52 protein-coding genes and 2 pseudogenes (2 of these 54 running past the window's edge) are annotated in these 57671 nt (G+C 52.9%); 21 read left to right on the plus strand and 33 right to left on the minus strand.

Features of this window, described 5'->3' with window-relative positions:
• The 4 genes and pseudogenes from KP806_RS14695 to KP806_RS14710 all read left to right on the plus strand — a co-directional run.
• Positions 1-18: the final stretch of a hypothetical protein gene (locus KP806_RS14695; protein ID WP_224724453.1), read on the plus strand. 285 nt of this gene lie to the left of the window's left edge; 18 of the gene's 303 nt are visible here — the last part of the coding sequence; its start codon lies beyond the left edge, outside the window; its stop codon occupies positions 16-18.
• A gap of 132 nt (positions 19-150) precedes the next feature.
• Positions 151-438 carry a hypothetical protein gene (locus tag KP806_RS14700; RefSeq protein WP_224724454.1) on the plus strand — a complete coding sequence of 96 codons (288 nt, stop codon included), beginning with the start codon at positions 151-153 and terminating at the stop codon, positions 436-438.
• 885 nt (positions 439-1323) lie between these two features.
• Positions 1324-2481, plus strand: coding sequence for a glycosyltransferase family 4 protein (locus KP806_RS14705; protein ID WP_224724455.1), 1158 nt, complete (start codon positions 1324-1326; stop codon positions 2479-2481).
• A 112-nt stretch (positions 2482-2593) separates the two neighbouring features.
• Positions 2594-4141 (plus strand): annotated as a pseudogene (locus KP806_RS14710) (catalase); the annotation flags it as partial.
• Between the two features lie 65 nt (positions 4142-4206).
• On the opposite strand, the gene KP806_RS14715 reads toward KP806_RS14710, so the two are convergent.
• Positions 4207-4863, minus strand: a complete 657-nt coding sequence (locus tag KP806_RS14715) for a glycosyltransferase (protein ID WP_397376403.1) — start codon at positions 4861-4863, stop codon at positions 4207-4209.
• Between the two features lie 147 nt (positions 4864-5010).
• Here KP806_RS14715 and pepT point away from each other — a divergent pair, with 147 nt between their 5' ends.
• The gene (gene pepT, locus KP806_RS14720; RefSeq protein WP_224724568.1) at positions 5011-6243 is read left to right on the plus strand and encodes a peptidase T; all 1233 of its coding nucleotides are present in this window, start codon (positions 5011-5013) and stop codon (positions 6241-6243) included.
• Between the two features lie 120 nt (positions 6244-6363).
• Positions 6364-7416: a phosphatidylglycerol lysyltransferase domain-containing protein gene (locus KP806_RS14725; RefSeq protein WP_224724457.1), complete on the plus strand. Its 1053-nt coding sequence runs from the start codon at positions 6364-6366 to the stop codon at positions 7414-7416.
• Between the two features lie 40 nt (positions 7417-7456).
• Here KP806_RS14725 and KP806_RS14730 read toward each other — a convergent pair whose 3' ends face one another.
• Positions 7457-7885 carry a hypothetical protein gene (locus KP806_RS14730; RefSeq protein WP_224724458.1) on the minus strand — a complete coding sequence of 143 codons (429 nt, stop codon included), beginning with the start codon at positions 7883-7885 and terminating at the stop codon, positions 7457-7459.
• A 317-nt stretch (positions 7886-8202) separates the two neighbouring features.
• Between KP806_RS14730 and KP806_RS14735 the strand changes: the two genes are divergently transcribed.
• Entirely contained in the window at positions 8203-9120 is a 918-nt protein-coding gene (locus tag KP806_RS14735) for an aldo/keto reductase (protein ID WP_224724459.1), read from the plus strand.
• Between the two features lie 258 nt (positions 9121-9378).
• On the opposite strand, the gene KP806_RS14740 is transcribed toward KP806_RS14735, so the two are convergent.
• Positions 9379-10278, minus strand: a complete 900-nt coding sequence (locus KP806_RS14740; RefSeq protein ID WP_224724460.1) for a helix-turn-helix domain-containing protein — start codon at positions 10276-10278, stop codon at positions 9379-9381.
• 125 nt (positions 10279-10403) lie between these two features.
• Between KP806_RS14740 and KP806_RS14745 the strand changes: the two genes are divergently transcribed.
• From KP806_RS14745 to KP806_RS14755, 3 genes are all read left to right on the plus strand, one after another.
• Entirely contained in the window at positions 10404-12791 is a 2388-nt protein-coding gene (locus KP806_RS14745; protein WP_224724461.1) for a glycoside hydrolase family 2 TIM barrel-domain containing protein, read from the plus strand.
• 88 nt (positions 12792-12879) lie between these two features.
• Positions 12880-13188 carry an RNA polymerase sigma factor gene (locus KP806_RS14750; protein ID WP_224724462.1) on the plus strand — a complete coding sequence of 103 codons (309 nt, stop codon included), beginning with the start codon at positions 12880-12882 and terminating at the stop codon, positions 13186-13188.
• A gap of 318 nt (positions 13189-13506) precedes the next feature.
• Complete coding sequence (locus KP806_RS14755) at positions 13507-15348, plus strand: sigma-54-dependent Fis family transcriptional regulator (protein ID WP_224724463.1); 1842 nt, start codon at positions 13507-13509, stop codon at positions 15346-15348.
• A gap of 295 nt (positions 15349-15643) precedes the next feature.
• Here the strand turns inward: KP806_RS14755 and KP806_RS14760 are convergent, their stop codons facing one another.
• Entirely contained in the window at positions 15644-16762 is a 1119-nt protein-coding gene (locus tag KP806_RS14760; RefSeq protein WP_224724464.1) for an RNA-guided endonuclease InsQ/TnpB family protein, read from the minus strand.
• 35 nt (positions 16763-16797) lie between these two features.
• Here KP806_RS14760 and KP806_RS14765 point away from each other — a divergent pair, with 35 nt between their 5' ends.
• The 3 genes from KP806_RS14765 (at position 16798) to pdxA (ending at position 19612) form a co-directional block, all read left to right on the plus strand.
• Positions 16798-17199 (plus strand): 2-keto-3-deoxygluconate permease, encoded by a 402-nt coding sequence (locus KP806_RS14765; protein ID WP_224724465.1) that lies wholly within the window; start codon positions 16798-16800, stop codon positions 17197-17199.
• A 93-nt stretch (positions 17200-17292) separates the two neighbouring features.
• Positions 17293-18624 (plus strand): four-carbon acid sugar kinase family protein, encoded by a 1332-nt coding sequence (locus tag KP806_RS14770; RefSeq protein WP_224724466.1) that lies wholly within the window; start codon positions 17293-17295, stop codon positions 18622-18624.
• Positions 18617-19612, plus strand: coding sequence for a 4-hydroxythreonine-4-phosphate dehydrogenase PdxA (gene pdxA, locus KP806_RS14775; RefSeq protein ID WP_224724467.1), 996 nt, complete (start codon positions 18617-18619; stop codon positions 19610-19612). Before KP806_RS14770 ends, pdxA begins: the two co-directional genes overlap by 8 nt.
• 77 nt (positions 19613-19689) lie before the next feature.
• Here pdxA and KP806_RS14780 read toward each other — a convergent pair whose 3' ends face one another.
• The 12 genes from KP806_RS14780 to KP806_RS14835 all read right to left on the minus strand — a co-directional run bounded on the left by KP806_RS14780 (position 19690) and on the right by KP806_RS14835 (position 30124).
• Positions 19690-20637: an ABC transporter permease gene (locus KP806_RS14780; RefSeq protein ID WP_224724468.1), complete on the minus strand. Its 948-nt coding sequence runs from the start codon at positions 20635-20637 to the stop codon at positions 19690-19692.
• A complete protein-coding gene (locus KP806_RS14785) occupies positions 20630-21559 on the minus strand; it encodes an ABC transporter ATP-binding protein (protein WP_224724469.1) in 930 nt (309 codons plus the stop codon). Before KP806_RS14785 ends, KP806_RS14780 begins: the two co-directional genes overlap by 8 nt.
• 18 nt (positions 21560-21577) lie before the next feature.
• The gene (locus KP806_RS14790; protein WP_224724470.1) at positions 21578-22654 is read right to left on the minus strand and encodes a DUF4097 family beta strand repeat-containing protein; all 1077 of its coding nucleotides are present in this window, start codon (positions 22652-22654) and stop codon (positions 21578-21580) included.
• A gap of 2 nt (positions 22655-22656) precedes the next feature.
• Complete coding sequence (locus KP806_RS14795; protein ID WP_224724471.1) at positions 22657-23400, minus strand: hypothetical protein; 744 nt, start codon at positions 23398-23400, stop codon at positions 22657-22659.
• Entirely contained in the window at positions 23401-24126 is a 726-nt protein-coding gene (locus KP806_RS14800; RefSeq protein WP_224724472.1) for an ABC transporter ATP-binding protein, read from the minus strand.
• Positions 24127-24131: 5 nt separating this feature from the next.
• On the minus strand, positions 24132-24509 hold the full coding sequence (locus tag KP806_RS14805) for a GntR family transcriptional regulator (protein WP_224724473.1): 378 nt from the start codon (positions 24507-24509) through the stop codon (positions 24132-24134).
• A gap of 341 nt (positions 24510-24850) precedes the next feature.
• Positions 24851-25513 carry a YdeI/OmpD-associated family protein gene (locus KP806_RS14810; protein ID WP_224724474.1) on the minus strand — a complete coding sequence of 221 codons (663 nt, stop codon included), beginning with the start codon at positions 25511-25513 and terminating at the stop codon, positions 24851-24853.
• 150 nt (positions 25514-25663) lie between these two features.
• Positions 25664-26614: an iron-hydroxamate ABC transporter substrate-binding protein gene (locus KP806_RS14815; RefSeq protein ID WP_224724475.1), complete on the minus strand. Its 951-nt coding sequence runs from the start codon at positions 26612-26614 to the stop codon at positions 25664-25666.
• Between the two features lie 162 nt (positions 26615-26776).
• The gene (locus KP806_RS14820; RefSeq protein WP_224724476.1) at positions 26777-28165 is read right to left on the minus strand and encodes a hypothetical protein; all 1389 of its coding nucleotides are present in this window, start codon (positions 28163-28165) and stop codon (positions 26777-26779) included.
• The gene (locus KP806_RS14825) at positions 28162-28932 is read right to left on the minus strand and encodes a DODA-type extradiol aromatic ring-opening family dioxygenase (RefSeq protein ID WP_224724477.1); all 771 of its coding nucleotides are present in this window, start codon (positions 28930-28932) and stop codon (positions 28162-28164) included. Before KP806_RS14825 ends, KP806_RS14820 begins: the two co-directional genes overlap by 4 nt.
• An 8-nt stretch (positions 28933-28940) precedes the next feature.
• Positions 28941-29600 (minus strand): alpha/beta hydrolase, encoded by a 660-nt coding sequence (locus tag KP806_RS14830; protein WP_224724478.1) that lies wholly within the window; start codon positions 29598-29600, stop codon positions 28941-28943.
• 128 nt (positions 29601-29728) lie between these two features.
• On the minus strand, positions 29729-30124 hold the full coding sequence (locus KP806_RS14835) for a DoxX family protein (protein ID WP_224724479.1): 396 nt from the start codon (positions 30122-30124) through the stop codon (positions 29729-29731).
• A 149-nt stretch (positions 30125-30273) separates the two neighbouring features.
• Between KP806_RS14835 and KP806_RS14840 the strand changes: the two genes are divergently transcribed.
• Entirely contained in the window at positions 30274-30825 is a 552-nt protein-coding gene (locus KP806_RS14840; RefSeq protein ID WP_224724480.1) for a helix-turn-helix domain-containing protein, read from the plus strand.
• Between the two features lie 56 nt (positions 30826-30881).
• Here KP806_RS14840 and KP806_RS14845 read toward each other — a convergent pair whose 3' ends face one another.
• The 4 genes from KP806_RS14845 to KP806_RS14860 all read right to left on the minus strand — a co-directional run bounded on the left by KP806_RS14845 (position 30882) and on the right by KP806_RS14860 (position 37906).
• On the minus strand, positions 30882-33998 hold the full coding sequence (locus KP806_RS14845) for a glycosyl hydrolase (protein ID WP_224724481.1): 3117 nt from the start codon (positions 33996-33998) through the stop codon (positions 30882-30884).
• A gap of 30 nt (positions 33999-34028) precedes the next feature.
• Positions 34029-35654 (minus strand): ankyrin repeat domain-containing protein, encoded by a 1626-nt coding sequence (locus tag KP806_RS14850; protein WP_224724482.1) that lies wholly within the window; start codon positions 35652-35654, stop codon positions 34029-34031.
• 127 nt (positions 35655-35781) lie between these two features.
• Positions 35782-37443 (minus strand): GMC oxidoreductase, encoded by a 1662-nt coding sequence (locus KP806_RS14855; protein ID WP_224724483.1) that lies wholly within the window; start codon positions 37441-37443, stop codon positions 35782-35784.
• A gap of 268 nt (positions 37444-37711) precedes the next feature.
• Entirely contained in the window at positions 37712-37906 is a 195-nt protein-coding gene (locus KP806_RS14860) for a hypothetical protein (RefSeq protein ID WP_224724484.1), read from the minus strand.
• A gap of 202 nt (positions 37907-38108) precedes the next feature.
• Here KP806_RS14860 and KP806_RS14865 point away from each other — a divergent pair, with 202 nt between their 5' ends.
• Positions 38109-39203: a PRK06851 family protein gene (locus tag KP806_RS14865; RefSeq protein ID WP_224724485.1), complete on the plus strand. Its 1095-nt coding sequence runs from the start codon at positions 38109-38111 to the stop codon at positions 39201-39203.
• A gap of 146 nt (positions 39204-39349) precedes the next feature.
• On the opposite strand, the gene KP806_RS14870 is transcribed toward KP806_RS14865, so the two are convergent.
• On the minus strand, positions 39350-39937 hold the full coding sequence (locus tag KP806_RS14870) for an NAD(P)H-dependent oxidoreductase (RefSeq protein WP_224724569.1): 588 nt from the start codon (positions 39935-39937) through the stop codon (positions 39350-39352).
• Between the two features lie 118 nt (positions 39938-40055).
• Between KP806_RS14870 and KP806_RS14875 the strand changes: the two genes are divergently transcribed.
• Positions 40056-40487: a MarR family winged helix-turn-helix transcriptional regulator gene (locus tag KP806_RS14875; RefSeq protein WP_224724486.1), complete on the plus strand. Its 432-nt coding sequence runs from the start codon at positions 40056-40058 to the stop codon at positions 40485-40487.
• 104 nt (positions 40488-40591) lie between these two features.
• Positions 40592-41638, plus strand: coding sequence for a serine hydrolase domain-containing protein (locus KP806_RS14880; RefSeq protein ID WP_224724487.1), 1047 nt, complete (start codon positions 40592-40594; stop codon positions 41636-41638).
• Between the two features lie 20 nt (positions 41639-41658).
• Here the strand turns inward: KP806_RS14880 and helD are convergent, their stop codons facing one another.
• The 9 genes and pseudogenes from helD to KP806_RS14925 form a co-directional block, all read right to left on the minus strand.
• On the minus strand, positions 41659-44091 hold the full coding sequence (gene helD, locus KP806_RS14885) for an RNA polymerase recycling motor HelD (protein WP_224724488.1): 2433 nt from the start codon (positions 44089-44091) through the stop codon (positions 41659-41661).
• Positions 44092-44385: 294 nt separating this feature from the next.
• A pseudogene (locus tag KP806_RS14890) lies at positions 44386-44859 on the minus strand (tetratricopeptide repeat protein); the annotation flags it as partial.
• Between the two features lie 69 nt (positions 44860-44928).
• Complete coding sequence (locus tag KP806_RS14895) at positions 44929-45285, minus strand: nucleotide excision repair endonuclease (protein WP_224724489.1); 357 nt, start codon at positions 45283-45285, stop codon at positions 44929-44931.
• Between the two features lie 111 nt (positions 45286-45396).
• On the minus strand, positions 45397-47352 hold the full coding sequence (locus KP806_RS14900; RefSeq protein ID WP_224724490.1) for an elongation factor G: 1956 nt from the start codon (positions 47350-47352) through the stop codon (positions 45397-45399).
• A gap of 94 nt (positions 47353-47446) precedes the next feature.
• Positions 47447-47950 (minus strand): SRPBCC family protein, encoded by a 504-nt coding sequence (locus KP806_RS14905; protein WP_224724491.1) that lies wholly within the window; start codon positions 47948-47950, stop codon positions 47447-47449.
• A gap of 80 nt (positions 47951-48030) precedes the next feature.
• Positions 48031-48633, minus strand: a complete 603-nt coding sequence (locus tag KP806_RS14910) for a class I SAM-dependent methyltransferase (RefSeq protein WP_224724492.1) — start codon at positions 48631-48633, stop codon at positions 48031-48033.
• Complete coding sequence (locus KP806_RS14915; protein WP_224724493.1) at positions 48633-48965, minus strand: YciI family protein; 333 nt, start codon at positions 48963-48965, stop codon at positions 48633-48635. Before KP806_RS14915 ends, KP806_RS14910 begins: the two co-directional genes overlap by 1 nt.
• A 145-nt stretch (positions 48966-49110) precedes the next feature.
• Positions 49111-50202, minus strand: a complete 1092-nt coding sequence (locus KP806_RS14920) for a sensor histidine kinase (RefSeq protein ID WP_224724494.1) — start codon at positions 50200-50202, stop codon at positions 49111-49113.
• Positions 50192-50893, minus strand: coding sequence for a response regulator transcription factor (locus KP806_RS14925; protein ID WP_224724495.1), 702 nt, complete (start codon positions 50891-50893; stop codon positions 50192-50194). Before KP806_RS14925 ends, KP806_RS14920 begins: the two co-directional genes overlap by 11 nt.
• A 191-nt stretch (positions 50894-51084) precedes the next feature.
• On the opposite strand from KP806_RS14925, the gene KP806_RS14930 reads away from it, so the two are divergent.
• Genes KP806_RS14930 through KP806_RS14945 form a run of 4 tightly spaced genes read left to right on the plus strand, consistent with a single transcriptional unit; the run spans position 51085 to position 55184 of the window.
• The gene (locus tag KP806_RS14930) at positions 51085-52161 is read left to right on the plus strand and encodes a D-alanine--D-alanine ligase family protein (RefSeq protein WP_224724496.1); all 1077 of its coding nucleotides are present in this window, start codon (positions 51085-51087) and stop codon (positions 52159-52161) included.
• A 14-nt stretch (positions 52162-52175) separates the two neighbouring features.
• Positions 52176-53348: an alanine racemase gene (gene alr, locus KP806_RS14935; protein WP_224724497.1), complete on the plus strand. Its 1173-nt coding sequence runs from the start codon at positions 52176-52178 to the stop codon at positions 53346-53348.
• The gene (locus tag KP806_RS14940) at positions 53300-54148 is read left to right on the plus strand and encodes a D-alanyl-D-alanine carboxypeptidase family protein (protein ID WP_224724498.1); all 849 of its coding nucleotides are present in this window, start codon (positions 53300-53302) and stop codon (positions 54146-54148) included. The genes alr and KP806_RS14940 overlap by 49 nt, the downstream gene beginning before the upstream one ends.
• On the plus strand, positions 54141-55184 hold the full coding sequence (locus tag KP806_RS14945; RefSeq protein WP_224724499.1) for an acyltransferase family protein: 1044 nt from the start codon (positions 54141-54143) through the stop codon (positions 55182-55184). Before KP806_RS14940 ends, KP806_RS14945 begins: the two co-directional genes overlap by 8 nt.
• Before the next feature lie 32 nt (positions 55185-55216).
• Here KP806_RS14945 and rlmH read toward each other — a convergent pair whose 3' ends face one another.
• From rlmH to KP806_RS14960, 3 genes are all read right to left on the minus strand, one after another.
• Positions 55217-55696 (minus strand): 23S rRNA (pseudouridine(1915)-N(3))-methyltransferase RlmH, encoded by a 480-nt coding sequence (gene rlmH, locus KP806_RS14950; RefSeq protein ID WP_224724500.1) that lies wholly within the window; start codon positions 55694-55696, stop codon positions 55217-55219.
• A 31-nt stretch (positions 55697-55727) separates the two neighbouring features.
• Positions 55728-55895 (minus strand): CxxH/CxxC protein, encoded by a 168-nt coding sequence (locus tag KP806_RS14955; RefSeq protein WP_224724501.1) that lies wholly within the window; start codon positions 55893-55895, stop codon positions 55728-55730.
• A gap of 669 nt (positions 55896-56564) precedes the next feature.
• On the minus strand, positions 56565-57671 hold the 3' portion of the coding sequence (locus KP806_RS14960; RefSeq protein ID WP_224724502.1) for a S1C family serine protease. It continues 276 nt past the right edge of the window; 1107 of the gene's 1383 nt are visible here — the last part of the coding sequence; the start codon falls outside the window, past its right edge; it ends in the stop codon at positions 56565-56567.

The raw sequence follows: 57671 nt of genomic DNA on the forward strand, positions 1-57671 counted from the left end.
TTCCGCAACACCGCTTAGATGATAGGGAAGCCCCATACTCTAGGAAAGGAGCGCCGCTTGGGACAAGCTTGTCAAGCGTAAACGGCTGTCGCCGTCCTTCGGAGGCACAGCACACGTTTTAAAAAAAGATCTATTAAGGAGGAATAATCTATGAAAGCGATCTTTTTATTCATTATGAACCTTATGAGATTAATTATGCAGGCTGCCTCCAAACGGACCGTTCATACGCAAAACGCCGAAAGCCAAGGGGTCGTCTACCCGTTCGAAACACATCTGGCCAAAAAGCAGGCTGAGCGCCGCGCAATCCAGGATAGAATGCTGCAGCGTACGGAGAAGATCTCCGCCGGCCAGCCTCAGAAGCGACTTCGTCCTCATCCGGATGCGGAGTGGAGAACCTGGCGCGAGAACAGACGCAGACTGTACCGGAGCTCGGCTTGATCCGTTGCGGCAGGGCGGGGCTTACCGACTGTCTGCCGCTGCTAGATGCGCTCGTATGGAAGACGGATAGAATGCCTAATATTGTATTTTTGACAAGATTGCAGACAGCGGAGGTGATAAATGCCGATTTTGTAAACGAATGAGATGACCCTTTGCCATAAAAATGACGAACCCCGCGGCTAGATCGCCTATGCTTGCACGGGCAACCGGCAGCTAGCTGCCCCCTCCCCCTCCTTCCTCCTTCACCTTTTATGTTAAGGCCTCCTCTCCCGTGCTTCACAGGGCGACGAAGCCGTCCATCCTCCCGGGATAGACGGTCTCGCCGCCCTTTTTGTGTGCCGGGTGGCATAATGACTTTCACTCATCTGCTCCCCTCGCATACGCACCTTGAGCTGGAATGCACTTTGTACACTGGAATGAGACTGCACGGACCGGTCTGCAGCTTCTGCTGTACTTTGTGCATCAGATTCTATTTGAACAATACTCCTCGACTGGTTTAAGGCCACATGGATGAGAATCTGCTGCATGAACTGCAGCAGAATACATCGCGGCACCTCGCATGTCAGATATCTGCTGCATTTTATGCAGCGGAAGATTCGGCCTGTCCACGAACCCTCACAGCTAACGATCCCTTCCCAATTAGCCGCGTGCTCCCCGCCATATTCCCCTCTATATGCCTTCCATACGCCCCTCTCCCTCCATATTCTGTCTTCCAAATCCCCTTCTCCTTCCATATTCTTCCTCTCGCATGCCCCTCTCTCCATACTCCATATCCCCCCTTCACCCGCCTCCCCTTCTTCGCATTTGCTTAACATAACGTTAATCCCCGCCAAACGATCTCCTGCTACGATGGAACAAATGCGAATAGAGCGAGGAGGAGAAATCATGCGGCTGGCGATATTTTCCGATACCTTTCTACCGCAAATCAACGGAGTTTCCCGAACGCTTCAAAGATTAACCGACCATTTGCATCTCCGCGGCATCGAGCATCTTGTATTTACTCCAAAATCCGGCAAAGAAGCGGACCTGGCAAGCCCGCTCCGGCCTATCTCCAGCATCCCGTTTTTCCTTTACCCGGAGTGCAGGGTCGCCCTGCCGAATATGGCGGCGGTCCGCCAGGAGCTGCTCGCCTTCAAGCCCGATCTGATTCATATCGCTACCCCCTTCAACCTCGGGTTAAGCGGTCTGCATCTCGCCCGCAAGCACGACATCCCGCATGTCGCTTCCTACCACACCCACTTCGACCGCTATCTCGAATATTACCGGATGAAAAAAATGATCCCCCTGTACTGGTCTTACATGAACTGGTTCCACCGCTCCTGCGAAGCCGTCTTCGCCCCTTCCCGCGAAACGATGGACACCCTCCGCGCGCATGGAATGCACCGTCTGCGGCTCTGGTCCAGAGGCGTCGACTGCCAGCTCTATTCGCCTGCCAAACGAAGCCATGACATGCGCGAACGCTATGGCATTACGGCTCCGCTGCTGCTTCTCTATGCCGGCCGCATCGCACCCGAGAAAGATATCGGCACGCTCGGCGCCGTCATGAGAGCGCTGCCCGGCTCCGTGCAGCAGCGCGTCCACTGGATTATCGCCGGGGACGGACCGAACAGGCAGGAGCTGCAGGAGCAAGCGCCCGCGAACGTCACGTTTGCCGGCTATCTGCACGGCGAGGAGCTGGCGCAGGCGTATGCCTCATCCGATATGTTCGTATTCCCGTCGGCCAGCGAAACGTTCGGCAACGTGGTGCTCGAAGCGATGGCATCGGGACTGCCGGTCATCGGAGCGAACGCGGGCGGCGTGAAGGAGATCGTTGCGGACGGCGTCAGCGGCGCACTTTGCGAGCCGCGCAACACGGAAGACTTCGTCCGTGCGATCGCCCGCTGGGCCGATTCCCCCGAGCTGCTCGGCGCCATGAGCCGCGAATCCCGCCGTCAGGCGCTTGGCCGTTCCTGGACTTCCATCTTCGACCGTCTGCTCGAGGACTACGGGCATATTCTCGACTCCCGCCGCTCCGGCCTCGAGCATGGCATCTTTTCCGCTTAGCCCTCGCCTTCCATGCTGCCGGCGATTGCATATTTTCCCCGCCTGCGGCTAATGGTACTAGTGACCATTTATGGAAAGGATGAAAATAGGGACCATGGAACAGGAAAACCGGGAAATGACCTTAACCAACCGGCAGGGACATCCGATTTCGGATAACCAGAACATAAGGACTGTCGGAAGCAGCGGCCCGTCGACGCTTGAAAATTACCATTTTATCGAGAAAATATCGCATTTCGACCGCGAGCGCATTCCGGAGAGGGTCGTCCATGCCCGCGGCGCCGGCGCCCACGGCTATTTTGAGGCCTACGGCAAGGCCGGCGACGAGCCGGTATCCGTTTATACCCGCGCTAAGCTGTTTCAAGAGGCCGGCAAACGGACTCCCGTGTTCGTCCGGTTCTCCTCGGTCGTGCATGGCGGCCACTCGCCCGAAACGTTCCGCGACCCGCGGGGCTTTGCGGTCAAATTTTATACCGAGGACGGCAACTGGGATCTGGTCGGCAATAATCTGAAAATTTTCTTCATCCGCGATCCGCTGAAATTTCCCGATATGGTTCATGCGTTCAGGCCGGACCCGGTGACGAACCTCGGCAACCCGGAGAGAATGTTCGATTTTGTCTCCAATACACCTGAAGCCACTCATATGATTACGTTCCTGTTCTCTCCGTGGGGGATACCGGCCAATTACCGGCAGATGCAGGGCTCCGGCGTAAATACTTACAAATGGGTGAACCAGGACGGAGTCGGGGTATTGGTCAAATACCACTGGGAGCCGCTCACGCAGGGGATTAAAAACTTAACCCGGCAGGAGGCGGAAGCGATTCAGGCCAAAAACACGAGCCATGCGACCCAGGACCTGTACGAGGCGATTGAAAGGGGCGATTATCCGGAGTGGGAGCTTTGCGTCCAGATTCTAAGCGACGGCGAGCATCCTGAGCTCGACTTCGACCCGCTTGATCCGACGAAGCTGTGGGATCACGAGAAATTCCCGTTTCTGCCGGTAGGCAAGATGGTGCTCGACCGCAATCCGGAAAATTATTTTGCGGAAGTCGAGCAAGCCGCCTTTGGCACGGGAGTATTGGTCGACGGCCTTGACTTCTCCGACGACAAGCTGCTGCAAGGCCGCACCTTCTCCTATTCCGATACGCAGCGCTACCGGGTGGGCACGAACTACCTGCAGCTTCCGGTCAACGCGCCGAAAACTCATGTCGCCACTAACCAGAGGGACGGCCAGATGGCATTCTCGGTCGACCGGGCGCCCGGCCAAAATCCTCATGTCAATTATGAGCCTTCGTCGCTCGGCGGGCTTCAGGAAGCCGCCCCCGCAGGCAAGGAGCATCAGCCCGCCTATCAGGCGAAGCTGGTCCGGGAGAAAATCAGCAGGCCGAACGACTACGGCCAAGCGGGAGACACCTACCGCAAGTTCGAGGATTGGGAGCGCGACGAGCTGATCGGCAATCTGGTCGATGCGCTTAAAGTATGCAAGCCTCACATCCAAGAAAAGATGATCGGGCACTTCACGAAGGCCGATCCCGATTACGGACGGCGCGTGGCCGAGGGACTGGCTTCGGCACAAGCCGACAGGAGCCACATGGCCTCTGATTCAGCCAGAGAAGGCGCAGAGACCGCCGAGCGTTCCGGCAAGCGAACGGACGGATACTAAAAACTCAAAAAGGCTGAAGGACCATGACGGCTCCTTCAGCCTTTTGTATGCGCCGCGCGCCCGATTCAGCGGAACTTGTCCGGAAACTGCTTGATAATGCCTTCCGTAAGCGCGTCCGCCAGTACTACGATGTGGTCGACTCCCCTGTCGTATGCGCTGATATCCGCATCCCAATTTTGACCGAGCCTAGCCGTTACCGCTTCCGTTACCAGCCTCAAATGCTCGTGCAGCAGATCCTTTAAGGTGTTTTCAGGCCAGTTAGGGTTAGCGGACGCAAGAAATTGTGCGATCGTGTCCGCATTTGCGTACCATTCTTTATTGAACTTCTCCACATCCGCGGTATTGCCTTTTTTGGCCGCATCGAGAATTTTACCGGCCAGCAAAATGTGCTGGCGCAGAAGCTCGGTCAACTTGTTGCCCGCCGCCTCTCCGTAATACGGCTTGATGGCGTTGCCGATATCCTGCTGGTTTTTAAGCAGCCTATCCAGCACCTTCTGCTGGTCAGGCGCTCCCGCGACTGCACTTACAATGTAATTTCTCGTCCAGGTGACATGATCCATCCACAGCCTTCTCATGTCCTCCTTCAGCTTCACCTTCGACGCGCTCAGGCATTGCCCCTGCGCCGTTTCGCGCGCGCTGCCGGCAGCCTGGGCCGTTAACGGCGCCATGCACAGCACAAAGCACAGAGCCAGCACAGCGGTTCTCAAAAACCGGAAATTCATGAAAGTACTCTCCTTCGCGGAAAATTTTAAAATCTCCGCCACTTATTGTGTTCTATTTTGTCCGTTTCATTCGCCGTTTGATTCAGCATTGCCATCTGGTCTAATATGGAAGAACCAACGAAAAGGAGCTGACCCCGTACCATGGAAATGAAGCAGGAAATGATAGCCCGGTTTATTTCGTACGCTAAAGTGAACACTCAATCCGACGACAGCAGCCCGTCCTGCCCTTCCACGCCCGGACAGCTGACGCTGGCGGGCATGCTTGTCGAAGAACTGAAGGCCATCGGCATGCAGGACGTATCGATGGACGGGAACGGTTATGTCATGGCTACGCTGCCGGCCAATACCGGCAAACCGGTCAAAACGATCGGCTTTCTTGCGCATGTAGACACGGCTACCGACTTTACCGGCGAAGGCGTCAACCCGCAAATCGTGAACAGCTACGATGGAAATGACATCGTCTTGAACGAGGAGCAGCAGATTATCCTGTCTCCGCGCGAATTCCCGGAGCTGGCCGGCTATAAGGGGCATACGCTCATTACGACCGACGGCACCACCTTGCTTGGCGCGGACGATAAAGCCGGCATTGCCGAAATTATGACGGCCATGGCGTATTTGATCGCCCATCCGGAGCTGAAGCACGGCAAGGTGAGGGTCGCCTTCACACCGGATGAAGAGATCGGCAGAGGGCCGCACAAATTCGACGTTGCAGCATTCGGTGCGGATTATGCGTACACGATGGACGGCGGCCCGCTCGGCGAGCTTCAATACGAGAGCTTCAACGCGGCGGCGGCGAGCATTACCTGCAAAGGCAAAAACGTTCACCCCGGCACGGCAAAGGGCAAAATGGTCCATGCTGCGAAAATCGCAATGGAGCTGCACGGCCGCCTGCCCGCTGCGGAAGCGCCCGAGCATACCGAGGGCTACGAAGGCTTTTACCATTTGACCTCCATCCAGGGGGACGTCGAGCAGACTCAGCTCCGTTACATTATCCGGGACTTCGACCGGGAGCGGTTCAATGGAAGGAAAGCCGAGCTGGCCCGGGTCGTAGAGGAGCTTAAGGCAAAATACGGCGGGGAGCGGATTTCCCTTGAGATAAAGGACCAGTATTTTAACATGCGGGAGCGGATCGAACCGGTTATGGAGGTGGTGGACATCGCCAGCCAAGCGATGGACAATTTGGGCATCCGGCCGGTCATTCAGCCGGTCCGCGGCGGCACCGACGGCTCCCAGCTTTCTTATATGGGGTTGCCTGCGCCGAATATATTTACGGGCGGAGAAAACTACCACGGACGCTTCGAATACGTCTCGGCAGACAACATGGTACAGGCCGTGAAGACGATCGTCGAAATCGTCCGCCTCTATGAGGAGCAAGCCTGACATCGCTCGGAAATCTATCAGCTCATAAATCTTCCATGCCAAAAACGATAAGTATCAAGTATACTTATATCGACAATACAAGCAGCCTGGATACTGCATGCCTTGGAGGATTTACTGTTGATGGACCGCATTTCCGAACAAAGACTTCGCCGACTGCTCGACAGCGTGGGCCACAATTCGCATTCCCATTTGTACGAATTGGGCGACAAACAATGGTTTTGGGAGACAGGGCATGAGGCGCTGATCGTATACCGCACTGCCGGCAAACGAAGAATCGTGCTCGGCGACCCGATCGGCACACCGGAAGCCGTACGACGGGTGCTCGGACAATTTATGGACGATTGCCGCAGGACCCGACACGTACCGGTGTTCTATCAGGCGAAAGCCGAATTTCTGCCCTACTATAAGGAGATGGGGCTCCTATGCGCCAAATTCGGGGAGGAAGCCCAAGTCGACCTGCCGGATTTTCATCTGAACGGGAAAAAATGGCTGAAGCTGCGCACCCGCATCAATAAATTCACGCGGAGCGGCTACACGCTGAAGGTGCATTACCCGCCTTACACCGCTTCCTTCCTGAGCCGTCTGCAAGCCATTTCCGACGATTGGCTCGATGGCCGGAAGGAAAAAAGCTTCTCCGTCGGCTCCTTCTCGCCCGAATATGTCAGCAGGTTTCCGGTTGCCGTGCTGACGGGTCCGGATGGGACCGAAGAAGCGTTCGTCACGCTGGCAGGGGATCACCGGCCGCACAAGGCGTCCCGCGGCTCGGACGCGCGCCGCCAGCTGACCGTCGACCTCATGCGTTACACGAAAGCTTGTCCGCACGGCACGATGGACTTTCTGTTTCTGTCCCTGTTCCTATGGGCCAAGGAGCAAGGCTACGGCGTATGCAGTCTCGGCATGGCTCCGCTTGCAGGGGCCGACGAGCTGCTCCTGGCCAGGCTGTTCTACAAATACGGCTGCAAGCTGTACAACTTCAGGGGGCTTTACGAATACAAGAACAAATTCGCCCCGCGATGGGAGTCCGTCTATCTGGCTTACCCTCCGGCCTCCCTGCCCGTTACGATCGCTTCGCTCGCTTATATCATTCACCGGCCTTATGCCGGGAAAGCGGCGGAGCAGCCTGCGCTCCCGGGCCGTTACGAGGAAAATCCGATTTTACGCAAAAGAGCCTGAATCATGTTGAAAAAGCCCTCTGCAGGCCAGAGGGCTTCCTTCATTCCAGCTTTCTTCTCGACAATACGGCTTTAATGATCAGTCCGGCGGCGACTCCCGTCAGAATGCCTGAAATGCCCAACCAGACGGCGCCCAGGAAATCCGTGGAATAGATGACGCCAACCGTGCCCAAATACGCTCCTGCTACAAACGGAATGGTGACATAAGGCGTCTTGCCTCCTCCCGCGTCCTTATAGGAATCCCAGATCGCGAACATGTAGACGCAAGGATAAAACATCAGCCACTGGTATTCCGCGTGGGCAATAGCCGTCGAGATATCCCCTTTGAAGCTGGATATGATCACTTGATTTAAATTAGATTGGACGTTAATCAGCAGCTCAAGGCCGATGAATAAAAGTCCCTTGAACAGCTTACCGTTCAAGATCTGCCCGAAGCCGGGCAGCGCTATGCTCCACAATAAAACCTCCATACGGTTAATCTCCTTCATCCGGCATTTTCCTCAGGACGGCAGTCTCCAAGGAAGCTGAACGGACTTTCTGCTCTTGCTGCAAATCATCATCTCCTTTGGTTGGACTCTAAAGACGCAAATCCGTTTTACATATAAGTAATTTATTTCCAATTACTTGGAAGTCTATTCTAGTTTCCTGCCTTTGATAAACACGGGTTTATCAACCGTTGAAATTTACCGGCATAGTGTGCGACAATCATGAAGGAATAAATACAGGTGAGCCTCTACATACCCGTACGATCCAACACATCACCCCACCTTAAAGGAGGATTCCATTCATGAGAACGATGAAGCTGGGAAGCAGCACATTGGAGGTGCCGGTCGTCGCGGTCGGCTGCATGCGCATTAACTCCCTGGAGAGAGCCGAAGCGCAGCGGTTCGTCCAAACGACGCTGGAGGAGGGCGCAAATTTCTTCGACCATGCCGATATTTACGGCGGCGGGACCTGCGAGGAAATATTTGCCGACGTCATCGGCATGAACGACAATGTCCGCGAGAATATTATTCTTCAGTCCAAATGCGGTATCCGCAAAGGCATGTTCGATTTTTCAAAGGAGCATATTTTGGAATCGGTGGACGGCATTCTGAAGCGTCTGAGAACCGATTACCTGGACATCCTGCTGCTGCACCGTCCGGATGCGCTCGTCGAGCCGGAGGAAGTGGCGGAAGCGTTCGACCGTCTGGAAAGCTCGGGAAAAGTACGTCATTTCGGCGTATCCAACCAAAATCCGATGCAGATGCAGCTGCTGAAGAAGTTCGTGAAGCAGCCGATCGTCGCCAACCAGCTCCAATTAAGCATTACCAACGCGACTATGATTACGAACGGCTTTAACGTAAATATGGAGAACGACGCAGCGGTGAACCGTGACGGCAGCGTACTGGATTATTGCCGTTTGAACGATATTACCGTCCAGCCTTGGTCACCGTTCCAATACGGATTTTTTGAAGGGGTTTTTCTCGGAAACGACAAGTTCCCTGAATTGAACCGGAAAATCGACGAAATCGCGGAAAAATACGAGGTAAGCAATACGACGATCGCCATTGCATGGCTGCTTCGCCATCCTGCCCGCATGCAGCCTGTGACCGGAACGATGAATATCGAACGGATTAAGGATTGCATTAAAGCCAGCCATGTCCAGCTGACGCGCCAGGAATGGTATGAAATTCTGCTGGCCGCAGGCAACAAGCTTCCATAAGTAATAAACCATCCGACTCAAGGCTCTCCTTCGGCTTTTGGCAACGGACATAAACGAAGTTTAGAATGACTAAGCAGCAAGTGTTGGCGGCTAACGGACAGGAGAATCGTTTAGGTCGGATGGAAGGATTGTTTTCTTTAGAAGTATGACTCTAAGGCGCTTAGATGACCGTAGCATGTGGAAATCACACAAAATGGGGTCTAAGCGTCTTTTTTGTCCATCAAGCGTAAATGGCTGGAATACCGCGCACAAACCTCTTCACTTTGCCTGCTTTTTATACATGCTTGGCGGCATGCCGACTACATTCCGGAACACTCTGCTGAAATATAAAGGATTCTCGTATCCGACAATAGCTGCGATTTCCTTCACCGTGAGAGATGATTCCGACAAAAGCTTTTTGGCTTCGCTAATGCGGATGCCGGTCAAATATTTGACCGGATTCGTGCCGGTTACATCCTTGAACTTGTGAATAAACCGGAACAAGCTCAGGCTGCATTGCTTGGCAAGATCCGCGATGGCGAGCGGCTCATTGTATTTCTCATGCATCGTCTCCATAATTCGATGGATGTCGGAATAGGGATCCTCTTGGCGCTTCATATCCGGATGCCGGAGCTTTCTGCCGAGGAGGGAGAGCAGCTCGAGAAGATGCGCGGCCGCCATTTGTCCGCTCAGCGGTTTGTTCATGCTCAGCTCCCGGATGAGCTTCTTGAAGACAGCGGCGATTTCGTCGACCGCCCCTACGGAGTGAACGGATGAAGCCAGCAGACCGGACTGCTCCAAATATTCGCGGGCGGCATAACCGGTAAAATGAATCCAATACGCCTCCGTCGCATCGCCGGCATGATAGCTGTAATGCTGAGGCTGGCCAGGCGTGTATAGCACGATCTGCCCGTCCGTCACCTCCGTCGTTTCCCCGCCGAACAGGAACCGCCCTTTCCCTCCGACCATGCAAATCAGCTGATAATCCACCCTGCCGTATTCGCGGCTGCGGGTTAAGCTTCTCGTCAGCAGCTTCTGGTAGCCGCAATGGTTCACCGACAGAAAGCTGTCCCCGCTTTCAAAGCCGAGCTCGGGCCAATGGCCCAGCGCATTTCCGGAAATACTGATCACGGCGATAAACACCTCCAGCAATTTTGTGTATGTATCCAGCAATATCATTTATTCTATAATCCCTACTATCCATTTATAATGTAAGTGCATTCATGGAGCAAGACAATTTTCACAATATGCAATTTTATGAATGAAATACATAGACGTGACCATCCGTCGAGGGGAGACAGAGGATGAACCGCAGCAGAATCGTAACGAATATCAACTTGGACTGGAAGTTTTACAGAGGGGACGAGCCTAAGGCCTGGTATAAAGGGCTGGACGATTCAGGCTGGCGGAAAGTGACTTTGCCGCACGACTGGTCCGTAGAAGAGCCGTTTTCAGAGGAGCATTCGAGCGGAACCGGTTATTTGCCGGGCGGAATCGGCTGGTACAGGAAAGCCTTTACGCTCCCGCAGCATTTAGAGGGGAAACGGGTGTACATCACCTTCGAGGGCGTCTACAACTATTCCCAGGTATGGTGCAACAGCTATTACATCGGGCAAAGACCTTTCGGCTACAGTACGTTCACCTATGATCTGACCGATTTCGTCCGCTTCGGAGGCGGGGACAATGTCATCTCGGTCAAGGTGAATCACAAGGATATTGCGGATTCCAGATGGTTTACGGGGTCGGGCATTTACAGGGATGTGTACCTGACCGTTACGGATCAGATCCATATCGATCAATACGGGGTGTTCGTCACGACGCCGGCGGTATCCGTGGAACAGGCGACCGTAGCCGTTCAGGTCCGTTTGGCCAACGAAACATTAGAGGATGCGCAGGTTCAAATCCAAAACACGCTGCTGGACGATACCGGAGCTGTAGTCGGAGCAGCAGCGGGCTCCGTATCGGCAGCAGGCGGAGAGGGAGCGGAAGCCGGTCAAACGATCACCGTGAAAAAACCGAAGCTGTGGTCGCCGGATACGCCTTATTTGTACTCGCTCTCGACGGAGCTGCTGAAGGACGGCGAGGTGATCGACCGCGTCATTACGCCCGTAGGCATAAGGTGGTTCTCGTTTGATGCGGATAAAGGCTTTTTCTTAAACGGCGTGAATATGAAAATGAAAGGCGTATGCGTCCATCACGACGCAGGCGCGCTCGGCGCCGCGGTTCCCGCGAAGGTATGGGTTCGCAGGCTGACGGCGCTTAAGGAAATGGGCTGCAATGCGATCCGGATGAGCCACAACCCGCCTGCTCCGAATTTGCTCGATCTATGCGACCAAATGGGCTTTCTCGTCATTGATGAAGCCTTCGACGAATGGGAAGGCGTCAAGAACAAGTGGTCGACCGGCCACAATGTGTATCCTCCAAAGCACTACGGCTATTACGAGGATTTTCCGGAGTGGGGCGAACGGGACCTCAAGGACATGGTGCTTAGAGACCGCAACCACCCGTCCATTATCATGTGGAGCATCGGCAACGAGGTGGATTATCCGAACGACCCGTACTGCCATCCTTATTTTGAATCGATGACCGGCAACAACGACGCGAACAAACCTGCAGCCGAAAGACAATACGACCCGAATAAGCCCAATGCCGAGAGACTGGCGACCATCGCCAGACGGCTTGTGAAATACGTGAAGGATTGCGACACGACAAGACCAGTTACGGCAGCGCTGGCGTTTCCGGAATTGTCTAATCTGACGGGATATGCCGAAGCGCTGGATATCGTCGGATACAACTACAAAGAGCATCTGTACGAGGAAGATCATCAAACGTATGAGGGCAGAGTCCTCTACGGCAGCGAGAACAGCTCCAGTCTGGAGGCTTGGCTGGCCGTCCGGGATAACGATTATATGAGCGCCCAGTTCATCTGGACCGGGATCGATTATTTGGGCGAAGCAAAAGGCTGGCCCGTCCGGGTTGCGCCTGCAGGCTTTCTCGATCTTGCCGGGTTCAGGAAAGCCGGCTTCTATTACCGCCAAAGCTTGTGGAGCAGTGAGCCGATGGCGTTCCTCACCGCGATGAAGCAAGAAGAGGACAACCTTAGAGGCAACCGCAGGTGGACGGGCGGCGCCCCTCATTGGAACTGGGAAGCCGGCGAGCTGCTTAAGGTCACCTGCCATACGAACTGCGAAGAAGCGGAGCTGTTCCTGAACGGCAGATCTCTGGGAACGCGAAAACTGAGCGACGCTCCGGAATACTGCCTGACCTGGGAGGTCGGCTTCGAGGAGGGGACGTTGACCGTCGCAGCAACAGGACGGGACGGTAACAGCTATACCTGCGAGCTGATTACAGCCGCAAAACCGGAAGCGCTGGCGATGAGCGCCGATTGCGCCGAGCTGAAAGCCGACGGGCAGGATTTGGCGCATGTCGAAATCCAAATTGCCGACGGCAGCGGAAACCTGGTTTATTGGGCCGATCACGAAATCCGGCTGTCCATTGAGGGGCCGGGAGAAATCATCGGCATGGAAAACGGTGACATTCAAGATCTGGAGCCTTACAGCTCAAGAGTCAGAAAAGCGCACCGCGGCAAGCTGCTTGCTTACATCCGGACGACAGCCGAGCCGGGGCAAGTGGTTGTAAGGGCCGAAGCGCAGGGCCTCGAGCCGGCCCAAGTCGTGATTACGTCCGCTTAACCGCTCAGCAGGCGACGGCCAATATTTCATATGCAAGGAGACAATGCTAACCGTTGTCTTCTTTTTTTTGCATTTTTTCTAACTACGTATGTCCGGAAGAATCGCAGAGGAACGGCCGTCAGTCTCGATTCGATTAACCCGAAGGAATACGCGAATCAGGATCCCGCCGAAACGAGCGCCCAGCGGCAAGCAAGCGATCTCCCTCGCCTTAACGCAGCTTACGGCCGAGCAGCAAACCGTCATTGAGCTGAGAATTATTCAAGGCTACTCGGTCGCCGAAACCGCCGGATTGATGAACAAGCAGGAGGTCGCCGTTCGCGTCATGCAGCACAGGGCGCTGCACCATCTGGCCGCCATTATGCTTATGATTCACATAAATGGATTTCTTGCTGGCTAATTTGCCCAAACCTCCTCTTATCCGCCAAATAACTGGAATTCGTGTATATAAATTGACCGAAATCCCCGTTTCGAGATCATTCGGTTATTTTTATATACATCAAATCCCGTTATATTATCCGGAAACGCATCATCCAGATGAATAAATGGACTAAATCCAATTACTCACTCTCCGCGCCTCCATTCTCTAGCAGCACACATTACCCGTCATCGTGCCCAACCGGCAATGCTGCAACATTCCTTTCTTTTTGTGTATAATCAGGATTGAATTGTTCCAATTTGCAACAGTCTATTCTTGATTAAAAAGCGAGGAAACCCAATGAAAATCAAAGTGCTGGCAATTGCACCTTATCCCGGATTAAAAGGGCTGCTGGAAAGCATCGCCCTCGAAGATCCGCGGATCGATATGGACATTGAAATCGCCGACCTGCAAAATGCGGTGCCCATCGTAACCGGAACTAAAAGGCATCCTTATGACATTATTATCAGCCGCGGGGGCACCGCTTCCGTCATCAGGGAGCATATTTCCACGCCGGTCGTAGATATTCCCGTCTCCGGCTACGATATTTTGCGCGTGCTGACTTTGGTGAAGGACTCCAGCACCCAGGTGGCTATCATCGGCTTCCCCAACATTTGCCGCGGGGCGGCCGCCGTATCGAGCCTGCTGGATGTGGACATTCCGATCTACTCGATCGAGCACGCCTCAGAGGTTCCTTCCGCCCTGCAAACCGCCCTCGGCCACGGGGCAAAAATCGTGCTCGGAGACGCCGTTACGGTAAGCACCGCCGAGGAGATGGGCTATAACGGCATCCTGATCACATCGGGGCGCGAATCCGTGCTTGAGGCGCTGTCGGAGGTCAAGCGCATCCATGACGCTCTTCTGAAGGCACGGGAAAACGAGCGTTTTTTCGAACATATGCTGGAGCATCACCGGACAGGCGTGCTGGCGCTGGACAGTCAGGGCGTCATCCGTTATGCCAACCATGCCGCCTCATCTTTGCTCGGCTACGACAATTCGGTCATGCGGGGCATGCACCTGAAGGGGATCGATCCGATCTGGGGCCGATACCTGGAGGAAGCCTCCAAAAGCGATACCACCGCAGAAAGCCGGCAAAAAACGAAATGGTTTTATAAACGGCAGATGAAGGTGGAAATCGTCGTGCCCGCCCAGGCGAAGGAGCATGCCTTTCTCGTCTATATGTACCCTCTGGAGATCCAGTCGAACAGCCCGGTTCCAAGCAGCTTTGAAGTGAACGGCCGCATCGCCGCCTTCGCTCAGGTGATCGGCTCGAGCGTGACGATTCAGCAAACCGTAAAACGCGCAAAGTCGCTGGCCCAGACGGACAAGCCGATCTGGATCGCCGGGGAAGCCGGCAGCGGGAAATCTTTATTCTCGCAGGCAATCCATTCGGCCAGCGGCCGAAGCGGCGATGCGTTATACGTCATTCCCTGCAACACGACAACGGAGGTCGAGCTGGAGACGGTTTTATTCGGCAATGAATCGGCGCCCGGACTGCTTTATACCGAGTCGGTCGGGACGGTATGCCTGCAGCAAATTCAGCACACCGGACGGCAGCTGCAGCAGAAGCTGCTCTCAGCGATGCAAGCCGGAGCCCATCCGCGCCTGATCGTCACTTCCTTGCAGCCGGCCAAAACCCTGCTGAAAAAAGAGGAAATGGAGGACGGGTTCGTCCGGCAATTCGCCAATACGAGCCTGCAAATCCCGCCGCTCCGCGAGCGTCTCGAGGATATCGGGGAAATCGCCCGCGTCCTGATCGCAGGCTACAACTCCCGGCACGGCAAGCAAATCGTCGGAATCAGGCAGTCCGTGCTGGAAGAGGACCTGATGCAGAAGCTGTGGCCGGGCAACATCCGGCAGCTGAAGCTGGTGCTGGAGTGCATGCTGGCGGCTGCAAACGGCAACTATATCGATACCAAGGAAGCCCAGGAAGGCTGGCAGAAGGTGCGGGAATCGCTGCAGACGGAAGCCGCAAGCCACAATGCGCTGGTCAACCTGTCGGGAACGTGGGATGAAATCGAGAAAAGGATATTATGGGAGATTTTGCAACAGGAAGGCATGAATCAGTCCAAAACGGCGAACCGGTTAGGCATTAACCGCTCCACCTTATGGCGGAAACTCAAGAACATGTTGCAATATTAAACACTATTGCCGTTGATACGCAACAACACGTCCCTTATAATAAGCGTATAAAGCGCATTTATATTATTGTATTGCATATTACAACAGTAATATGAGTGTGCAACTCACGATCTTGGAGGGATACAGCGTCAATGACTCCCACTTAACTATTTTTTGAAGTGGGAGCTTGTAACGACCCGATCGTGCTAACGTCTCCGCGACTCCGATCTCTTTGCGTTCGGTAGAACGTAGTGTTACATCCACAATAAGCATACGCCTATCGATGGGCAGATTGACAACTGCCCTGCAAGCCTAGTCATGCTACGCCTGCACCTTGAAGAAGGTACTGTTTTCCCTTCAGATAGAGATTCATAGCGCCTATGCGGTCATCATTGCTTGTATATCCACAGTCCCGGCAACGGAAAAGATGCTTCGCTTTATCCCGATTTTCTTTGGCGGTATGGCCGCATACCGGACACTCCTGTGAAGTGTGCTTCGGATCTACTGCAATTGTGATTGATCCCGCAAGCTGTGCCTTGTACTCCACCATTTTGCGAAGCTGGTGGAACGCCCATGATACCGTCACATATCGATCCTTCAGTCTGGTTTTTTCTGTTGCACCTCGGATACCTGTTAAATCTTCCAGCACGAACAGCGTATTCGCCCCAAAATGGCTTACGAGTGCCTTACTGACCTGATGGTTCACATGGGTCATCCAACGGGTTTCTCGTTGCCCGATTTGTTTCAGCCTGCGGCGGGACGAAGGCGTTTGTTTACGTTGCAGCTCGGAACGCAACCGTTTGTAGTTCGCTCGTTTTCGTTTCAGTTCCCCGCCTCGAAAGAATACAGTCTTGCCATCGGAGCCGTATACTGTTGCAATAAAATTAATGCCTAGATCGATCCCTGCTACTTGTTCAATGCTCTTCAGCCCAGGGACTCCTATTTCCTTTGAAACCGGAATGTGGAGAAACCATTTGCGTTTTTTCCAGACCAGCTTTGCTGTGCCGAATGTCCAAGAGCCGTCGAAGTAGGCTTCCATTCCTTTGGCTACGAAGGGGACTTTGATTCGGCCTTGGAGCGTATTCACGGAGAAAAGCTGCGCGTTCAGCGAATAATCCCGATTCCAGACCAGATCATATTCCGGCTTCTTAAACTGCACGCACGTCCATTCGTGACCGTTGCTCCGAATCGTCTTGTATCTGGCAATAACGGTTTTCATCACCGACTGTGCCATTTGAGAGCGCAGACCAAACGTGCTGCGAAGGATTTGATAGGTCATTCGGTGCAGCGCGGTCTGCTTTAATTCGCTCGAGTTGAATACAACCCCAGAGACCAGATTACAGCCCTGACGATAAGCGAGCATGGTTTGATGCAGCGCCTCGATTTGACGATCTGTCGGCATAATCTTGATTTTTGCCGTGACAGTTACGATCATATGTTCGCCTCCTTCAATGCCTATGTTAGCATATATTGGAGGCCAAGAACATTCAAAAATTATTCAAAGCCGTTCCTGTCCTTGTTCCGTTCTTTTCCTTTGCGCTTGGCGCCGGCCTTAACCTTCACACCGTTTGGAAGGCAGGTTTCCTCGGAATCCTGCTCGGCCTCTCCGTCGTGCTGATTACGGGTGTAACCTTGGTCTTCACGGACCGTCTGATCGGCGGAAACGGGATCGCGGGACTGTCCGCGTCTTCTACGGCCGGCAACGCAGCAGGCGTACCTGCCGCGATAGCCGCGGCCAATGCAGCCTATGCTCCGCTCGTCCCATCGGCCACCGCCCTGGTCGCCGCCAGCGTCATTGTGACCGCGATCGCTACACCGCTTGTAACGGCGTGGTATGCCAAAAAAATCGGAGAGAAAAAACAAACCGCATAGTCCGTCCTAGAATCACCCCGGGGCTTCGGCCTCCGGGTTCTTTATACCATGCTGGACCATAACGAGTGCAAAGGAGAAGGAGAACCCACATTCATGAGACAAATCGCCATAATAGCAGATGATTTAACCGGAGCTTCGGATTCGGGCGTACAGTTCGCCAGAAAAGGGTTTGGAACCCAGGTCATTTTTCATATCGATCATTTCAGTGAAGGCATCGAACATTTAGAAGTTATCGTTCTCGACACGGACAGCCGCTCGATTGCCGCAAATGCGGCCTATGAGAGGGCTGCGGAAGCAGCGGCACGAGCCCGGAAGCTTGATTTTCAGCATATTTACAAAAAAATGGACTCCACGCTTCGCGGCAACTTAGGCGCGGAACTCGACGCCGTCGCAGATACGGTTCAACCGGATTTTACGGCGGTGGCGCTGGCTTTCCCGAAAATCGGCAGAACGACGCGCGGCGGCATTCATTATCTGAACCGATTGCCGGTCAGCGAGACGGAAATTGCGCGGGATCCGAAATGTCCCGTGACGGAGTCGGATCTGGTCCGGCTGTTCGATTCCCAATCGAAACGGAAAGCGGGACTTGTCCCGTTAGAAACGCTGCATGCCGGCAAGGAAGCCGTTTTGTCCCGCATTCAGGCATTGCTTCAGGAGCAAATTCAAAACATCTTATTCGATGCGGTTACGGAAGTGGATATGCAGCAAATCGCCGTCATCCTGGCGGCAAGCGGCTATCGGATTTTGTGGGCCGGCTCGGCGGGACTAGCCGATTACTTGCCGGATGCGCTGGCTTTGTCCGGCGGCAGCGGCGGCCAAGGCGAAGCTTCCAAGTCCGCCATCACGGACATGAATCATCCTGTGCTGCTCGTTGCGGGAAGCATCTCGGGCGTAACCCGGGGCCAGGTTGCCGCGTTCAACCGGTGTCCTGACGTAACAGCCGTGGAGTTCGACACCGTTCGAGCCATCACTTCCGACGAAGGCCGCCTTCAAGATATCGAACGCTGCCGGACGGAGCTGCTTGAAGCGATCGCCGCCGGCTCGGATGTGTCCTTATATGCGAGCTCCTCGCCCGAGCATGTTCGGCTGTCCAAAGCGGCTGGCGCCAAGAGAGGTTTCGACGAAAAGGAAGTATCCAACCGCATTGCGGCGACGCTCGGCGAAATTGCTGCCGGCGTTATTGGCGAGGTTCAGCTGCAGGGCGTTATTTTGACCGGCGGGGATACAGCCAAAGCCGTATGCAGGCATCTTGGCGTATCCGGCATCCAGCTGGTGCGCGAGCTTGAGCCGGGCATTCCGCTCGGACAGCTTGTAGGAAGCGGAAGCAATCCTTTATGGGTCGTCACAAAAGCCGGCGCGTTCGGAAGCGAACAAAGCCTGGCGAATGCCAAACAAGCTCTGAAGGGAGATCAATCGAATGAATAAACCGATTATCGGAATTACGATGGGGGACGCCGCCGGCGTCGGCCCTGAAATTATAATGAAATCGCTGCAGGATCCTCACGTTTACGAGACTTGCCGGCCTTTTGTCATCGGCGATGCGAAAATTTTGGAGAGAGCAGACGGCTTCGTCCGGACCGGACTGAGCATCCGCAGCATTCAATCCGTCTCGGAGGCGGAATTTCAACACGGCACGGTAGACTGCCTGGATCTGGATCTGGTGCCTGCCGATCTTCCGATCGGGCAAGTATCCGCCGAGGCCGGACATGCGGCCTTCAGCTTCCTGAAGAAAGCGATCGAGCTGGCCAACGCCGGCGAAATCGATGCGATCTGCACGGCTCCGCTCAACAAAGAAGCGCTGCACAAGGGCGGTCACCTCTACCCGGGGCATACCGAAATTTTGGCCGATCTGACCGGCACCGAGGACTTTTCGATGATGCTTTCCGCTCCCAAGCTGAAGGTCATTCACGTGACGACTCACGTCGGCATTATCGATGCGGTAAAAATGATTAATCCGGAGCGCGTCTACAAGGTTATCCGCATGGCCCACGAAACGCTGCAAAAGGCCGGTTATCCTTCTCCGAAAATCGCGGTCTGCGGCATTAATCCGCATGCCGGGGAGAACGGCTTGTTCGGCTACGGGGAAGAAGAGGAGAAGATTATTCCCGGCGTCAAACGCGCTCAGGAGGAAGGCATCCAAGCGGTCGGCCCGCTTCCGGCCGATACCTTGTTCTTCCGCGCGACGCGCGGCGACTTCGATATCGTCGTAGCGATGTATCACGACCAGGGCCATGGCCCGATCAAAGTGCTCGGGCTGGAAGCCGGCGTCAACATTACCGTCGGCCTGCCGATCATCCGGACCAGCGTAGACCACGGCACTGCTTTCGACATCGCCGGCAAAGGAATCGCCGACGAGCAAAGCATGAAGGAAGCGATCCGCCAGGCGATCGAGCTCGCTCCCAAACGCGCATAATCTATAGCGACAGCCAAAAGGCAGATGAAGGACTACCCCTTCATCTGCCTTTTTTAGATTGGACCGGCATTATGATCCTAGGAAGCGACGTCCCTGCGGGTGAACACGAGCCAGGAAACGAGATTGAATACGATGAAATAGACGACCAGTACCGTGATAGAGAACGACAGTGTCATGCCTTCCTGGTACGGGCGGCCGGCCAAATATTGCGATAAATCGATATTGGCGAACAGCACGTATTTGCTCCATTTATAAGCCTGGAACAGCTCCACGATGATCGAGCCGGCGAACAAAGCAAAGATCGAGAAGCCGATCGCCATCGCGCTGCTGCGGAACGCCGAAGAAATCATAAAGGCCATCGTGACGAAAATAATCGTAGCTACGCCGTTCAGCAAATACGTCTGCCACAGGTTCGCAACCATATTTCTCTGCACGATTTCGCCGGCGCTGTCGACGGTTACAAGCGGCAGGTCCATGTCCGCGAACCGGTAGATCAAGCCGTTAACCAAAACCGATACGATAAATAAAATAATGAGCAAAAGCAGGCCGAACATCAGCATCGATATATATTTGGAGACCAGAATTTTGAGCCTGCTGGCCGGCCGGATGAGCAGCAGCTTGATCGTGCCGGTCGTAAATTCGCCCGCCAAACTGTCTCCGGCTACGATAACCGTGAACAGCGTGATCAGAATGACGAGCTCGGCGGAGCCGTTTATGCCATCCCACATCGTTCCGGATTCGGGCCGGATATTATGCTCCAGCCGGTAATTCGCAAGAGTAATCTGCTCCTGGAACCACTGCCTGGATTCCTCGTCCATCTCCGGATCGCTTACCATTTTTTCGTTATGCTGCTTTTCCTGCTTGAGCTGCTCCTGCCAGGCGATGCCGTTTTGCGCGTCCTTGTTGTCGTAGTACCATTCCACGATGCTGCCGATGAGGACGGCGGCAATCATGACGGCCACCATGATCCACGTCCGCCAGCGGCGGTACAGCTTCATGTTTTCGTTGAGAATCAAATTAACCAATCTGCTCGCCTCCCGTCATTTCCAAGAACCGGTCCTCCAGCGACTGCCGCTGGGCGCGAACGCCGTATATCTGAATATTCATGCGCACCAAACGAGCCAAAATATCCGGAATCCGGTCCCGTTCGGTCACGACCTCGATCCCTTCCGGAACCGGCTTCGCATCCTTCACCCCGTCGATATCCCGGATGGCCGCGAGCGCATGCTCGGCAGGCAGAGCCTCGATCAGGTAATTTTGAGCCGCATGGTCCGAGCCGATGAAGTCCTGGATCAGCTTCACGTCGATCAGCTTGCCTTTGTTCAGCACCGCGACCCGGTCGCACATCAGTTCCATCTCGGACAACAAATGGCTGGAGACGATGACGGTTATCCCTTCCGTCCGGGTCAAGAAGCGCAGGTAATCACGCAGCTCCCGGATGCCCGCCGGGTCCAGGCCGTTCGTCGGCTCATCGAGAATGAGCAGCGACGGCCTGTGCAGCAGCGCCTGGGCGACGCCCAGCCGCTGGCGCATGCCGAGCGAATATTTTTTCACCTTGTCGTGAATCCGGTTTTCCAGCCTGACGAGCGAGACAACCTCGTGAATCCTTTCCTTGGTAATACCGGGTATCATACGGGCATAATGAATCAGGTTGTGATACCCGCTCAAAAACTTGTACATTTCCGGATTTTCCACGATAGCGCCCACATGGCGGATTGCTTGCTCAAACTCGCTGCTTATGTTTTTTCCTTTGATCTTGATTTCGCCCTTCGTGATCGACATCAAGCCGACCATCATGCGGATCGTCGTCGTCTTGCCGGCCCCGTTCGGACCCAAAAATCCGAATATTTCTCCTTGCGGCACATCGAACGACAGATTATCAATAATCGTTGCGCGCCCTACCTTTTTCGTCACGTTACGAATGCTTACAATAGGTTCACCGGTCATGGACGGGCCTCCTTTATTTTATTTTGAATGAATGACAAGCTCGGCCGATTCGGCTTTGATGTCGACCTTCCGTGAGCCGGCTCCGATGACTCCGGTTAAACGCTCCATATTGTCTTCTTGAACCTCCCGCTCGACGGAAACGGGAAGAGAAGTGCGAATGTCGCTTCTAGTTAGCGCTGCATTCAAGGTATACCCTTCGGCTTGCGGCAAAATCAGCTTAACGTAACCGGAATCGGCCGTTATTTTCATATCGCCCCGGATACCCTCCAGTTGAACGGCGGTCGCCCGCCCGGCAACCTCCACCTGCCCCGTCGTTTCGCGTACATGGAGGGAGCCGTTCTCCGAATCTACAGCGATCTTCCCCTCGATACCGGACATATTCGTATAGCCCGACCGGCTCATTAGCGTGACGTCGCCCTTCGCCTGCTCAATATCCGCTTCGCCGTACAGGTTCTCCAGATCAATGCTTCCTGTGATGCCGGATAACAGCAGGTCTCCGTAGGAGGCAGCGACCTTCACATTTCCGGTTACGTCTGCAACTTCCATCAGACCGCCATACGAATCGGCGTCTACATCCCCGCGGATGCCGGCAATATGGACCGTCCCCTCTTCGTTATCGATCCGCAGCTTCATGCCGTCGGGCACTTGAAGAACATAATCGATGGATACGGCGTCGTTATCGATCGGCTTGTCTTCCGACTTGGCAGCTAAAGTCAGCCGGCCCTCGCCGATTTCCTCTTCCACCTTGACGGCTTCCAGCCTGCGGTTTGCCGCCTCCTCGTCCGCCCCCGTTGCGGTGACGGTATAATGCAAGCGGATTGTATCGCCCGAAGCGCGTTCGACGGCTATTTTCCCTCCGGTGCCGGCAAGCAGCACTTCCTTCAGCTCCCGACGCTCGATTTCGAGCTGCCGCTCGGATGTTGCTTTCGCCTGCCGGTTGGCCAAATAAAACGCATCCGTCCGTTGTTCGTTAAAAAACGGCTCGCTGAAGCTTTCCAACAGCTGCTCCTTCTTGATCGTAAGATCCAGAATCATCAGCACTAGCAGCACGGCGACGGAGGTTAGAAGGAGTATTCTTTTTTTGCGGAAAACCATCTCTACACCTCCACCTCTTTCTCGAAAATATAGCCGTTCAGCCAGATCAGCCCGATGCTGAGCAGCAGCAGGACGATAAACGGACCGGAGTGCAAATAAGCAGCGTCCAGATCCAGCCCCCCGAAGAAAATGTCCGGCGTCCACTCCAGAAGCTGAGATAACAGAGGGGTGACCCGAATGACCAGCCATACCGCGCCGAGAAAAGCGCTGAGCACGACCAGCCATTTCAGCTTGGCGACGAGCTGGCCGCACAAGAAAGCAAACTGGCTGACAGCCGTCAGGAACAGCACGACAAGAACATACATCCATAAGCTGTTGGCAGCTGTATTAAGCAGACCAGGCAGCCATTGCGACGGCTCCGCCGCTTCCATCAGCTCTCCCCATTTCGACCGGAGCAGAATAACGGAGAAGCAGGCGGCAATCCACAGCAGCGTGCCGAGAAACAAGCAAAGCACGGCTGCCAGCTTGGCCGTAAGCACCTTCCAGCCGCGGATCGGCAGCGACAGCAGCAAATAAATCGAGTTCGTTTTCCATTCCGATTGAAGCTGATAGTAGCCGGTGCCGACGGCGAGCACCCCGGCGAATATAAACGGGATCATCAGTGACAGCACCATCTCGACGTCATTTGCCCAGGTCTTGCTTTTGTACAGGATGAAGAAATCCAGCGCCACCATGACGACGGCAAAAACGCCGTAAAGCGGCAGCATACTCCTAATTTCCTTGCCGAATAAATTGCGGAATCCCATCTATGCGTACACCTTCTCCCAAATGTTCTCCAAGGAGCAGCCGAAATTCTCCCGCAGGTTCTCAGCCGAGTCGAACAGCTTGATGCGGCCGCTATGCAAAAAAATGACATCGTCGAACATCGGCTCGGATTCCCCTACCGAATGCGTCGATAACAAAATCGTCTGCTCGTCGGACTGGAATTCCTGAATGATCGAACGGATAATCTTCGACCGCGACGGCGGATCGATTCCCGAGAACGGCTCGTCAAGCAGCACGAGCGGAACCTTGCGGGACAGCGCCGCGATCAGCTTCAGCCGCGCTCTCATCCCTTTCGAGAGGTTGCGCACCTTCTGATTCTCGCCGAGCTCCATCGTCTGCAGCATTTCGGCCGCCTTATCCGCCTGCCAGTCGCTGTAGAAGCCCGACAGGAAGCGCAGCGTTTCCTTCACGGTCATCCAGCCGTACAGATTGTCGATTTCGGGCAGATAGGCGATATGCTGCTTGTTCCGCACGTCGGGCTCCCTGCCGTTCACGCGAATGCTGCCGGAGGTCGGGTAGATCAGTCCGGCCATCATCTTCAGCAGCGTCGACTTGCCGCTGCCGTTCGGACCGAGCAGGCCGACAATGCTGCCTTTTCTGATCTGAAGGTCGATTCCGGTCAGCGCCTGCTTTAGCAAATAGTGCTTATTGATTCCCTTTAATTCGATCATAATCTCACGGTCCTCCATGGACATGGACATCGACATACGGCTTAACCCCCCTCGTTCCCTTTGTACAATTGACTGCGCAAAATACGCTCCGTTTCTTCCGGCTCGATGCCGAGGCCGCGCATCTCCTCTATGAAATTTTTCACCGCCGCCTGCGCCATTTCCGAACGGATCTGCACAAGCAAAGTGGGATCGTTTTTAATAAAAGTGCCCTGTCCCCGCAACGTTTCCGTCAGTCCTTCCCGCTCCATCTCTTGATAAGCCCTCTGCACCGTATTCGGGTTCACTTTCGATATATGCGCCCTTTCCTTATGCGAAGGTATTTTATCGCCCGGCGAGAGCTCTCCTCTGGCCAATGCCTTCTTCACCTCATCCACCATCTGAAGATAAATGGGCTTCGGGCTGTTAAAGTCCAGTTCCAACGCTTTACCCCCTCACATCAATGAACCAGTGCACTATTTGACTAGTGCACTATAAACATAGCTCCGCCCGTATCGATTGTCAACGAGTATTTTTTTGTCGGCGCTCCTCCGAATGCAGAGCGACAAGCGTAAACGGCTAATGCTACGCACGAACCGTTAGCTGCATCTTTGCGCAGCTCGGTTCTGTGCCGTCCTTTGGCGGCATTAGCTTACGTTTCGCGGTGAGATATAGGCGTTAGTATAGGAGTGAAACTTATACTTTCCTATATCTTGAAAAAAACATGCGGATACCGGGTGCAGGTTTCCCCGCACAGTATCCGCATGTTCGATGAAATGGATTGTTATTTTCTGCGGTAGAGGTCGATGCTCTTGTACCCTTCACCCAAAACCGTTTTCATTTCGGCGCGCCGTTTCTCCCTGGTTTCCTCCTGAACGGCGCTGTACACATAACGGGCCCAGTCCTTCTGATAGCCCGGGGTTAGCGATTGATAAAAAGCCAGCGATTCCGGAGTATCGTGCAAATCCTTCTCGATATCCGGAATCATGGCGATATAGTCGTCCACGCTTTGACTCGGTTTAGCCGACGTCTGACTTTTCCGCGCCTCTTCTTTGAAGCCGACGACGGTAAACACCTCGTTAAGCCCGACCATGCGGGCAAATTTGATGCTGCTTGTCCCGATATAGCCGTCCTCATCGGCGCCGAGGCCCTCGAACAGATGATCCCGGTGAATATAGGTCGGATAGACTTTATTTCCTTTTTTGGGATAGGCCGCGTAAAAATAACCGTTTTTGTTCAAATAACTATTATCGATGACTTCCTTCATCATGCCCTGCAGAGCTTCCATCTCAAGCACGAAAGCAAAGATAAGGTCATACGGGCCCTCTTTGAGCTCCGTTTCGTATTCTTCGAGCCCCGCCAGAAGCTCCTCGCCTGCCGGCTCGTTCAGCACGACGGCTTTTTTATATTTTCGCAAATTTAATTTCTCTACGATCGTTTTGGACATTTGTGAAGCCTCCCTAAACCGGCTTGCTTTCTTGTCTGCAAGTCATTATTCACCATTGTACTACAAATTCCGCATACGGAAAAAACGCCTTCTCCGATCACGCAGAAGGCGTTTCAAGCTGACTTCAAGGTAAGGGGTCGTGCACTGAACTTACTCTTCGCCCAAGAAACCTTTCTTGAAAATGTCCATCATCGATTCAAGCGATATCGGGTCGCTGTACGTGGAAGCTTCCGTGTCGATCTCAATGACTTTATTGTCCTTGACGGCCGGAATGTTTTTCCAAATTTTGGTGTCCATAAACGAATTGTCGCCGGACCCCGGTCTGCTGATGACGATAAAATCGCCGGCATACTCGGGAATAACCTCCTGCGAAAGCGTGTAGTAGCCCGGTCCAAGCGCATCCTGCGTAACCTTCTCAGGCATGCCGAGACCCATCGCCTGATACAAAATCTCGGTGCCGCGCGCCCAGTTGCTGCCGAATACATAGAAGTTTTTCGAATCCGTTTCGAATACCGTTACAGTGACGTCTTCGCCGTGCTTCGCTTTAATTTCCTTGCCGATCGCTTCCGCGCGCTGCTTGAAATCGTCGATCCACGTCTGCGCTTCTTCCTCTTTGTTCAAAATCTTGCCGATCTCCAGCTGCTGTTCCAGGTAGTCCAGCTTGCCCCACGTGTAAGCGATGGTAGGCGCAATTTTGCTAAGCTCCGCAACATTCTTCATCTCCGTGCCTGCGATGATCAGATCCGGCTCCAGCGCGGAAATTTTCTCAAGATCCCCTTCCGATACGACTTCAATCCCCTTCAGCTTATCGGTAAAAAGCCGGTTGTTCTGAGTCCACTGATCGACGCCGACCAGCGTTCCGCCGAGCGAAATCACATTCGGCGCATACGACAAAGCTACGATCCGCTCCGGTTTGGCTGGAATTTCGACCGGTCCGCTCTCGGGTTGATAGGTGACGGTTCCGGACGCCTCTCCGGCTCCGTTTGTCGAATTTGCGTTCTGCGACGGCGATTCCTCGGCATTGTTCGCGGTGCCGCCTCCGCATGCGCTGATAACGGCCATCAGCATCAGGGAAATTAGGATAACTAGACTTTTCTTCATCTTCGGGTCTCCTTGTCGGTTAGCTATTATGAATTATTAATGATAACGATTATCAATATCACATATCATACTATATCCGCTGCCCCGGCGGTTGTCAACTGCAGTTTTGCAGCAAAAAGAAAAGGTCCATGCTTGTTCGCATGGACCTGAATGAATCGTGATCTATATCCTGATAACGATTAAATATAAGAGCAGCATAACCGCCATGCAGGCGGCAAATTTATAATTGGGTACGGCAAAATCGTATACGGGCTTCTTATACAATCCTGCGAGCAAATTATTAACGGCGGAGACCGGCGATATCGTATTGGATAACCCCCAGCTGCCAAGCAGGAGTACGGCCAAATATTCCGGAGTGATATGAACGGCTGCAGGGTCGATGCCTGCTGCGAATATCGTGACGGGAACGATCGGATGAAGGCCCGCCATGGACGTCACCATAATTAGAACGATGGTCACAATCGAGAAAGTGATGGAGATCGGCAAAGGAATCGGCTCCAGCAAGCCGGGGATAATAGCGCCGAACCCGGTTGCGCCGAACGAGCCGCTGAAAAAGCCTGCCGCCAAAAACAGCGTCATTTCTTTCTTCAACGCCGGCAGCGTAACCGTCACATGGTTTTCCAAACCTTTCCGGTATGTGGCCATAGTCCCCTTCGCCAGACACCAGATCAGCGGAAACATTGCAGCCGCCATGCAGGTGATCAGCACCATCGGGAGTTCGACGAAACGCTCCAGCACCAGAACGACGACAACGGCCGATAACAAATAAAGGCCGAGCCCGGCCGGGAACGATGTCTTTCTTTTTACCGCAGGCGGTTCTTCCGATTGAACTTGGCCCTTCACATCCTCTGCCGAATGCCGAAGCCCCTTCACGTCCACCGCCAAACTGACGACAATGCTGATAAAGGACAAACCGAGCATGTAAGGAAGGAGCGTCGACCAGTTCACCGAAAGCGTCGATACCACAACCGCCATCGCAGCAAAATAGGGCGACCAGAGGATCGCCCCCGCAAAGCCGCGGTTCAGCGCATTGGCAAGCAGAAGAGTCATGCCCCGCTGCGGTTTGGCAAACACGATGTGATAGACGACGGGGATCGAACCGACGTTCAGGAATACGCCCATGATCTGTGTCAGAAGCTGCGTTCCGACAAACAGAACCGACCGGCTTCGCACTTGCGTTTCATAAAACCGGTTCAAGGCTTCGAGATAAGCCGGGATCCGGACCGGAATTCCGAACAGCGGCGCGAATACAAACAAGGTGACCAGCGTCACGTTTGTACCGGCTGCTTCCAGCCAGTAGCCTGCGTCCGCTTTCTGAACGGAAAGAAGGATCACCCCTACAGCCATAAAGGAAACGGAAAGCCATAATGTCATTCCTTTAAGCTGGGGAAGCAGCAGGGCGATCGCGATAAATACCAGTATGCCCTGCAGCACGGCAAGCGGTCCCCAGTGCGTCAGCTGCTGCGCAATAAACACGGCGGCCAGCACGAAGATGATCGTCCGTTCGAAAACCGTTTTGACGGCTGGCGCCGCTATTTTCGATACCGTCATGAAAATTCCCAGCAGCTCAAGCTTAAGTTGCCGAATTGATAGCTGCGGTGAAGCAGTTCCGCTTGGCGATTGCGGTCTCCCGTTCCCATCGCAAGCAGCAGCGGAATGAAATGCTCGTTCGTCGGCACGGCCTCCGCGGCATGAGGAGCAAGCTCCCTGTAGCGGAACAGCGCTTCTGCATCCCATGCTTCGAGCTTGCTTTGCAGCCAGTTATCGAAGGCCAGCGCCCATTCGTCTACTCCTTCTCCCTGCCAGTTCAGCTTCCGCAAATTATGCACGGTTCCTCCGCTGCCGATAATCAGAACATCCTGTTCCCTGAGCTCGGCTAAAGCTTTGCCTATTTCATATTGCTGTCCGTTGGTTAAATGACGGTTCACGGAAAGAGCTACGACCGGAATATCCGCATCGGGATAGAGCAGCTTGAGCACCGCCCATGCGCCGTGATCCAGCCCTCTTTCGTTGTCCATCGAGCTCGTGATGCCGTGCTTCGTAAACAAGGCTTGGATTTGCCCGCTTATCGAACGCTCTCCTTTGGCCGGATAGGTGATCGTATAAAGCTCCGGCTGAAAGCCCGAAAAATCGTAAATCGTGCCGTACGAATCAACTGCGCTGATCGTCTGCTCCTCTTGCTCCCAATGGGCCGAGAACAGTACGATCGCTTTAGGCTTTGGCGTCTGCGCCGCAAAATTTTTCATAAAAGCCGTATATTCATTGTTCTCCAAGACGATCGAAGGCGCGCCATGCGCAAAAAAATAAGATGGAATCATATGCTGCTTCACTCCTTGTCCGAATGCACGCCGGCATCCTGTCTAAGCCATTTTATAAAATCCCGCTGATTCTCCTCGGATACGCCGTGGTCGGTCGGGTACGTCTTGAAGGTTAAGCCGGAAGTCAGGCCTTCGAAATAAGACGCGGTCTCATGACCGATCCGAATCGGGAAGACGGAGTCGAATTCCCCGTGGGAAATAAACATCGATACCGCTTGTACACTCTTCAAAGTATACTCCGTTTTGACAAAACCAGGAACATATCCGTTTAACGCGACGATTCCCTTTATATGATCCCCCATCGTCAGCGCAAGCGTCATGGACAATATCGCGCCTTGGCTGAAGCCGAGCAAATAACGCCTGCTCTCATCGACCGGATACTGATCCGTTGCATAATGAATAAAGGCTTCCAGCTGCCGGACCGCATCGTCGAACATTTCCCGGATCGGATTGCCCAGGCTTTTCAAATCGTAATATTGAAACCCGGCACCGAGCGTAAGATTTCCGCGGATGCCGATAATAATAAAATCGTCTGCTGCAGGCGCCGCTAAACCGAACATATTTTTCTCATTGGACCCTTTGCCGTGAAGCGTAAAGATGGTCGGGTACTTTTTGCCCGGCTCCATATTGGACGGCAGGTGAACGTCATAGGCATACGCCGGTTTCATAGGAACACTCCTTTAAACTTGTTAGGCGATTCGTTTGCCAAGCGTAAACGGCTGATGCCGTCCTTTGGCGGCAAAAGCTCGTTTCGCGATGAAATATAAGTCCAGTATATAGTGAAATTTATACTTTCTTATATTTTGAAAAAAGCATGGTCGGCCGACAGCGGCGACCGTTCGGCAACAACTAAATACAACGAGGCGACGATCAAAATCAGATCCAGCTCATAACCGGCCATTTCATTGCTGCCCAGCAGTCCGGCGGATAACTTCACCATAAAGACGGCCCCGATCAGCATAATCACAAACAAAGCCGACACATAACGGGTAAAGAGGCCTGCAATCAGCAAAATCCCTCCGGCAAGCTCCAGTCCCGCCACCGCATAAGCCAATCCGCCGGGAATGCCGATTGAGCTGAACCATCCCTCCACGTTACCCAAACCCATCTGCAGCTTGCTGATCCCGTGGGCTAAAAATAAAATTCCTACCACCACGCGCATAATAGTCGATACCACCGTTAATTTAGTCATCTTCTGTTTATCCCCCTTCATTTATTATAAATAATAATGTTTTTTTCATATGACTAATATATTGCAGCACGGTATGGCATGTCAACAATAATATTGCTATTATTAATTTATGTTTTGTATTGCAAATATTTCTGCGGGGTGAATACTAGATGAATATAGGTTCCGCTATCCGAACCATCCGTAAACGCAAAAACATCACCATCACTCAAATTTGCGAAGAGACCGGCCTTTCTCAAGGCTTCATGAGCCAAGTCGAAAACAATAAAACGTCGCCGTCCATCGCCACGCTGGAGAGCATTGCCAATGCCCTGAAGGTTCCCTTGGCTTATTTGCTGCTGCGGCAGGAAGAACGTATGAGCATTGTCCGCAAGGAAGAACGGCGGATTACAAAAAGCGGAATTGAAAATTTAAAGGTCGAACACTTGAGCTCTACCAAAAACGTCAGGATGAGGCTCGTCGAGTTCCCACCCGGCGCTTCGACAGGCGATGTTCCTCATGCGCATGAAGGAGAAGAAGTTCATTTTGTCGTCAAAGGGAAAATTTACGCCCAGCAGGGAGAGGACAAGGCGGAATTCGGGGAGGGCGATTCCTTCAGCTGGAATGCATGCACTCCCCATTTGGTCAGAAATATAAGCGAGGAAACGGCGATTGTTCTCATTGCCATTTACAGCGATAGCGAGAATTCGAAGGATTTTCTTTAAAAAGTGGCGGCGGATAAACAGTAAGAGGCATTCCCTGAACCCGCACCGGCCACCCGTCAGCGAGAGCGAATCAGCTTGATTTGCCCCATAATGCCATACGGATGCGTAATATAATCCGGCGTATACTCCTTGCCCTCCGTGCGGAATGAGCTCCAGCTCGTAACCCGGGTTTTGCCTCTTGCCCCGTGGAACGGCCCGAACACATTGCGCGGACTGCCCATCACCTCAATCTCAAGCCGGTTGCCGCCCTCCGCCAAAAAGCCGGTAATGTCGAGCCCGTCCGCCGCTCTCCATGGGATGTGTCCGGCCGCTGCGCCGTTCACCCTTACTTCCGCGGTTACCGCCGACACCTCTCCGAGCGCCAGGAGCATACGATAATCGGGCTCCGGACGATGGCGGTAATCCAAATGATAAATTATGCTGCCGCAGTAATGAAAATATCCCTGCAGGCACCAGTCGCCTGCGTGAAGCCGCTTTGGCTCCTCTATGATGCGCCGTTCCGGGCTGACTCCGAAGTCTCCGAGCAGATAGATGTCTTCCATTTCCATATCGTTCGTATAACGGCAGCTAACAATCAATTCGTTGCCGCCCATGCGGAGACCGCCAAGCTTCACGCACCCGATCGAGCGGTCCATATACCAGCCTTCCACGCTTGACGCAAGGTCCTCGCCGTTGCAGCGGATGCGGAAACGTTCCGCTCCTTCAAGCGCGAGGGAAACATCGTTTCCGGGCAGCTCATCGACCTGAAAGGCGAATCGGAATTCCACCGCCGTTCCATCGTTCGGATGACCTTCTCCAATCCATTTGTAACGCTGAGTCATTCCGTTGTAAAAGACTTGCCGCATTCCGAGCTCCTCGCGAATGAGGCGCTGCGCCTGCCACACCTCCATAGGCGCGGACCAGCTTCCGGAACGTATCCGGAACCGGCATTTATCGAGCGTCAGCGCATTGGGCATTGTCCTGCTAAACCGGAACCCCGGTCCGAACGCCGCATATAAATCGTTATCGTTAAATCCAATCGGCTCTGCGGGCGGTGCCTGGGCTGCGGGAGCGGCCGTTTCGTCAATCAGGTACAGCCTCGAGCCGGCCGGTCCGAATGAAGCACGGAACTGCAGCCTTCCTTCGCAGAGCCAAGACTCCACCTTATTTGTCTTGCCCGTCAGCGCCTCCCACTCCTCCACGCTGCCGGCTGCGGCGGTTTCGATCAGCACGTCATGAGCGCGGTCGCGGTCATTGTTGACGATGAACAGCGAGCGGCAGCCCTCATGCTCCCTGAGCATACCGAGCAAGCCGCTCTCTTCGGTCCCGGACCGCCCGCGGATGGATACCTGCCGCGCGAGGCCCGAGTGATGATCGAGCCAATCGATCACGTTCGAAGTGTCTGAAACCGGCGTGAAGCCCGGATGTTTCGTCAGCTTGGTGATTTCGTCCGAAGGACGGCCTTCCAGCATCGTTGGCAAAGGCTGCAGCGCTGCGATACGCCCTCCCGCTTCCACATATTGCAGCAGCAGCTCATAGGTCGTACGCAGCATCGTGGTGATGCTTGGTATGACCACAGCCTTGTAGGCCGCACGGCCAACAACCAGCTTACCCGTATTCACTTCCCCGATCTCGCTTAGAATCGTCTCGTCTCCGAGGTCAAAATCGTGATGCGCGCCGAGCAGAGCCCTTAAAAACCGGTTGAACTCGTCACCATAACGGTTAATGCCGGGAATGTCGCGGTCCCGGCCCCGGTTCGGCATGCCGTATGGGTCCGAGCCGAGCATGGACCAAGCCGTCGTGACCGGATGCAGCACGAGAATATCCCGGACCGCCTGCCCTTCGGCCAGCACCGCGCCGAGCCGCGCAAAGTAATTCTCTACGACATGGTTATACTTCCACCAGCTTGTATTGTAGTTGAATACCGGCGGATAATCCCGTTTTCGGCAGCCTTTAATGGAATAGAGCGACAAATGCTGCGAACGGAAATTGACGCCGAGGGCGTATTGCCAATCGCCGATCCATTTTTGACCCTCGAACGTAAACTCCCAGCCCGCGCAGCCGTACGTTTCCGACAGCACCCGCTTGCGTCCGTATTGATTCGCTACGCTCGTGCATTGTTTGACCGTCATATGCTCATCGGTCGCTTCTGTTAACATATCAATACCGGGAATATGCTGATACCGGTAATGAGGCATGATGGCGCCGCCAACCCGGGTACCCAGCCCGAGTTTGTCCTCCTGCAAATAATGACCCGTAAACGCCAATCCGTTCTCGCCGCACCAATCGTAGAGCTGCTTCGAGAACGCTTCGGTGAACAGCTCCGAGACCGTGCGCCAATAATCGTGTCGTACCCAGGAGGAGCGGCCGCTGTTAAAGAACAAATGAGGCACTTCGTCCAGCAGCTCGTACCCGCGCCGGCTTCGGAAGAAATCGGGTAACGAATACGTCCACGGTACCCAGCCCCGCCCATCCGTAAATTTGCAATGACGGTCGTTTACGCTCGGCTCATCGGTAAATACTCCTTTGATCGTGCTTCCGAACCGGTCCCCGACCTTCGCCTTGTATACCTCGTACGTCTCGTCAATGAACTTGCGTACGGCCGCCGCATTCATGCTGTCGGGCGGAGCCTGGCCGTTAAACCATTCACTGGGTGCGGACACTTCCACCCGGAACACGAGCAGCGCCTCTCCCGCTTCAAGGCTCGTAACCGGTACCGTGTGCGGCAGCCGTTCGCAGTGGTACAGCTGCATGCCGTCGATGTGCGCCTTGAAGAGCGCGACCGTCCGGGCGCCCGCCCGGTAAGGAGCGGCGGCCGTTCCGAGTCCGTCGTCTTGAAGCACCTCCACCGTCAGTCCCTTTGAGCGATATTCATCGCCGAGCGAAGGCACCTTGCCCCCGGCCGTGCCGGAGGGCCAGCGGTCCTCGTCATACAGCCAGGCTTCCATGCCGAGCTCGTCCGCCTTTCGCACCGAAGCCTCGACCGCCTCCATCCATTCGGGGCCCAAATACCCGGTTTCCAGCCCGTCCCTCGCATGCATGAAGAAACCGCCGATTCCCTGCTCCTTCATTCCTTCGATTTGCCGTATCAATTCATCCTTGTCCAGCTTGTCGTTCCATGCCCAAAAAGGCGCGGACCTCGCTTCCGCGGGCGGTTCCGCAAACTGCTTGCGCAGCTTGGACAAATCACTCATTCTGTTACCCCTCCACATCCCGCAGTACGATTACCGCAGCATCTCTACAATCGACTGATGGCCTCTGCGACTCGCCCAAGCGATAGGCGACGCCCATTCGGGTACACCGGCAGGAGCCCGCTTAGCGCCGCGCTCGAGCAGAAAAGCGGCCATCTCCGTTTGCCCATATTTGGCCGCCCATCCGAGCGGCGTCGTGCAGTGTTCGTCATCCACGGCGTCTATTTCGGCGCCGCGGTCGATTAACAGCTTGGCTAGTTCAATATTCCCTTGGGATGCCAGCACGTGCAAATAACTCACGCCGAGCCAGCTGGTCAAGTTCGGATCGGCGCCGTGCTCGAGCAAAAGCTTCACCATCTCTGCTCCGGAACGAAAGGCATAACCCATATGGTTGTTGACGTACCAGGGACGATTCAGATCGGCGTTATATTTAAGCAGCAGGCGAACGATCGAAGCTTGTCCGAATCCGGCAGCCAGCGTGAGCGGCCCGAAATCGTCGCCGCTATTCGCCGCAGAAGGATCGGCAGCGAGTATTTCGCCGACCAATTCCATTCTGCCCATCCAGCAAGCGGAGGCCAGCGTCACCGTGCCTCCGTACATGTACAGCAAATCCCGCATTTCGTCGTACCCTTTGCTCATCGCAATGAAAACCGGATTGCCCGAGGATTCGACGTTGGCGTTGACATCGGCCCCGTGCTCCAGCAGCAGCTTCGCGCAAGACAAATGATTGCCCGCTGCCGCAGCATACAAGGCTGCGCCGTTTGGAGCGCCTTCCTCCGCTTGATTGGGATCGGCGCCGTGCTCCAGCAGTTTTTTGACCGCATGCTCATATCCGTGTTTGGCCGCGTAATATAACGCCGACCTTCCGGAAGCATCCTTAACGACCGCCCGGCCGGGATCTTGCGCCAAGCTGTCGCGTAAAAAATCGGTGTCTCCGACCGCCGCGGCCGTATAAAGATCATAACGAGCCCCTCTGGCGATCAGATAACCAAGCAGAAACCAATGGTTCCGAATCGCTTCGCCCGGTAAATTCCGGTTGGCGCGGTAGAAATAATCCCCTTCCATGACCAAGTGAACGGGCTGACAGCCGTCCGCCCGGCGCGCTTCCGTATCGGCGCCCTGCTCAATAAAAAAATCGATCAGCTTCAGCTGCCTGGTCAAAACGGCCCAATGAAGAGGAGTGTTGCCGCGTTCATCGCTTGAACGGACCGCATCGGGATGCTCCGCAATCAACCGGATGACCTCACTCTCCTTGCGTTCCCTAATAAGCGCAGCGACCGTATCGCCGAGCGTGTTGCTGTGTAACGTCCGCTCCATATGCTCTTCCAGCATCGACGCGATGCCGGAATGGCCGCGGTCCTTCGCGATTTGCAGCGGAGTATCGACCCAGCTTACTCCCGTTGCCGTTATATCCGCGCCATGCTCCAGCAGCATATGCACGATTTCCGCATGCCCTTCCTTGACGGCAAAATGAATCGGAGAATAGTACGCCCAGCTGCAGACGGACAAGGAAGGTTTCTTCCCCAGCAGCTCCCGGACAACCTCCGTCCTCCCTGCCGCGCAGGCTTCCAGCATGCTCCAGACCTCGTTGCCCGCTCCTCCGCTGAACGGGACGACCTTGTCGGTTTTCAAGGTGTCCGGCTGAATAAACTTGCTCATCCGTTCGACCGCCTCCTCATTTCGATTGATGGGACTGGCACCATCGTTCGATGTGACCACACTGTTTTTATTGTTTCATTACCAATCACAGAGCGTCAATGGGGCTATCCTTGCAATTCACGTCCGCTTACCGCAGCGTTTGAACGAGATAATCCGCAAGCCGGATGGAGAGAGCGACCGTGGTCAATGTCGGATTTTCGGCGCCAATTTGCGGCAGGGCACTGTTATCCGCTACAAATAGGCCGGACACGCCCCGAATTTGACCGTTCACGTCGGCCGCGGAGGTGACCGGATCGTTCCCGATCCGGCAGGTGCCGGAATCGTGATGGGGCTCTCCAAGCGGAGACAAACAGATCGGCGGATTCCCGTTTCTGGACACCAGATTGATTCCCGACACAGCTGAAACGTTGCGTATCCCTTCCTCTAACCGGCGGATCGCTTCTTCCTCTTGTGCGCTTAAGGAATAATGAACCTCGATTTCCGGCACGCCGTACTCGTCTTTTTTAAACGGATTTAGCGCAATCCGATTCTCATACCGGGGCTCAACCTTTCCGTAGCCAAAGAAGATAACGGATTCCTCCAGCGCAAAAGGCCTGACTTCAGAAGTCTGATACCAATAAAAATCGCCCGGTCCGGCCATTAACAGCAAATAAGGTCTTTGAACGCTCTGAGGCACGGAGATACCGAGCGTACCCAGCGGGAATGGAAATTGGGGTCTGCTTATGCTTCCGGTCGCTTGTACGAGAGGATGATTCATGAGATAATGCCCGATTGCCGGATGGCGGATGCCCGAATGAAGCAGCAGACGCGGTGTTTCGAAGCTGCTCGCCGACAGCACGACCGTTTTCGCTTTGAGCGTATAGGCGGTCTTATCCGGCTTCATGACCGTTACCCCGGACACCTTCCCACCGTTGTGCTCAACCTTTACGGCGCGGGCATTAACCGCCAGATCAAACGGCCTTAGATTTAAAGCTGCGGAAAGCAGCGAGATGGAGCTGTTGAATATGTCGGTATGGATCCTCCCGTATAAGCTTGGCATCAGATCGGCCGCAAGCGGAATATGGTCCGCTTCCGTATATCCGTTTTGCCAAAGCCGGTTCAGCAGGATTTCCGTAAAGGTCGAATCTTGAGTAAAAGTTCGGGTCACATTCATCGCTTGTTCGGCAAGATTGTAGTAGGTATTCATCTCTTGAACCGGAAAAGGATACTTCTCCAAGGTGGACAACGTCATTCTCATCGCAAACGCAAACCAGAATAACGATCTGCCGCCGAAAGCAAACAGCTGCCTGGCGCCTGCGTAATCGGTACCCGCTCCCGGGAGCGGCTTCGAGATCGTATTAAAATATCTCCACAGCCGATCCGTGTTCATCATCGGCAGGTTGCGGGCATGCGAGGGCAGCACCAGATCGCCCCGTTCGATAATGCCGATCCGTTTGTTCTCTTGCCTCCACTGCTCGCATAACCGCCAAAGGACGCTCCCTCCGCCGGCTCCGGTGCCGACGATCAGCACGTCGTATTCTTGCTCAGCCATCTCCTCAAGCGGAGTGAGGGGAAACCACGTGTCCAGGGGCTGAACCGGTTCTAACGGGCAGAACGGAAGCCCTCCCAGCTGCCGGGAGGACGAGCGGTCCGGACCGTCGGAAGAAGGGAAATATACAGGAAAACCAGCGATAAGCCGATCGGGATGGACAATATGCGGATTAATCGCAAGCAGCTCTCCGACCGGAATCCGGCGTTCATCGGCTATCTTCCGCAGCGTATCCCGTTCGCTGGCAATCCGGATGTTCATCACGGCACCCCTCCCCTTTTAGAGCGAATGATACAGTTTATGCTCATGCAAAATCAGATAGCCCGTAATTGATGGCATCACGAAAAGAGGATGGCCCGCTTCCGTAACGGTCCAATCGGCAACGGCAACCTCGGCCGCCTCGGTCACTCCGCGAAGGATCAGCTCCCACGGCTTGCCGGCTCCGTTCGCGTTGATTCCTTGCGTTTATCGCAAAGAGAACTGCGAAAACCCCAAGTAAACTGGCTTATACACTGCAATACCATCGTAATCATACGTAATAACGGACATTTCCCTTCATCACAACTTCAAGCTTCGTAATATTTTCCTTCTCGCTGACCTTCTCGCCGGAAACCAGATAATCGAACATCGACTTCACGGTCAGGTAACCCTGATTCATGGGATCCTGGCAAATCGTCGCCGTGATCTCCCCTTTCCTCAGATGGCCGTATATTTCTTCCGTCATGTCGTGGCCGATCAAAGCGTTTGATTTACGTACATCATTTTATCAATTCCGCGATAATATAGGCTTTATCGAATAATCACCTCTAACACGCCGCGTAATATACTGGAGCATAGGCATTTATCCCACGTATGCTTATTCAGACAGCTTCGCGGAGCTCCATATGGCCCGCGGTATTAGAATAGGCACAAAGGAGTGTTTCAGGTTGACCGAACAATCATCCCACTACTTTGCCCGCGGCAACACCGCGCACGGAGCCCATTTCCTGTATAAATCCGCGTTTCAAGGGCTGAATCAGCTGTTCGTTCTTACGGGTCCCCCTGGTACAGGGAAATCGACGGTTATTCGCAGCTTGGCGGATAACCTGCTGGAAAATGGCCGGCATGTGCAATGCTTCCATTCCCCTCTTCGACCCGAAGAACTCGATGGCATCATAGCAACCGATTTGAAGGTAGGGATTGTCGACGGGCGAGTGTGCGGAGAAATTCCGGAGGACCAAGCGGCTGAAATTTCCTTCATCCACTTCGGGGAGGCCATTGAAGATAAAAAGATATTTCCCGTTAATCTGACAACGATCGAAGACCTTAAAAGCAAGCTGGCTAATGCCTATTCAAAAGCCTATGAAACATTCTTGACCGCCTTGCGGATTCATGACGAATGGGAAAAATATTATATCGAAAGCATGGATTTCAACAAAGCGGACCGGGTTGCGGAGGATTTGATTCAGCAGCTATTCAACGGCCATGACAATGATTCCCCTATAACCGGGCGTCACTTGTTTTTCGGAGCTGCAACTCCGAAGGGCGCATTCGATTTTATTCAAAGCTTAACCGCTCAGCTGGAGAGACGGATTTTTATCAAAGGAAGACCGGGCTCCGGTAAATCGACACTGCTGAAAAAGCTTGCCGCCGCTGCCGAATCGAAAGGAATCGACGTTCAAGTGTATCATTGCGGCTTTGATCCGAACAGCCTTGATATGTTAGTTTTCCCGACTCTCAGCACCGCCATCTTCGACAGCACCGCCCCTCACGAGTACTTTCCGAATCGGGACGGGGATGAAATACTAGATATGTACGCGCTCACAATGACCCCCGGTGTCGATGAAGCTTATGCAGTCGAATTAGCCGCTATTAAAGAACGGTATTCGGCGAAAATGAAGGAGGCTATCTCCCATTTGGCGTTAGCCGAGGCCATCGACTCTCATATTAAGGCCTTCTATACGGCGGCAACAAATTTTTCGGTCATAGAGGACCTCCGGCTGCAATTGCAGTCGAAATTGGATGAACTTCTCGGCACTTAATGCGTGCCGGCAATAATGCGCTGATGAAGGATCACCTGCAAGCCGATCTGGAGTTCTGCCTGCATTTGATCCGCTAAGTTGGCAGCAAAAAGACGCTTCTCCCGTCAGGGAGGAAGCGTCTTTGGTATGGAGGCCGTTTTTCGTTTTTAATGGGCTACCTGTCTGAAATACCGATAAACCTTTTCCAGCTTTTTCGTTTGGTTTCCCTTTGGACTTTCCATATTCCCGAATTCAAAAAACTTTACATTTTTGATGCCAACGAAACCGAACAAAGCTCTCTTCATCAAAATTTTATGCGCACTGTTCAACCAGAGAAACGGATAGTTAGCCGGTCCCTTCATCGTAGACACGCAAACGACGGACTTTCCTTTCAAAAGCCCTTCCGGGAAAAGCCCATTCGTATCTCTGTAGGCAAAATTGGACGCAAACAATTGATCGATATATCCCAAAAGCATGGCGGGAGGCCTTCCCCACCAGATCGGATAAATAAAAACGATTTTGTCCGCCCAAGTCAGTTGTTGTCTATATTTTTCAATCCCGGGATCCGTATGCATATCGCGTCTTCGTTTTTGCTCGTTGAACATGAGCAGCGGATTAAAGCCCTCTTCATACAGATCTAACACCTGCACCTCCTCAATTTTGGCATTTTCGCCGCTTCCTTTTATCACTTTTTGTAAAAACGCATAATTCAGACTGGTATGATTAGGATAGGTATAAACGATGAGCATCTTCATAGCGCACCCCTTAATTATCATTTGATAACTAAATAGTAGCATCATCTTTAAATTGTTGTCAATTGATAATTGTATGATGATAACTTTTTTGTTATCTTGACTATACGAGGTGAAAGGGATGGACAAAAAAGCTCTATTTCATAAACTTGTATCATTTACATCATCTGTTCATCGTGTGACAAATGAATTAACGTTGAACGCCAAGCCGGATTCCGTTACACAAGTTCAGTATAAAATTCTGGAATATATTACGGTAAATCAGCCTGTGACCCCAAGCGATATAAGCGATTGTCAGAACATGTCGATGCCGAACACGAGCCGGGAGCTTAAGAAACTAAGCGAATACGGGTTCATTGAAAAAATGAACGACACCGAAGATCGGCGGAAACAATACATCCGTCTCTCGAAGGCTGGAGAAATTGTGATGGAAGAGGCCTTTGCCATGATAGAATCCCGTTTTCTAAACCGGGTACAAAAGGCTTCGGAGGAAGATCTGGAGGACATCGAACGTGCCTTGGATATTTTGCAGACAAAGCTGTTCCATCAATAGGCATCCATTACAGAACAATAGCTCCCTCAAGTGAAATCTGATGGTTAACAACTACTCAACTTTCAAATAAGGGAGTTTTTGTATGGAAAAGGGGTTGTGATTGGGTGAATCATCGGTTACATAAGAAGCTCGACGGACTGATTCAATCATTGGTCGATCATAAGCTCATATTCGGGACGGTTCTGAGAATTGAATCGGGAGACAACCGGTTGTCATGGACCGGATCCGCCGGCGATATGACACCGGACAGCCCGTTTTTTATCGCGAGCGCAACCAAGCTTTACATCACCGACTCCATCTTGAAGCTTAGAGAGCTGAAAAAGCTTCAATTGACCGACAAAATAAGCCGTTACATGGACATTGAGCTTATTTCCGGAATCCATCGCCACCAAGGAACCGACTATTCCTTCGACCTTACGATTGAGCAATTGATGGCCCATACATCGGGTCTGCCCGACTACTTTCAGCAAAAAAGAGCAAGCGGTAAAAGTCTTGAAGCCGAAATCGTAGCCGGACAAGATCAGGCATGGTCGCTCGACAAAGTCATCGAGGACGCCAAGCAAATGAACCCTCATTTTCCGCCTGGCACGAAAGGCAAGGCTCTTTATTCCGATACCAACTACCAGCTGCTTGGGAAGATTGTCGAGAATATAACGAATACTTCGTTAGAGGATGCTTTCAAGCTATTTATTTATGAGCCATTGGCTTTATCCGAAACTTACCTGTACACGAACAACCACGGCCAAACTCCAAAGACTCTTTATTATAAAAGAACCCCTTTGCATATCCCTCAAGCGATGGCCTCCTTCGGTCCGGATGGAGGGATCGTCTCCACCGCCGAGGAACTGATGCGGTTTCTGCGGGCTTTTTTCGAAGGCCGATTATTTCCCGGAGAATACGTGAACGAGCTCTACGTTTGGAATAAAATCTTTTTCCCGCTGCAGTACGGCATCGGAGTTGCCAAATTCCAGCTTCCGAGGGTTTTCTCGCCGTTCAAGCCGCTTCCCGAGCTGATCGGGCATTCCGGTTTATCTGGAGCTTTTGCGTACTATTGCCCTGAGAAAGACTTGTATCTTTCAGGCACAGTCAACCAAATTTCCAGGCCGAGCACGTCGTATAAGCTGATGCTTCGGGTATTGAATGTAATGTAAAAAAGAACCCTGCAAAACCGTTATGACTCGACCTCATACAAATCCGCATCAAGCTCCTGCATATACGGTGTCATTTCTCCTACTGTATAAAGCTTAAGCCGGTGCATGGCACGAGTACACACCGTATAAAAGAGCTTCCGTTCACTTTCCCGGTTGTAGGTTTCGGAAGAAGCGTCGTAGACCAGCACCGCGTCGAACTCGACGCCTTTGGCCAGATAGGCGGGAATGACCGCGATCCCCTTCTCGAAGGTGAGCGTCTCCTTTGTAATGAGCCGCAAGTCCTCACCGCCTTTGGCTGTCAGAGCTTCGCAGGCTTCGCGGCTTTCCGCCGACGTTTTCGTAATGACCGCAATCGAGTCAAAGCCTTCGGCTTTCAGCATCGCAATGTCATCCAGGATACGCTCGGTCCGCTCTTCCCTGCTGTCCAGCTTCAGTAAACGGGGCTTTCCTCCGCTCCTTTCGAAAGGTACAATTTCCTCTCCACCGGGCAGCAGCCGCTTCGTAAACTCCACAATTTCCTGAGTGGAGCGGTAACTGCGAACGAGGCGTATCAGATTTGTTTCTTCTTTGCCGTAAAGGCGAACGAGCGGCGAATCGTCCTCGTGCAAATTCGTCGCTTGAGCGAATATCGCCTGGCCAAAGTCGCCAAGCACCGTCATGCGGGCACGCGGAAACAAACGTTTGAGGAATGCATATTGGAAGGGCGAATAATCCTGGCCTTCATCGACGAATACATGCCGCACCTCGGTGTTCCTGCGCACGCCTTCCACGAGCTCTTTTACATACAGGAACGGGGTTGCATCCTCATAAAACAGCTCAAGCCGGTCCAGCTTCTCTCTCGTTTGCCTGCAAATTTCCGGCCAGTGCCCGGGCGCTTCGGACCCGCCGGTCATCCGGCGATAATCGGCCTCATCCCCAAACAACTGACTGTACAGCCCGACCACATCTACGAACTTGAGACGTCTGACGTCCCGCCGCAGCGGCCCGAAATGTTCCTTCACGATCATCCGGCGAAGAAGCTCTTCTTCCTGGCCGGCAAAGTCGAAGACATTTTCTTCCCCTTTCTTCTGCTTAAAAAACTCGTCATTCGCATCGACATACTCCTGGGTAAAATCGAAAACCGCATCTTCCCGCCGGTACTTCTTCAACAGCGTTCTGTAAGCTTCATCAACCTGATCGTTATCGAGGTAATCGAGCTCGTCTTGAACCCAGTCTGCCTCCCGCTCCTTTCGTTCCAAAGCCGACAGCTCCCCCAGCAGCCATTCACGCAGCAAAGCGACACGATTCTCCAATCGGATCGAACTGTCGTAGCTGTAAAATTGCAACTTCATCTGCTCCGCTGTAATCAACTCGCGGTCCCTAAACCGGATCCCATAAAATTTCATGCCCTCTTGGCATAGCCACAAGGCATAGCTTTGAAGCGCCCCAAGGAAAGCTTCCGACGCTTTATATCGAATCCCATGCAGCCGCGCTTCATACGCAATCGTCGGTTGCGCCGCCAGCACATATTCGATTTGATCGAACGGGTCCTCCAGACGCATCGTGGATTTGAGCCAAAAGACAAGGTATTCCTGGAATGTCGTCTGCTGCATATTTTCCTCGCCGAGCTCGGGAAGAACCGTGGACACATAACTGTTAAACATCGGATTCGGCGAAAATAAAACGATTTGATCAGCCGTAAGCCTGCCGCGGTATTTGTACAGCAAATACGCTGCCCGCTGCAGCGCGGCGGACGTTTTCCCGCTTCCAGCCGCGCCCTGCACGATGAGCATATGACTTTTATCGTCGCGTATGATCGCGTTCTGCTCCTTTTGGATCGTCGCCACGATGCTCTTCATTTGCGCATCCGCACCTTTGCCAAGAGCCTGCTGAAGCAGCTCATCGCCGATCGTCAGGCTGGTGTCGAATACATTTCGCAGCTGCCCGTCGCGAATTTGGTATTGCCGCTTTAACAGCATCGTTCCTTGGACGAGCCCGCCTGGCGTTTTATATGCGACCGTTCCCGGGGAATGATCATAGTACATGCTTGCAATGGGCGTTCTCCAGTCATAGACCAGAAAACTCATGCCTTCTTCATCGACAAAGGACGACACACCGATGTAAACCGGCTCGATAAAACCGCCGCTCCCCTCCTCTTCAAAATCAATGCGCCCGAAATAGGGTGACGGCAGCAGCCGCTTCATATTGTTCCATTGCTGCATACGCAAGCGGTGGCTCCGCTCCCGCTCGGACAACAGCGCCTCTTGCTGCTTGATGCTGTAGAAGGTTTCTTCGAAATCCTCTTGCGTGCTGGTATTAACCGTAACCTCCTCCCAGAAACGTTTGCGGATGTCCGTCACTTGATTGCGCAGACCGGCCACCTCGGGCTCCAGCTCGGCGAGCCTCGTCTTCAGCTGCTCTGTCACCTGATCCAGCCTCTCCTGCTCTTGCTTCCAATCGTTTGCGCCGATCATCGTTTCGAACACGCTCCTTTGGGGTTTTTTTTTGATAAAAAACACATTTGACAAAACACCGAATCACATGGTATGATTATAGTGTAGATAAAATGATTTACCTATGTCCATTTTCGAAAGACGGCAAATAGGTTTTCTAAGCATATCATATGATCAGTTTGCGTGTAAATCGTTTATATAAAAAAAGAAACCGACTTTGTCGGTTTCTTTTTGTTTATTGAGGAAATAGCTACCGCTTCGTTACTTCGATATTTAGCAGCCTTGTTTTCGTAACCATGCCGCCGCTCATTCCGCTCACTCCAATCTGTGCACCAACGCCAATGCTTCTTCATGATCAGGCTCAAGTTTTAGAAATTCCCTCATGTAATTCCATGCATCTTCTTCTAATTCTAACTCGAAACAACAAATGGCCAGACAATAATATACGGTGGATACGATCTCCTCTGGGTCCTCATGTATCGATATTTCTAAAAACCGCTTGGACTCCCCGTACATTTCCATCTCATACAGTAACAATCCAGCCTCAAGAGCGATGTCATAACGCTGCTCCATTACGTAGTACGACGACCACAAAAGCTGTATACCCCGATGGATATCCTGCTTTTCTTCATCATTGGCATCCATTAGCAGACTGGAGACCCGCTTCGTGCTCTGAATGAAAAATTCCGCGTCATATCCGCCTAAACGCCAAAAACTTAATATTTGATGAAGCTCCATGCTATCCAGGCTGCGATCTACATATTCCTTCAAGCTGAAAAATTCGTCCGGACTGCTCTCTTAAAGATATAAGAGCCTCCGTTAGGAGGCTCGCATTTGTTTTTCGTTATCGGTTTAACCTTACTTGTATAACACCTTATCCACATTGTATTTGGCCTTGAGCTCATTAATAATGAATGTTTCATAAATTTCTCTATCGACGGGATCCTCGACTATACAGACCTCGATTTTTGTGACTTCATCCCTGTAATTTTTCATGACGGATACCGTGTCTTCAAAATGTTTTTTGATTCGGGGTCTTAGTTTTCGTGCCTTGCCAACGAACAGGAGTTCATCCCGATCATTGTAAAACATAAAGATCCCCCCTTTTTCTCTCGAAATCAGGTGAAAATCCGTAAACCCGTAAATATGGCTTAACTCCGGCTGTTTCTGTTTGTGTATGATCACATCCGGTGTTGGAATCGTTATTTGTATCATATCCATTCACTCCCCTTTACCTATCTATTCCCAATTCGAGAATATCCTATTATTATAACAGCCTAAGTCCCTAAAGTCCTGTTTGACCTAATCCGTATACTCAGGTTCCGATTAAAGTAAGTGCATCTTGGCTTCCGCTTCGTCCCACGGCACCGAGTAGCCTGCCCCTTTGGCGCAAAAGATGGAGGAGGAGGTATAGAGCGGATCCGCTTCCTTGCGATAACCAATCCGTTCGAGCACTTCCTCCGCATTATGGCACCGGTCGTAGCCGCTGAACACGCAGCGGATGCTGCCTCGTCCATGCGTAAAGGAAGCGAATTCGGTGCTGTAGTTCATGAAGGTCGACACGGGCGCCCTCCCCGTAATAACGGCTTGGGTACCACTCGTCTGCGGCGGCTCGAATGTACCTGAAGCACGCTGAATATCGGATAGCACCTTCCCCATCTCGTCGATTCCGACCTTGATTTTGAATTCGTAATAGGGTTCAAGCAATAAGTTATCCGCTTTCTCCAGCCCCTGTCGAATCGCGCGAAAGACGGCCTCGCGGAAATCACCGCCATGCGTATGTTCTTTATGCGCGCCGCCTCTTAGCAACGTAATCTTCAAGTCCGTGATCGGCATGCCTGTCAGCAGCCCGTGGTGCTCCCGTTCGTAAAGATGCGCTCGAATCAGATTTTGATAGCTGACATTCAGGTCATCCGGATGACACCTGCTATCGAATTCGATCCCGCTGCCTCGTTCCCCCGGTTCAAGCAGAAGATGCACTTCCGCATAATGCCTGAGCGGTTCGAAGTGTCCATACCCCCTTACAGCCGACTGGATTGTTTCCTTATACAAGATTTCCGGTTGGCCGAAAGAGATGGCGAAGCCGAATCGCTCCTTCACTAGCTGCTCCAGCACTTCCAGTTGAATCAACCCCATGACGCGAATATGAATCTCCTGCAGACTTTCATCCCAGACGACATTCAGAGACGGATCCTCCGCGTTCAATATGCGAAACGTACCGAGCACTTTCTGCGCGTGAAGCGAATCATCGAATTGTACTTTCGACTGTAATGTCGGTTCTGACTCGTAAGCCAACTTGTCTGAGAACAGCCCCAAGCCTTGTCCGGCCTCGGCCCCGGACAAGCCGGCCACTGCAAACAAATCGCCGGCTGCCACTTGTTCCACCGGCTGCGACTTGAGGCCGTTAAACAATAAGATCCGTGTAATCTTCTCGTCATATCGAACCCCGCCGCTCTCATATCCAAGCTGTTCCCGAACCTTCAGCCTGCCGCTGAGAGCTTTAATGAACGTTAGCCTCACTCCGTTAGCATCGTGGCGAATTTTATAAACTTGCCCCCCGAACGATGCAGTCTCATCATAAGACGTTGTCGTCAACAGGTGCAGCTGATTCAGGAATTCAATCACCCCCGTATCCTGAAGCGCAGAGCCGTACGCGCAAGGGAAGAGAAGGCCCGCTCTCACCATCCTCTGCATGGCTTGCAGCCAGAAGGTTTGATCATCCCTTCCTTCCAGGAACGCTTCCAGCAATGACTCATCTCGTTCAGCCATCGCCTCTCGCAGCGGTTCGCCGACGACACTGTTAACGAAGCTTTGCGTGATGGAATAAACATCCCCCGTCAACTGCTGGCGTATCTCTTCCTCTGTTCTTTTGGCATCCGCGCCGACTCGATCGGTCTTGTTGATAAAGAAGAATGTCGGGATTTGATGTTTGCGCAGCAGCTGCCAGACTGTCTCGGTATGACCTTGGACACCTTCAACCGCGCTGACAATTACGATGGCGTAATCAATGACCCGAATCGCCCGCTCCATCTCCGGGGAGAAATCGACGTGCCCAGGCGTGTCGATCACATAATAAATGTCTCCTTTATAGTCCATAACCGCCTGATCGGCGAACACCGTAATGCCCCTTGCCCGCTCGATGTCGTGGCTGTCCAGGAAAGCATCTTTATGATCCACCCGCCCCCGCGACCGGATGCTGTTCGTATGGTACAGCAGCTGTTCCGCGAAGGTCGTCTTACCTGCATCCACATGGGCAAACAGGCCTATCGTTAGTCGCTTCATAGTATCCCACTTTCGCAGAGTGTCACTTACATTATAATATTCGTCTAGCACACGAATAAAGGCGTCCTCGTGGACGCCTTCAGCTAGTTTAATTTCATCGTTCCGACAAATACTGATCAAGCTGATCGAAGGTTCCTCCGAAGCCCTGCTCCATGGATTCGAACATTCCCTCAAAAAAGCTGCGCTCTTCTTCGGTAGCATTGTTCGGACGGCTGCAAATGGTCATTGTGGTCGTACCGTAATTATCAATAAGGGTTACCTCATTGCGAATTTCGAGCGGGATCAGATCGCTAAATGGAGCTCTGACAATGTTGCCCTCCTCGTCCGAAAAGCAATTGAACCATACAATCTTCTCTGGAGCCTTGATCTCCTGATACAGAAATTTGCCCCACATTTGACTGCCATCCGGAGCCTGCATCCTGTAGTGGAAAAATCCGCCCGGACGAAAATCCAGATGTTTTACACTTATTTCAAACCCTTTCGGTCCCCACCAGCTCTTCAGGTGCTCTGCTTCGGACCATGCTTTGAATACAAGCTCGCGCGGCGCATGAATCTCACGCTTTATGACTAACTCTTTGCCCTCTGAGTTTGACGTCATATTCATTCCTCCGTACTTCGTTTTTAATTCTTTATCAAAATATACCCCTTAGGGAATATTCCTGTCAAGGAATATTTAATTTACTTTCGGGAATCAAGAATAAACATAGACGCATCTTGTCCCATAAATATTTTACTTCCCGTATAAAATGTCTCGGATTGAATATCCCTATACCCTATGTTCGTCATCCTTTCAGTCAGCTCTGCTTGATTAAACCCGTTATGCACGAGATCTGAAACGATAGTTTCATTTTTATTAAAATCTGCGATCAGTAAATGTCCTCCCACATTTAGAACATCGAACAATCTGGATAAAACGAATTCAACATCCGGAATATGAAGCAGAACCTGCGCCATGAAAATATAGTCAGCACGTAAATCCGATAAACCTTCCTTTTCAAAATCAAAGCATAATGTTTCTGCATTCTGAATATGGGAATCGGAAATTTTTCGCTTTATTTGATCGATCATGTTCGGTGATGTATCCAGAAAAAGCATAGAATGAAACTCGTTTAACAAATTCATTCCGACAAGCCCGGTTCCGCAACCAAAATCAATGGCATGCTTACCTTTAGTGTCAACTAAATATTTGCGAATGGCATCTGACGATACGTTTGCAATATGGATTCTTTCAGGAGTGTCATATATATTGGCTATCATTTCAAACTTATCCGTATTTCCCATCAGGATCTCTCCGGCAAGACGGCCATCATTGGATAAAATTCCGTAGCCATTAATCCTGCGATAACGGCGGGATCTTCTGCGATTAGCTTTGGGACTTGATCTGCATTCTCGACCTCAATGACGGCGAGCCCATGAGGATCGTCCGGTTTACGGACAGGTCCGAATACCAGTGCAATCCCCTGATTCTGCTTATCCGTCCAATAGGCGATGTGCTCATGCATAATGTTCCGTTCTTCTTCGGTCATATCCTGAGGAAACGTTGTTCTTGGCGGCGTTGACCACAACATGAAGTGCATTTTTCCCGGATTGCCGCTTGCGGTGTTATCCGACATTACGAAAAACCTCCATTAGCCTAAATTTATAATCCAAATCATGACACTCCATGATCATTATCCGTGAAATTCCTTGTGTCATGCAAGCGGCACGAAATAAAGTTGGACATCCAGCGCCGCTCACGATCTTAAGCTGTTTCCGCCGCTATTTCGCAAGCGGAAGCCTCACCGTAAACGAGGTTCTCACTTGGTCGCTCGCTGCGGAAATCACTCCATTATGCAGCTCAACGATATTCTTGGCAATCGCGAGGCCAAGGCCCGAGCCGCCCGTATTCCGCGAACGGGAATGTTCGCCGCGATAAAACCGTTCGAATAAAAACGGAATAATGGATGCCGGCAAAGGCTCGCCGTAGTTTGCGATCTCAACGACGGCTTGCCCGGAATCGCTCCAAACCGCGATTTCGACCTGTCTGCCATCCTTTCCGTACTGAATCGCGTTGACGATCAAGTTTTCGAACACCCGGACAAGCTTGTCCCCGTCTGCGCAGACGAAGATCGGATGATCGGGGAGAGACAAGAGACACTCCATCTCCGCCTGTTCGAATTGCAAACGGAATTGAGCCGTCAATTGCCCGAGCATCTCAAAGAGATTGATCGATGCCAGCCGAAGCCCCATTCCGCCGCTCGTCCTCGTGAATTCGAATAAATCGTCAATCATCGTTTTCAGGTGCATTGATTTTTCGTAAGCGATTCGAACGTAATGCCTCAATTCCACTTCATCCCGGTAACGGTCCTCTTCGACCAGCCCTAAATACCCGATGATGGATGTCAGCGGCGTGCGCAAATCATGGGAAACGTTCGTGACCAGCTCGGCCTTCGTCCGCTCGGCGCGCCGTTCCTCCTCGATAGACAGCTTCAGCTGTGCCGTCATTTTATTGATATTTTCCGCCAATACTCCGAGTTCGTCATCGCCGCGAATCTGAAAGAGGTAATCGAAATTCCCGGCGGCAATCCGTTCGATTCCCTGCGAGATTTCCATCAAGTATCGAATGGTCGAACGGCTTAGAGCGAACAAATAAAAAACAAAAAATAAAAGGCAGGCTGAAGTAAATACGACCGGAATGCCAAACTCATCTTTCATCAGCTTCAAGAGCGGGGCGAGATAAGGAAAATCGGTTTCGTACGCTGCGATCGCGATTAAGACAAGGATGCCGGCCGTCGTGACGGACGCGAGCGCGCTTAAGACGAACAAATACAGCATTTTGAAACGAAGGCTCTTCCATGGTTTACGGATCAATTTTATACCCTACTCCCCATACGGTCTGGATCAGCTTGACGCCGCCCAGCTCGCTCTCCAATTTATCGCGAAGCTTGCTGATATGAACCATGACGGTATTGGTGGACTCCAGGAACTTGTCCTTCCACACCGCTTCGAATATGGCCTCTGCATTAAGCACCTGTCCGGGATGGCTTGCCAGCAAATATAAAATATCGAACTCTGTCGAAGTCAAATTAACGTTCCGGCCCTCCACCGTAACCGTATGTGATTTTTTGTTTATTTTCAGAGAATGGATCTGAATTTCGTCTTGATCCTGTGCCGGCTTTGTCTGCGCATTCAAAAAAATGGACCTGCGAAGCAGCGACTTCACCCTGGCGATCAGCTCGAGGGCATTAAACGGCTTGACCATATAATCGTCCGCCCCCGTCGTCAGCCCCATAATTTTATCCATATCTTCGGCTTTGGCGCTCAGCATCAGAATCGGAATTCCGAGCTCCTTGCGCACCGCCCGCACGACCTCCAGACCGTCCATCTCCGGCATCATGACGTCGAGAATCATCAATTGGATGGATTCTTTGGCGATCAAATTCATTGCCTCGCGGCCATTGCTTGCTGTGAGCACCTGATATCCTTCGTTGACCAAATAGATTTTGATCAGCTGGGCGATTTCAAGATCGTCGTCAGCGATCAGGATTTGAATGGTAGTCATGGAATCTCTCCGTCATTTTTTTTAGTAAGATGGCTCTAGTTTATCAGAAATCTCTCCGCAGCCAACCGATCACAATCACAAATAAGAAAAACTTAAGGTTTCCTTTATGATGTTTTACGAACTTCCCGGGCACTGCACGTTATCTTGGAGATAGAGCAACGGACAAGAATTCTGCCTGGAGGGATTACGATATGAAAACAAAGCTATACGTTCTATACGGCGGCAAATCCGTCGAACACGAGGTGTCATTGAAAACAGCCGTTACCGTCCTTCATTCCATTGACGAAAGCCGCTTCGAGGTTTATCCCGTATACATTACGCGTGACGGCTTGTGGTGCACGCCCGGACAACTTTCGAAGGAAGGATTGACGATCGAACGGTTAATTGCGCGGCCCGCATTTCACGACCCGGCCCGTTCCATCGGTGAAATACTGTCGGGCATAATGGCTTTGCCAGGTCCAAAAGTCGTTTTGCCGCTCTTGCACGGCTCTAACGGGGAGGACGGCACGGTGCAAGGCCTGCTGGAGCTGCTGAATGTTCCGTACGTCGGGAACGGCGTGCTGTCGTCCGCGCTTACCTTGGACAAGGCAATGTCGAAGCAGGTGTTGGCCCAGGCCGGCATTCATCAGACGGAATATCGGGTGTACCGATTCGCGGATTGGAGAACGGATGAAGCAGCGGTTCTGCGCGATGTTGAGAATTGTATGGGATATCCGTGCTACGTGAAGCCGGCCTCCCTCGGCTCCAGTATCGGTATCAGCAGATGTACAAACCGGGGGGAGCTTCTCACCGGTATCCGCGAGGCGTTCTCCTACGATAAGAAGCTCGTCATCGAGCGCGAAGTGGACGGCAGGGAAATTCAAGTAGCCGTCATCGGTAATGAACGGCCCCTGGCTTCATTGCCCGGCGAATTCATCCATGATCACATTTTCTTCGATTACGAATCCAAGTACATGGACAAGCGGCTTACAATGTCCATTCCCGCCAAGCTGGCGGACGGCTTGACTCAGCGGATCCGTGAGCTGGCAATTCTGGCCTATCAAGCCCATGGCTGCGAGGGTCTTGCCCGCGTCGACTTCTTCCTTGACGGAAAAGGCGATTTGTTCCTGAACGAAATCAACGCTTTACCCGGATTTACGAATTTCAGCATGTATCCTGTCATGTGGGAGCGTACCGACGGAACATCCTATTCCGAGCTGATCGAAAAATTAATCGGGCACGCGATTGCCCGTCACACAGATAAGCAAACGTTTCAATATACAAGATGAACGAGGTGAACGGCATGTTAAGAGACACTTGGGCTGAAATTAGTTTGAGCCGCATTCGCGAGAATATGCTGAACATCCGCCGGTCTCTGCCGTATTCGGTGAAGCTGATGGCCGTCGTGAAGGCGAACGGCTACGGGCATGGCGACATCGAGTCGGCCGCGGCAGCAGTGCGGGCGGGGGCGGATTATTTGGCGGTCGCCTACCTTGAGGAAGCACTGCGATTGCGCGAAGCTGGAATGAAACTGCCCATTCTCGTATTGACCCCCATTCGGCCGGAGCTGACGCCATTGGCGCTGGAGCTCGACTTGACTTTAACCGTTACAAGAGCCAAATGGTTTTCGGAGATGCGTGTCTTTAAGCCTTTCGCCTCGGAGGGAAAGCTTCGGGTTCATGTGAAAATGGATACGGGACTCGGGCGGATCGGCATCCGGACGAAAAAGGAATGGGAAGAGCTCGTTCCATGGCTGTGCGCCAGGGATGTGGAGGTAGACGGCTTCTACACCCATTTTGCAACGGCAGGGCAAGCCGATACCGGCTATCTGGAGCAGCAAGCCGCGCGCTTCGCCCGAATGAAGGAATGGGGACGCTCGTCCGGCCTGGCGATCCGGCATTATCATTGCGCGGGAAGCGCCGTGGCGCTCAGGTTTCCTCATCTGGCGATGGATATGGTCCGGATCGGAGCGGCGATGTACGGCTTCTATCCGGAGAAGCTTGCTTGTCCGGTAAAGCTGGAGCCGGCATTAAGTCTCCATAGCCGTCTCATTCAGGTAAAGAAGCTGGCTAAAGGGGAATATCTCGGCTACAACAATTCCTACCGGGCCGAGGAGGACGAATGGATCGGAACGGTGCCGATTGGCTATGCAGACGGCTGGTCGCAACGGATGCAAGGCACGGATGTGCTGATCGAAGGTCAGCGCGCCCCTATTGTCGGCAATATCTGCATGGATCAGCTGATGATCAAGCTTCCGGGACCATGTGTGGAGGGCACTCCGGTCACCTTGATCGGCTTTCAGGGCGAGCAGCGGATTACGTTTGCGGAGCTTGCCGCCTATATCGGAAGCGTAGCACAAGAAGTTTCCACTTCGCTTGGAGCCAGAGTGGCAAGAACCTATACCGATATCGAGGAGGCACGTACAAAATGGAACAATCAAACCTGGCCAAACGAAATCAATCAGGCCGTCATCTAACTTTTAACACGATTCAAGCAGCTCATTCCGGGATCCACAAAGGACATCTGGTTTTGATTAATCGCGATCATCCCATTCAACAGACCGTTGCTTCAGACAGCTTAATGCCGCTTAGCTCGTTTCCGGCTATCCATACCTTGAGGGACGGCATGCTGCTGGAACAGACCTGTTTACGGCATTTGGCGGATTTGCTCGAGGCTTGTCACGGGATAAACGATATTGTCGCCGTCAGCGGCTATCGGACGAAATTCGAGCAGGAGGAGATTTATGAATCCTCACTAGCCGATAATGGCGCCGAATACACCGCACGCTATGTCGCATTGCCCGATCGTAGCGAGCATCAGACGGGGCTGGCCATCGACGTCGGCAAGCTGAACAAGGACGTGGATTTTATTGCACCGGCATTCCCCGACAGCGGCGTTTATAAGAGCTTTAAGAAGCTTGCCGCCCGGTATGGGTTCATTCAACGCTATAAGGAAGGAAAGGAATCCATAACTGAAATTTCTTGCGAGCCATGGCATTTCCGTTATATCGGCTATCCTCACGCCGAAATCATGGAGCGAAACGATTGGTGCCTGGAGGAATATATCGATCAGCTCAAAAACTACCCGTACGAGGATGGACATCTTGCATTCGAGGATGAACGTTCATTCGTTGAGATTTATTATGTGGCGGCGGATGAAGGGGCTTTTACAACCATTCCTCTCGTAAAATGCGACCGATTCCTCTTATCGGGAAATAACCGCGACGGGTTCATTGTTACTGCATTTCTGGATCAAGGAAGACACATTCATGTCTAAACCGACTTACGGCGGACTGGATTGGATCAAGTTTGGTGCGGCCTTCATGGTTGTTGCCAATCATACCGGCCCGCTTCTATCCTGCAGCGCCGCTGCCGATTTTTTCGTAAGCAATCTGTTTACCTGTATTGCCGTTCCGGTGTTTTTTATGACGGCCGGATTTTTATTTTTCCGTAAGCTAACCGGGGACCCATTAACAGATCGGAACGCTTTGCGCGGCTACCTGCTGAAAACTTTGAAATTATATGCGGCTGCAATTTTGCTATATGTACCGCTGAATATGTACACGGGTTATTTTTCCGATTCCTTCACGGCGTATTCCTTGATCAAGGACATCGTGTTTGACGGTACTTTTTATCATCTATGGTATTTGCCTGCGCTAATGCTGGGCCTGGTTATTACTTTCGTTATGTATCGAAAAATGTCTATGAAAGCCATGCTGGCATCGGCGGGTCTGTTGTACATCGCGGGACTCTTAGGAGATAGCTACTATGGAACCATTCAGAATGGCGTAGGAATCGTCAACGTATACGAGGGATTATTCCATGTATTTGATTACACGCGTAACGGGTTGTTCTATGCTCCTATTTATTTGGCAATCGGGGCTTGGGCAGCCAAACGGCGGCCTTCGGAGAGAACGCCATCCGTCAATGCGGCTTTGTTTGCCGTGTCGCTCGGCATGATGTTCGTTGAAGGATCACTCCTGCACTCGTACGGAATTCCAAGGCATGACAGTATGTATATTTTCGCGCTGCCCGCCACTTATTTTTTGCTATGTTGGTCGTTGCAGTGGAAGGTCCGGTCAAGCAAATCGTTCCGGGAGTGGCGAGTATGGGTCTATATTTTGCACCCGCTCGCAATTGTGCTCGTTCGCGGCGCGGCAGAGGCGACGAAGCTGGAACGGCTATTTATCGCGAACAGCCTGCTCCATTTTGCCGCCGTTTGCCTGGCGTCGATCGGTATGGCCTCCATTACGGTATGGCTATTGGCGATTAGCCGGAATTCCGAGCGGTATGCTCTCTTTCATCGTGCTTGACTGGGATAGGTCAAAGGTTAGTGCCAAACGGCTTATTTGTGGTATGGTTCCCCCCGATTTATCTTCACCGCCCGATAAATCTGCTCCACCAGCACCAGCCGCATCAGCTGGTGCGGCAGCGTCATGCGCCCAAAGCTCAGCTTCTGCTGGGCGCGCTTCAACACGGCGGGAGCAAGTCCCGTGCTCCCGCCAATAACAAAAGCCACGTGGCTCCGCCCATACGTGGCTAACTTATCGAGCTGGTCCGCGAGATCTTCGCTGGACCAGAGCTCGCCTTCGAGCGCGAGCGCGACGACATGCGCGTCCGGCTTCAGCTGCGCCAGAAGCCGTTCGCCCTCTCGCTCGCGCACCTGTGCTTCCTCCGCCGGACTCATCGTCTCCGGAGCTTTCTCGTCGGGCACCTCCGTGAGCGTCAGCTTCACGTAAGGCCCGAGCCTTTTGGCATACTCCGCTATGCCCATCACCAAATACTTTTCCTTCAGCTTCCCAACCGCCGCTATCTGAATATGCATGTCCCGTCCATCCTTCTATCCGTTCTCCGGCCTACACGACCAAAAACTCCGCAGCCTCGTCGCAAAAATCGCATTTCCGCGGCGGTTCCCAATCCGCAAACTGCGTTTCCTTCAAATCCACCACGTCCGGCGCATCCTCATACTCATCCACAAACCGATCCAATGCCTTCTCAATATCCGCTTTACATACACAATACATCGTCTGCACGCTTCCTATTCTGAATTAATGTTCGTCCAAAAAACGTTACACCCAGCATATCAGAAAACGCCACCCCATGTGAAGTCGGCAAAATACACCGGCTGCGCCCTCCTGAGCCGAAGGGAGAATGAACCCTTTTTTAAAACACACATCACGTTTCGCTTCCCCATCCACCTTCATTCCGAATCACCCGATCCTCCCCCCAGACCTTCCTGAGCCGATGGGAGAGTGAACCCTTTTTCAAAACACACATCACGTCCCGCTTCCCCATCCACCCTCATCCCGCCATCAACCATCCTCCTCCCCCACACCTTCCTGAGCCGACGGGAGAATGAACCCTTTTTCAAAATACCCATCACGTCCCGCTTCCCCATCCACCTTCATCCCGCCATCACCCGATCCTCCTCCCCGCACCTTCCTGAGCCGATGGGAGAATGGACCCTTTTTCATTTCACCCACCATACCCCGCAATACCCGGTACCACCCATACCTCCCGCAAACCCATATATAAAACACCGCTCATCCGCCCAAACTCCGCCCGCCCATCGACCATCAGCCTGAGACCAAACAAAAAAAGCCGCAGAGCTATCCGAACGAGAGATCACTCTCCCGCTCGGTCCCTGCGGCAGCCGGCCAATTACACCGGCTCCTCAATCCAATAACCCCTAACTACTCTTCAACACCTTTATCCTCCAGCTTAAACGAAGCGGTCTTCAGCTTCCCGCCGCGGTAAAAGCTGACCTCGATCTTGTCCCCGATCTTCTTGCTGTCGTACAAATACTTGCGAAGCTCGATCGTGCTTTCAATTGACTCACCGTCCAGCTTGACGATAACGTCATTAAACTGCAAGCCCGCTTCCTTCGCAGGGCCAACCGCCTCGAGCACGATCACGCCGTCATAAATCTCGTCCGGCAAATGCAGCTCGATATCCTCCGGCAGCTCATCCTCTCCGCCGGCCGTACCCGACTCCGGCACAGCACCGCCCGAACCGGAGCCTGGGCCGCCCTCTCCCTGACCGCCGTTCATCGAGTCCTGCAGCGACTGCTGCTCCCAATACTGCTCCAAATCCATTGTATATACGCCTAGATATGGCCTAGGCACATGACCAAGCTTCAGCAGGCTTTCCACTACCGGCATTGCATGATTGATCGGGATCGCAAAGCCGATGCCCTCTACGCCAATATCTGCAATCTTCATGCTGTTGATGCCTACCACGCGCCCATTCAGATCGATCAGCGGTCCGCCGCTGTTGCCTTGGTTGATCGATGCATTAATCTGTATGACCTCCTGCTCCCAGTCATACACGCCGTCCTGATTCAAGGATACCGGCACGATTTGCCGCGTCTTGCTGATAATGCCCGACGATACGGAATCGCCGAGACCGAGCGGATTGCCGATCGCAATGACATATTCCGCTGCGCGCAAAGTCGACGAATCGCCAATTTCCGCTACGACGTCAATTCCCTTGTCATCGATCTCCAGCACTGCCAAGTCGGTAATCTGATCCTTGCCGACTACACGAGCCTCGCGGCGCTCCCCGTTCATCAGCACGGCTTTCACCTCGGACGCGTTAGCGATGACGTGATAGTTCGTCACGATGATCGCCTTTCCGTCCCGCTTGTCGATGATGACGCCTGAGCCGACGCCCGCCTCTTGCAGCGTGCCTTCCCCTTCCGCGGCATCCTCATCCTGAACTTCCCCATCTTCCCCGATCCCGAAAGAAAACAGCTGCTCGTTAATAATGCTGACCACCGCCGGTCTGACCTTTGCGGAAGC

The sequence above is a fragment of the Paenibacillus vietnamensis genome (assembly GCF_020169515.1).
In the GTDB taxonomy this organism is placed as follows: Bacteria; Bacillota; Bacilli; order Paenibacillales; family Paenibacillaceae; genus Pristimantibacillus; species Pristimantibacillus vietnamensis.

Coding starts and splice junctions, on each gene's coding strand:
- KP806_RS14740 (WP_224724460.1), bottom strand. CDS start 10,278: ATGATATTGCTGGATACATACACAAAATTGCTGGAGGTGTTTATCGCC.
- KP806_RS14925 (WP_224724495.1), bottom strand. CDS start 50,893: ATGACTACCATTCAAATCCTGATCGCTGACGACGATCTTGAAATCGCC.
- KP806_RS14825 (WP_224724477.1), bottom strand. CDS start 28,932: ATGATTCCATCTTATTTTTTTGCGCATGGCGCGCCTTCGATCGTCTTG.
- KP806_RS14810 (WP_224724474.1), bottom strand. CDS start 25,513: ATGTCCAAAACGATCGTAGAGAAATTAAATTTGCGAAAATATAAAAAA.
- KP806_RS14915 (WP_224724493.1), bottom strand. CDS start 48,965: ATGTCGGATAACACCGCAAGCGGCAATCCGGGAAAAATGCACTTCATG.
- KP806_RS14900 (WP_224724490.1), bottom strand. CDS start 47,352: ATGAAGCGACTAACGATAGGCCTGTTTGCCCATGTGGATGCAGGTAAG.
- KP806_RS14760 (WP_224724464.1), bottom strand. CDS start 16,762: ATGATCGTAACTGTCACGGCAAAAATCAAGATTATGCCGACAGATCGT.
- KP806_RS14945 (WP_224724499.1), top strand. CDS start 54,141: ATGTCTAAACCGACTTACGGCGGACTGGATTGGATCAAGTTTGGTGCG.
- KP806_RS14730 (WP_224724458.1), bottom strand. CDS start 7,885: ATGGAGGTTTTATTGTGGAGCATAGCGCTGCCCGGCTTCGGGCAGATC.
- KP806_RS14830 (WP_224724478.1), bottom strand. CDS start 29,600: ATGAAACCGGCGTATGCCTATGACGTTCACCTGCCGTCCAATATGGAG.
- KP806_RS14715 (WP_397376403.1), bottom strand. CDS start 4,863: ATGAATTTCCGGTTTTTGAGAACCGCTGTGCTGGCTCTGTGCTTTGTG.
- KP806_RS14850 (WP_224724482.1), bottom strand. CDS start 35,654: ATGAGCAAGTTTATTCAGCCGGACACCTTGAAAACCGACAAGGTCGTC.
- KP806_RS14895 (WP_224724489.1), bottom strand. CDS start 45,285: ATGATACAAATAACGATTCCAACACCGGATGTGATCATACACAAACAG.
- KP806_RS14785 (WP_224724469.1), bottom strand. CDS start 21,559: ATGACCGGTGAACCTATTGTAAGCATTCGTAACGTGACGAAAAAGGTA.
- KP806_RS14750 (WP_224724462.1), top strand. CDS start 12,880: ATGTCCGGAAGAATCGCAGAGGAACGGCCGTCAGTCTCGATTCGATTA.
- rlmH (WP_224724500.1), bottom strand. CDS start 55,696: ATGCATATTCAGATAGCGGCGGTTGGGAAGCTGAAGGAAAAGTATTTG.
- KP806_RS14855 (WP_224724483.1), bottom strand. CDS start 37,443: ATGAACATCCGGATTGCCAGCGAACGGGATACGCTGCGGAAGATAGCC.
- KP806_RS14755 (WP_224724463.1), top strand. CDS start 13,507: ATGAAAATCAAAGTGCTGGCAATTGCACCTTATCCCGGATTAAAAGGG.
- KP806_RS14930 (WP_224724496.1), top strand. CDS start 51,085: ATGAAAACAAAGCTATACGTTCTATACGGCGGCAAATCCGTCGAACAC.
- KP806_RS14940 (WP_224724498.1), top strand. CDS start 53,300: ATGGAACAATCAAACCTGGCCAAACGAAATCAATCAGGCCGTCATCTA.
- pepT (WP_224724568.1), top strand. CDS start 5,011: ATGAAGCAGGAAATGATAGCCCGGTTTATTTCGTACGCTAAAGTGAAC.
- KP806_RS14875 (WP_224724486.1), top strand. CDS start 40,056: ATGGACAAAAAAGCTCTATTTCATAAACTTGTATCATTTACATCATCT.
- KP806_RS14745 (WP_224724461.1), top strand. CDS start 10,404: ATGAACCGCAGCAGAATCGTAACGAATATCAACTTGGACTGGAAGTTT.
- alr (WP_224724497.1), top strand. CDS start 52,176: ATGTTAAGAGACACTTGGGCTGAAATTAGTTTGAGCCGCATTCGCGAG.
- KP806_RS14725 (WP_224724457.1), top strand. CDS start 6,364: ATGGACCGCATTTCCGAACAAAGACTTCGCCGACTGCTCGACAGCGTG.
- KP806_RS14800 (WP_224724472.1), bottom strand. CDS start 24,126: ATGTCGATGTCCATGTCCATGGAGGACCGTGAGATTATGATCGAATTA.
- helD (WP_224724488.1), bottom strand. CDS start 44,091: ATGATCGGCGCAAACGATTGGAAGCAAGAGCAGGAGAGGCTGGATCAG.
- KP806_RS14820 (WP_224724476.1), bottom strand. CDS start 28,165: ATGACGGTATCGAAAATAGCGGCGCCAGCCGTCAAAACGGTTTTCGAA.
- KP806_RS14870 (WP_224724569.1), bottom strand. CDS start 39,937: ATGAAGATGCTCATCGTTTATACCTATCCTAATCATACCAGTCTGAAT.
- KP806_RS14700 (WP_224724454.1), top strand. CDS start 151: ATGAAAGCGATCTTTTTATTCATTATGAACCTTATGAGATTAATTATG.
- KP806_RS14860 (WP_224724484.1), bottom strand. CDS start 37,906: ATGACGGAAGAAATATACGGCCATCTGAGGAAAGGGGAGATCACGGCG.
- KP806_RS14845 (WP_224724481.1), bottom strand. CDS start 33,998: ATGAGTGATTTGTCCAAGCTGCGCAAGCAGTTTGCGGAACCGCCCGCG.
- KP806_RS14795 (WP_224724471.1), bottom strand. CDS start 23,400: ATGGGATTCCGCAATTTATTCGGCAAGGAAATTAGGAGTATGCTGCCG.
- KP806_RS14840 (WP_224724480.1), top strand. CDS start 30,274: ATGAATATAGGTTCCGCTATCCGAACCATCCGTAAACGCAAAAACATC.
- KP806_RS14770 (WP_224724466.1), top strand. CDS start 17,293: ATGAGACAAATCGCCATAATAGCAGATGATTTAACCGGAGCTTCGGAT.
- KP806_RS14705 (WP_224724455.1), top strand. CDS start 1,324: ATGCGGCTGGCGATATTTTCCGATACCTTTCTACCGCAAATCAACGGA.
- KP806_RS14815 (WP_224724475.1), bottom strand. CDS start 26,614: ATGAAGAAAAGTCTAGTTATCCTAATTTCCCTGATGCTGATGGCCGTT.
- KP806_RS14790 (WP_224724470.1), bottom strand. CDS start 22,654: ATGGTTTTCCGCAAAAAAAGAATACTCCTTCTAACCTCCGTCGCCGTG.
- KP806_RS14955 (WP_224724501.1), bottom strand. CDS start 55,895: ATGTATTGTGTATGTAAAGCGGATATTGAGAAGGCATTGGATCGGTTT.
- KP806_RS14910 (WP_224724492.1), bottom strand. CDS start 48,633: ATGGGAAATACGGATAAGTTTGAAATGATAGCCAATATATATGACACT.
- KP806_RS14835 (WP_224724479.1), bottom strand. CDS start 30,124: ATGACTAAATTAACGGTGGTATCGACTATTATGCGCGTGGTGGTAGGA.
- KP806_RS14905 (WP_224724491.1), bottom strand. CDS start 47,950: ATGACGTCAAACTCAGAGGGCAAAGAGTTAGTCATAAAGCGTGAGATT.
- KP806_RS14735 (WP_224724459.1), top strand. CDS start 8,203: ATGAGAACGATGAAGCTGGGAAGCAGCACATTGGAGGTGCCGGTCGTC.
- pdxA (WP_224724467.1), top strand. CDS start 18,617: ATGAATAAACCGATTATCGGAATTACGATGGGGGACGCCGCCGGCGTC.